Source organism: Enterobacter cloacae complex sp. P38RS, from assembly GCF_014930775.1.
GTDB classification, from domain to species: Bacteria; Pseudomonadota; Gammaproteobacteria; order Enterobacterales; family Enterobacteriaceae; genus Enterobacter; species Enterobacter bugandensis.
Map to the genome: position 1 here is coordinate 1 of NZ_JADBRS010000007.1, position 57,671 is coordinate 57,671.

Sequence of the window (57,671 nt, forward strand, 5' to 3'; positions counted from 1 at the left end):
ACCATGGGTAAAGGATGTTAAAAAGTGTTCACCATGTCCCCGAACACCTGTCTACCATGTCCCCGGACTGTACACAGGGAGAGGGTCGGGCTGATGCCTTCACCCATTCACAATCGCCAGCGTAAACCCATCCCATCCCTTAACCCCCACCGTTTGCAGTGCGGTGGCGGTTAAGCGTGGGTTATCCCCCGTCATCTCTATAAAACGCCGCACGCCCAGCACGCGCGCGTCGTCGCTTTGCCCGTTAATGACCTCGCCGTCGCGGACCACGTTATCGCCGATAATCACCGTGCCGGGACGGGAATAGTGCAGCGCCCACTCCAGATAGCCGGGATTGTTTGGCTTATCGGCATCAATAAAGATCAGGTCGAACGGCGGAACGTCACCGAAATTCTCCAGCGAGTTCAGCGCCGGGCCTTCTATTAATTCAATACGATCGTTCAGCCCCGCGAGGCGAATATTCTGGCGGGCAACATCGGCATGCGTTGGGTCCGCCTCGAGCGTAATCAGCTTTCCGTCCGGCGGCAGGGCGCGCGCCATCCAGATAGAGCTAAAGGCACCCAGCGTACCGATCTCAAGAATGCGTCTTGCCTGCGTCATGCGCACGAACAGCGCCAGCAGCTGTCCCTGATTGGCCGCAACATCGTGTTCGGGTAGCCCGGCGCGTTTGTTGTTCTCAAGAACCTTCTGTAGAACCTCATCCTCAGGGATAAGCGAAGAAATCATGTAATTATCTACTGCAGACCATTGTTGTTGCATAGATTGACTCCTTTAGAGGGATTGCCGGGTGGCGGCTACGCCTTACCCGGCCTACGGGTGCGAAATGCAGGCCCGGTAAGCGAAGCGCCACCGGGCAGGTTTTCAGGCACTGACCCATCCTCCGCCCAGTGCTTTATACAAATCAATCTGCGCCAGCAGCAGGTTATTTTTGACCTGCACCACGCTGGTCTGGACCGAGTACAGCGTGCGCTGCGCGTCCAGCACGTCAAGATAGGATGAATAACCGTTGCGATAGCGGTTCTGCGCAATGCGCAGCGTCTCCCGGGCCACATCCTGCTGGGCAAGCAGCTCCGTCAGCTGTTCCTGATAGCGCGTAATGGCATCAAGGCTGTTGTTCACTTCGGCAAACGCGTTACGCACGGTTTTTTCATACGCATACAGCGCCTGGTTACGCTGGGACTGGGAAATATCCACCTGCGCGTTCAGCGCCTGGCGGTTCAGCAGCGGGGCGAGAATGCTGCCGCCTGCGCTCCAGAGCTGGAGCGGGTTGTCCAGCAGGCCGGAAAGGGTGCGATCCTGGATCGATCCGGTTGCGGTCAGGTTGATCGACGGCAGCAGGCTGGCGCGTGACGCGGCAAGCGAGGCATCAGCCGCAACCAGCTGTCGCTCAGCCTGCACGATATCCGGCCGACGATTCAGGAGCGTGGAGGGCAGCTGTGACGGCAGCGTGAGCGGCGTCAGCGTCGCAAAGCTTTCGCTACGCGCTACCGCACCGGGATTGCTTCCCAGCAGCAGGCTCAGGGCATTCTCCTGCTGCGCAATCTGATGCCGCAGCACGGGCACCTGCGCTCGCGTTGAGCGAAGCTCGGAATCCGACTGCATCAGCTCCAGGCGCGAACTGTAGCCCGTCTCAAGCTGGCGTTTGGCAAGATTAAACGCCTCTTCGCGTGATTTCAGCGTGGATTCGGTCACGCGCAGCTGTTCATCAAGCGAGAGCAGGGTGACGTACCCGGAGGCAACGGACGAGGCGACAGTGAGATCCGCAGCCGCGGCGGCGGCTTTTTGCGCCTCCAGCGAGGCTTCGGCGGCATTGGACGTGCTGCGGTTGACGCCCCAGATATCAACGTCATAGCTCGCCGTCAGGCTGCCTCTGTACAGCGTGCTGTAAACCGGAAGCCCAGTGGCGGCGGATTGAGAACGGGCGCGCGTCCCGGTTACGCCCGCGTCGAGCGAAGGAAACAGGCTGCCGTCGGCGGCAAAGACCCGCGCCTGATACTCGTTAATTCGTTCCCGCGCGATCAGCACGTCGCTGTTGTTTTTTAGCGCCTGGTCCACATAGCGGTTGAGGTTGTTGTCATGAAAATTGCGCCACCAGAGCTGTTCCGTCGGGCTGGTTGGCCCTGAGACGGCGCGCCATTGAGCCGGAATTTGCAGGGTCGGCTGCGCCGGCTTGACGTCAACGGACTGGCATCCGGCCAGCATGAGCGCCCCCACCAGCGCGGCTATCGGGCGAAGGATCATCACTTCGCCTCCCGCGTATCAATCGTCACCTGTACCGACATACCCGGACGCAGCAGCGCAGACTCTTCAGGCTTACCGAGCACCTCAATGCGCACCGGAATACGCTGGGCGATTTTGACAAAGTTGCCGGTGGCGTTGTCCGGCGTGATAGCGCTGAATTCAACCCCGGTCGCCGGCGAGATGCTCTCTACGCGGCCCTGATACGCTTTGTTGTTTAAGGCATCGACGGTAAACTTCACCGGCTGACCGACGCGCAGCTCCGCCAACTGGGTCTCTTTGATGTTGGCAATCACCCAGTGCTGCGGCGGCACCAGCGTAGTGAGGTGCGTTCCGGCGGTCACGTACGCGCCGAGACGCACGGCAATCTGGCCGAGCTGGCCGTCGCGCGGGGCGATAATGCGGGTGTTTTGCAGGTCAATCTGCGCCAGCTCCAGAGCCGCTTTGGCGTTTTCAACATCTGCCTCCAGCGCGCCGCGGTTCACAATCACCGTCTGCAGATCCTGACGCGACATCTCAAGCGTGGCTTTCGCCTGGTCGATATCTGCGCTGCCCTGAGCCGCACTGGCCAGCGCGGCATCGCGCTCCCGAATGGAAAGCGAACCATCCGCCGTCAGATCCTTCACGCGCTTTAAATCCGCCTGGGTTTTCAGGCTCTGGGCGCGGGCATTTTTCAGCGCGGCTTCATTTTTGGCAATGGTCGCTTCGGCGCTTTTCCGCTGCTGCAGGTTGTTATTCAGGGCGGCTATTTTCATCGCCAGCTGCGCCTCGGCCTGATGGACGCGCTGGCGATAGATGCGGTCATCGATCTGCAGCAGCAGATCGCCTTTTTTGACCTGCACAAAGTCCTGAACCTTCACCTCGGTGATATAGCCGTTAACCTGGGGGCTAATGAACGTCGTCTGGCCGCGCACGTAGGCGTTGTCGGTAAACTGCGCGTGGCGGGTAAACGGCGGCAGCTGCCAGGCGTAAAGAATGACCAGCACGCCGACAATACCGATGGCAGCGGCGGTGAAAACGGAAACAATGCGCACATTTTTGCGGGTGTTGGCCTGCTCTTTGGCGGCATCCTGCTGACTCATAAACTCTCCAGAAATATTACAATTATTTGTTGCCGGTGGCGTTCTTCAGCGCCATACGGGCAGTAATGCGCAGGCGCAGCAAGCGCCATAAAATCCAGACCAGCGTGGCGGCAGCGATGCTTGCCGTCAGCAGATAAGTATCGTTATAGGCCAGAATATTTGCCTCAAGGGTGGACACCGTCTGTAGCTGGGTAATGGCCTGCGTTCCCAGCAGCGTACTGTCGCCAATCAGGCTTTTATACATCTGGGTATAAAGCTGAATCCGCTCGTTGACCAGCGGGTTAAGCGTGGTGAGCTGATCCGCCAGCAGGCTGGAGTGGTATTTCTCGCGCCAGGTCTGGAAGGTGCCGAGAATCGCCGATCCCAGCAGGCCGCCGAGGTTCTGGCTCATGCCAAACATGACCGAAAAGCTGACCAGGTTACGCGGGTCGGCAATTACCCCGCCAATGGCGGCCAGCATGGCGGGCGCCAGGAAGAAGGCGCTGCCGAAGCCCAGCAGGAACTGGCTGACCATCAGCTGATCCGGGCGGGTCAGGTTATTGGACTGGCTGTCCAGCAGCGAGGCAACAATCATCAGCGCCAGAGAGGTGATAATCGGCCACGCCAGCTTTGTGGGCTTGATGGTGAGGCAGCTGGTGACGATCCCGAAGACGATCCCGGCGAAAATGGACCACGCCAGATGGGTCATCTGCTCATTCTGTAACCCCACGTACTGCAGCCAGCCGATGACGCCGGTATTTTGCTCCGCCAGCACGATGCGGATCAGCAGCATAATCAGCCCCAGGCGAACGATGCTGCCGCTCGACAGCCAGCGGGTGTTCAGCAGCGGGTTGGCGCGGTTATGTTCAAACACGATGGCGGAAACAATCAGCACCAGCGATAGCGCCAGCGACCAGCCGATCCACGGCGCCTCGAACCACCAGTCAAGACGGCCTAAAGAGAGCACGGCGCAGAGCAGGGCCATTCCGGGAGCCAGTAAAAAGAAGGTGACAAAGTCTTTCTTCTCGAAGACCTTGCGTCGGTCACCCGGCGGCAGTTTTAAGGCGATTACGCAGGCCAGGGAGATCAGCGCCAGCCCCAGTTCAAAGAAATAGAGCCCGCGCCACTCGTCCAGCTGGAGAAGCTCGGTGGAAAACAGACGCGCCAGCGGAATAGCGAGCGACGATCCGGTGATCCCGATGGTAAGCGCCTTCAGGCGATGCTTCGCAGGCCAGGCCTGGATTTGGTAGTAAATCCCCAGCGAGCTGAGCGCGGCGGCCACCATCCCGTGCGCGGCGCGTACCATCAGCGCGGAGCTGAGGTCGTTAACGAACAGGTGGAAAAAGGTGACCAGCACGTACAGCACCAGAAAACCTTCCGTAAAGGCGCGCAGGCCGTACTGTTGACGAAATTTGACCAGCAGCAGGTTAATGGAGATGTTGGTCATCACATAGACTGCGGGCAGCCAGGCGATTTCGGTCGACCAGGCCCCGAAGGTCCCCTGCAGGTTTTGCAGGTTGGCAGTGACCACCGCATTGCCCAGTGCCCCCGTCAGGCAAACCAGCAGCCCAACGACGCCATAGGCGACGCGTTTTGGCGTACTGTGCTCGGGGGTGGAAGGCGAACCCAGCAGGGCGGGTTTCTCATGGGGCTGCCACTCGCGAGGAGCATAAGGGTCGCGTTCGGGCAGGCGCATAACGTCATTACCTTAGAAATAATTGAATAATTAGCGGGCTAGCGATTCTACGTCTGCCGCAAATGATAATTCAAGTGAATATGATTTGCGCATGTTAATCAAATGTACGAGAGAAATTTAAGGAAAAAGAGCGGCCCGATGTCGCCGTTGTGTTGAGAACCTGAAGTCGCTACCCTGAAGGGATAGCGAGAAGGAGTTCATCATGGAACAGACCCATTTTCCCATCCTGCCGGATGCCACGCTGGCGGCCATTAATACTGTCGGTGAATGGCTGGCGCAGGATGACCTGAGCGACAGCCGCCTGTACCCGGACGTCGATGCGGTAATTCTGGCAGGGAACGCGGTGATCCCGACCATTGATGCAGCCTGCCGTATTGCCGCGCAGCGAGAAATCCCGCTCCTGATTAGCGGAGGTATTGGTCATTCAACCGCGTTTTTATATTCAGCTATCGGAAATCATCCGCGTTATCACACCTTACAAGTCGAAGGGCGGGCCGAAGCGAGCATTCTTGCCGACGTTGCGCGGGCGTTCTGGCAGATCCCCGAGGCGCGCCTGTGGGTTGAAGATCGTTCCACCAACTGCGGTGAAAACGCGCGTTTTAGCTGGAACATGCTGAAAGAGCGTCAGCGGACAAGCGGGCGCGTGCTGGTGCTACAGGACCCAACGATGCAGCGCCGCACGATGGCGACGTTTGCCCGCGTGTGCCGCGATGAACCCGCATCACTGCAGTGGATCAGCCATCCCGGGTTTACGCCAGTGCTGCAAAACGGCACAGAGGGCGTGGAGTTTAGAGGGGGCAACGCCGGGCTGTGGCCCGTTGACCGGTATCTGTCGCTGGTTCTGGGTGAACTACCGCGGCTGTATGATGACGCCAACGGCTATGGCCCGGCCGGGCGGGATTTTATCGCCCACGTTGAATTCCCTGAAACCGTCACCGCCGCATGGAGACAGCTTCAACAGGACCCAGTCCTGAAGGTGGCGCGTAAAATCATCTAATCCCCTCGCCCCATTGGGGAGAGGGTTAGGGTGAGGGGAAAATCACAGCGCCGCAAACTTATCCAGCGTCCGCACCAGCTGCGTCACAAACCCATACTCGTTGTCATACCAGGCAACGGCTTTCACCAGCTGCAGGTCTCCTGCTTCTGACACCTCCGTCTGCGTGGCGTCAAACACCGAACCATATTGCGAGCCAATCACATCTGACGACACAATCTCGTCATCGGTATACCCGAACGATTTATTCCCCTGGGTCGCCTTTTTCAACGCGGCGTTGATCTCCTCGACCGTCACCTTTTTACCCAGAATCGCTACCAGCTCGGTTACCGATCCGGTTTTCACCGGCACGCGCTGGGCGTGACCCTTTAGTTTGCCGCTGAGCGCGGGGATCACCAGGCCGATGGCTTTCGCCGCACCGGTGGTATGCGGAATAATATTTTCTGCCGCCGCCCGCGAGGCACGCAGATCTTTCCCGCGCGGGCCATCCACCAGCGCCTGGGTGCCGGTATAGGCATGAATGGTGGTCATGGTGCCCACTTTAATTTCAAACGCGTCGTTCAGGGCTTTTGCCAGCGGGGCGAGGCAGTTGGTGGTGCAGGACGCGACGGAAATAATGGTATCACTGGCGTCAATGGTATCGTCATTCACGCTATAGACGATGGTCTTCATCTCACCCGCGGGCGCCGAAATCAGAACTTTCTTCGCACCGGCGTCCAGGTGCGCCCGCGATTTTTCTTCTGAGGTATAAAAGCCGGTGCACTCCACGACGATATCCACGCCCGCGGCTTTCCACGGAATGTGCTTTGCCTCTTTTTCGGCGTACACCGCGATGGTTTTACCGTCGACAATCAGCGCATCCTCGGTGAAGTCCACGCTCCAGGGGAAGCCACCGTAGTTGGAATCATGCCTGAGCAGGTAGGCCAAGACTTTCGGGGAGGTGAGGTCGTTGATGGCGACGACGGTGTTACTGTCCTGGGTTTCAAGAAGGCGGCGCAGCACAAGGCGTCCAATGCGTCCAAATCCGTTAATGCCAATTTTACTCATGGTGTTCTCCTGTGAACGTGTCGATACGACAGTTTGAACTCATCCAGGCTTAGACCATCACGGGCAGGGCAGCAATTGAAGATGCTTCATGCGAGGGGAAGTATTTGAAAAACCATACAGAAAAGTTAATGAATTTTTAAGGAAAGGAGATTATGTTGGCGCGGTGACTGTTTTTTTTCAGGAAATCCCATGCGCACTAAATATACAAGCCTGCAAATCACGATTCACTGGCTGGTGTTTTTGTTAATCGTCGTCGCCTACTGCGCGATGGAATTCAGGGGCTTTTTCCCGCGTTCCGACCGACCGCTTATTAACATGATCCACGTCTCCTGCGGCATCTCGGTTCTGGTGCTGATGGTGGCGAGATTGCTGATCCGCCTGAAGTTTCCCGCACCGCCCATTCAACCTAAACCTAAAGCGATGATTACCGGTATGTCCCACCTTGGGCATCTGATCGTCTATCTGCTGTTTATTGCGCTGCCGCTGATTGGCATTGTAATGATGTATAACCGTGGAAACGACTGGTTCGCCTTTGGTCTGGCGATGCCTCACGCGGCGGAGGGGAATTTTGACCTGGTGGATGTGCTGAAGGAGTGGCACGTTACGCTGGCAAACCTGGGCTATTTCGTGATTGGTCTGCACGCCTTTGCGGCGCTGATGCACCACTATTTCTGGAAAGATAATACTCTTTTGCGCATGATGCCGAATAAGCGTCAGTAGTCTTTAACTCGTGCCGGGCGGCGCAGCGCCACCCGGCTTGTTTTTTAACCCAGAAGAACACGCTCTTCATCAGTTAACGCCAGCGTCTGCGTTGACCCCGTCTCTGACGATTTCACCGCCGCTTCCAGAACAGCCATGACCGCTAACGCCTCGACAGGATGAACGGGATTGGCGATCTTCCCGAGCATCGCATCCCGCACGTTGATGTAGTACTGCCGCTGATCGCCCTTTGGCGTGGCAATCGTTTGGGGTTCACCATCAGCTCCGAAGAACACCATGCTGTCGTCGTCTTCGCCCCAGGCGTCGCTGCCGGGGATTACGCCAGCCAGCAGCTGCGCTTCCTGCTGATCGATTCTGGCTTTCACCACGCTGCCTTTGTCCCCGTGAACGGTAAAGCGCGCCGTACCGCCAGCCACCAGCATGCTGGCGTGCAGAACCACCTTATGATCCGGGTAATTGAGGACCACATGCGCCCAGTCGTTAACCTCTGCGCCGTCGCGCAGCGTGGCGATATTTCCCTGAACAGACTCTGGCAGGCCAAACAGCTGAAGCGTCTGGTCGATCAGGTGAGGGCCCAGGTCAAACCACAGACCGCTGCCGGGGACGTTCTGCTCGCGCCAGCGCACGCGCACTTCCGGGCGGAAGCGGTCAATATGCGACTCCAGATGTTTAACCTTGCCAACCGTGCCTTGCTCAATAATCTGCTTAATGCCGAGGAAATCGCTGTCCCAGCGGCGGTTGTGGAAAACGGAGAGCAGAAGCTGCTTTTCATCCGCCAGGGCAATCAGGTCCCCGGCTTCCTGCATGTCCAGGGTGAAAGGCTTATCCACGACCACGTGTTTTCCCGAGTTCAGGGCCAGCGTCGCCAGCGGCGCGTGGGTGGCGTTAGGGGAGGCAATAACCACCAGGTCAACATCAGGATGTTGAATGGCTTCTTCGGGCGTGGCTACCACCAGCACATCCGGAAGATCGCGCTTCACTTTCTCTTCATCACGGGAAGAGACCACCGCCAGCTTGAGCCCGTCCACGGACTGGATCAGCGGGGCATGGAAGATTTTACCGACAAAACCATACCCGATCAGCGCAATGTTGATTGTTTGAACTTTACTCATGACCTTCTCCACGTTATTGCGCGCACACCGTGACCCGTAATGCGCCAGGGTCCCCAAGCTCAGGCCAGGGACGATCTAAAAAGAGTTGATGAATATCGGTTAGCCCGGAGACCAGATACGGCTCGCAGCGGTTAACTTTCAGGTGATCGGCAACAATCCAGTGCGCATGGCTTGCGGCGAGCATCGCGCGTTTCACCTCGGCATCCGCTTCTTTACCGGCACTCAAACCGAGTTCGGCATGAAGGGCGCACGCACCGAGAATGGCGATATCGGCCCGATAGCGTGACAGCAGGGACAACGTGGCGCTGCCGGCAAACAGGCGCTGCTTCGGGTCCCATTTTCCACCGAGCAGAATAAGCTCAATGTCTTCCCGGTCGCTAAAATGCTGGGCGATATCCAGCGAGGTAGTGATCACGGTGTGAGGCCCCTGCAGAAAAGTAGCGACGGCCATCACCGTACTGCCGGCATCCAGAAACAGGGTGGAACCCGGCGGAACCGCCTGCGCAACCTGTTTCCCCAGGCGCTGCTTGGTTTCCGGCAACAGGGTATTGCGGCCCTGACGATTCATGGCCGAAAGATTCAGAGCAATAGCCCCGCCGTGATTCTTCTGGGCAAGCCCCTGATTTTCCAGATCGGTCAGATCCCGACGAACGGTATCCGCCGAAACCTGCAGCTTTTCTGCCAGCTCGGTGATGCTGGCCTGACCTTGTTCACTGAGAATATCAAGGACATAGCGTTGACGTGCGGTTTTGTGCATGGGCAGCAATCCTGCAAAATGTCGCAATAAATCGCATAATACAGCATTTTGACGCAGAAGGAAGGAGTATCGTAAACCAGGTTGATGTTTAATTATTGGAATTATATTAAGCGGATATCATTAAGCCGTTCTGAATGTTAACCACAGTGTTAATGTTATGTTTTAATCAACGATTTGGGTTATGTAACCAACGCATTGTCATTAACTGGTGGAATATGCTGATATGTAACTAAAATAAAGCATTTAATGTCTGATTTATGTTTTTTATTAGAATTATTTTTCAACAAATCGATGGCTCTTACTTAAGTTGACACTTCTTTGAAAATCTTTGTGTCTGACCCGCTCAGAAATTAACGCAAAAATGTGCGCAGAGGAGATTAAGAATTTTCCTTAAATTACAGTGTGTTTTGATGTTTCATCTGAAAGGCTATTTTCGGAGTTTTGTCCAGAAACCCCATGTTTTTTCTTATATGTAACACTGCATTAACATTGTGGGTGTAGTGGCCTATACCACATTTTGTTATGCTGCAAATCAACTTATGAAATAAGTAATTTCTTAAATTTAATAAGACAAAGGCGGATCTCATCTCCATCGGAAATGGGTATGGGGAGCTTTACCTGAAATTTAGCGAGGAAGTTAAATAAGATATTTGTCTAATTATCTGTACCTCTTTTTGGGTAATTGCTTGAGTATCACTCAGAGTCAGGGAGATAAAATGACGATATTACGCAAGCCTGTTTCACGCCAATTTATAGCTACGCTGGCGTTAATTTCATTAGCCCTAAATACGGCTTATGCCAATAGTGGCGCGGTAGGTATTGCCCCGATGGCAACGACGACCTTAAAGGAAAGTATTCTTTTCGCTATCGATCGCGATCCGTCAATTAGCCAGCAGGCCGCGCAGTTAGGTATTGGTCAGGCGCAAATAGACGAGGCGCGCAGCGGCTGGATGCCGCAAATAGCGTTGAACGGGAGTACGGGGCATAGCCAGACCACCGATTCCAGCGGTTCGCTGAAGAACTCTGCGGCCTGGGGGGTGAGCCTGACCCAGCTGATATACGATTTTGGCAAGACCAACAACAGCATCAGCCAGTCTTCCGCACAGCGCGATAGCTACCGCTACCAGCTGATGACCACGCTTTCTGACGTGGCGGAAAAAACGGCGCTCGGCTACGTGGAGGTCAAACGTTATTCCGACCTGCTACAGGCGGCAAAAGAGAATGTTCAGGCATTGAAAAACGTGGAGCAGCTGGCAAAACTGCGCGCCGATGCGGGCGTGAGTTCCACCTCCGATGAACTCCAGACCCGCACGCGTATTGCCGGCATGCAGGCGACGGTGGCGCAGTATAACGCCGCGTTGAACAGCGCCCGCGCAAGGCTCGCGGTATTAACCGGAATGCAGGCAGATCATTATTCGCCGGTACCCGCAAACCTCGCCGTTGAGCCGGATTCGCTCAACCGCATTGATTATTCGTTAATACCGGCGGTAATGGCCGCGCAGAATATGGAACGTTCGGCCCAGTATGGCGTTGAAACGGCGAAGTCCCAGCACTGGCCAACCCTGAGCCTGAAGGGGGGACGCACGCGTTACGAATCGGACAACCGCTCATACTGGGACGACCAGATCCAGCTCAATATTGACGCACCGCTTTATCAGGGCGGCGCGGTATCTGCACGCGTGCGTCAGGCTGAGGGTGCACGGGCGATGGCGTCCTCTCAGGTCGATCAGGCGCGTTTCGACGTGCTGCAAAAGGCCTCCGTCGCGCAAGCTGACTGGACCGGCGCACGCGGAAGAATGGAGGCCGGGAAGCGGCAGCTGGAAAATGCGCTGCGGGCCCGCGAGGTTTATAAAAATGAATACACCCTGAGCAAGCGGAGCATTAATGATTTGCTCAGCGTTGAGCAGGATGTCTGGCAGGCCACGTCGGCGAAAATAATCGCCGAGTATGATGGCTGGAGTTCGGCAATTAATTATGCTTCCGCGGTTGATAATTTAATGCCGCTTATTGGAATAGAGAAAAACGCTGCCGCAAAATTACCCGATTTGAGTTAACAAAAGCCACGTATAGCTGCACGAAATAAGTCTGAAAATAATGGGTGTTTTTTCCCAGGGATAGCTACATCCGTCTGGTGGATATATCCACAGGGATCCGTACACCTGCAAGGAGAGGAATATGAGTAACGTAAAGGTTGTTGATGTCATCATTCGCAAAACGGCGGAGAAAACGAAATTAACCGGCGAAGGGAATCTGTCGGTCTCTATTTCATCGCCGAGCGTGATTGAAATTCAGGGCTCTGCTCAGGACGTGGTGCGTTATGTCCGCCAGGGTAAAGACCTTCTCATTTATATGAAGGACGGCAGCGTTATTCGCTGCAATAACTATTTTGTTGAAGATCCTGAAACCCAACATCAGTCAGAGCTGGTGTTCAACGACGGGCAGGAACTGACTCATCTCTCTTTTGCCGATGCCGGGGAAGCATCAGGCGTTGCCGCTACTGAATTAACCGCGCAGGCCACACCCATTAGCAGCATTGAACCCTTCCTTGAGCAGGGAAGCGCCCTGAGCGATGCCCCGTGGGGCTGGATTGCAGGGGCGGCGTTAGGCGGCGGTGCTATCGGCGCACTGCTGGCCCACGGCGGTGACGGCGAAACCAAAACGAAAGTCATTGATAACACAAAAGAAGTGGAAAGCGCCACGCCGACCTTCCTGCTGTCGGACAAGGTGGGCGACAAGCAGGGAGTGCTGAGCGCAAACGCCCTCACGGACGATAACGCGCCGACCTTCAGCGGTACCGGTCAGCCGGGCGCGACCATCCAGATTAAAGACGGCAGCGGCAGCACCATCGCCAGCGCGATGGTCGGTAAAGACGGCACCTGGACGGTAAAACTCCCGACCCAGGCCGACGGAGAGCACACCTGGTCGGTGGTGCAGATCGACGGCAGTAAAACCACGTCAGCGGGCAACATCACCGTGACCGTTTCTACGTCCGAGGCCACGCTTACGCTGGCGACAACGGCGGGTGACAACGTGATTAACGCCAGCGAACAGTCCGCAGGCTTTACGCTGTCCGGCAGCAGCCAGCATCTGGCGCAGGGAACCGACGTTTCCGTAACGCTGAACGGAAAAATCTACACCGCTCAGGTGGGAGCAGACGGCGCGTGGAGCGTTAACGTGCCTGCGGCAGACGCGCAGGCGCTCAGCGACGGTACCTGGACCGTCAGCGTCAGCGGCAAAGACGCGGCGGGTAACACCGTGAGCGGAAGCCAGACGATTGGCGTGGATACCGCTGCGCCAACGCTCTCCGTCGATACGCTCGCGCAGGACAACATCATTAATGCCGCTGAGCACAACCAGCCGCTGACGCTGAGTGGTAAAACCAACGCGGAAGCCGGGCAGATTGTGACGGTGACGCTGAACGGCAAAAATTATAACGCCACGGTGGGCAGCGACGGCACCTGGTCCGTCACGCTGGCGGCCAGCGAGGTGCAGGCCCTCAATGAAGGTCACCACACCCTGACGGTGAACGTCAGCGACAAAGCTGGCAACGGCTCGTCCGTGACCGCGGATTTCACGGTAGATACCAACGCGCCGGTCGTCACCATCAACACCGTCGCGGGCGACGATATCCTCAACACCAGCGAGCAGGGCCAGGCGCAGATTATTTCCGGGCAGGCGAGCGGCGCGGCGGCAGGCGATGTCGTCACCGTGACCGTTGGCGGCCAGACCTTCACCGGCGTCGTACAGGCAGACGGCAGCTGGAGCGTGGGCGTTCCTGCCTCCGTCGTCGGCGCGCTGGGTGAGGGCAACCACACCATTGCCGTCTCCGTCACCGACGCAGCGGGGAACACCGGTAGCGCCACGCACGGCATTGCGCTGAGCGGCAACCCGCCGGAATTTACGATTGACGCCATCAGCCAGGACAACGTGCTGAATGCCCGGGAGGCGATGCAGCCGCTGAGCCTGAGCGGCACCAGCAACCTGCCGGACGGCAGCGCCGTTACCGTGACGCTGAATAACGTCAGCTATCAGGCGACCGTCGAAAACGGTATCTGGGCGGTTCAGGTGCCGGTATCCGACGTCCTGAATCTGGCGAACACCCTTTATAGCGTCAGCGTCAGCGGCACCGACAGCGTGGGTAACAGCGGCTCCGCAGAGGCGAATCTGCTGGTCGATACCGTGCTGCCGAAGGTGATCATTAACACCTTTGCGGGGGATAACCTGGTTAATAACGCCGAAGCGGGCGTGGACCAAACCCTCAGTGGCCGCGTTACCGGCGCGGCGGCGGGCGATACGGTGTCTGTTACCGTTGGCGGTAAGAGTTACAGCGCCACGGTGGGCAGCGATCTGACCTGGAACGTCACGATCCCTTCAGCGGATCTTCAGGCGTTCGGCGACGGGGATTTGACCTTTACCGCCTCCGTGACCAACGGGCACGGTAATACCGGCACCGGCGAGCGCGATATCAATATCAACGCGGAACTGCCGGGTCTGCGCGTAAACACCATTTCCGGCGATGACGTAATCAACGCCATCGAGCAACAGCAGGATCTGACCGTCACCGGCGCCAGCACCCATCTGGCCGCAGGTACGCCGATTGTCGTCACCATCAACAACGTCGACTATCAGGCCGTGGTGACCGCCAGCGGCGGCTGGAGCATTGGCGTTCCTGCTGCGGATCTGCAGGCCTGGACGGCCGGAGGTATGACGGTCAGCGTCAGCGCGGAAGATGCCTGGGGCAACACCGTTGCGGCTGAACACCCGATTGAACTCGATCTCAACGCCGTGGCGGTCACCATTGATACCGTCTCCGGCGATGACCTGCTGAACGCGGCAGAAAAAGGGAGCGATTTAACCCTTTCCGGCCAGACGCAGGGCGTGGAGGCAGGGCAAACCGTGGTGGTGAAATTTGCCGACCAGACTTTTACCGCGCAGGTGCAGCAGGATGGCTCCTGGAGCCTGACCGTCCCGGCGCACGCCATGGAAACGCTGATTGACGGGCGGGCGCAGGTAAGCGTCAGCGTGACCAACGTCAGCGGCAACAGCGCGGACGCCTCACGCGTGGTGACCGTCGATACGCAGCCGCCGACCATTACGCTCGATAATCTGACCGACGACAACATCATCAATGCGGCAGAAGCGCAGCAGGATCTGCTGCTCAGCGGCAGCACAACCGCTGAAGCGGGCCAGACGGTCACCGTGACGCTGAACGGCAAAAACTATCAAACTACCGTGCAAGCTGACGGCACCTGGACGCTGAACGTGCCTGCCGCCGACGTTGGCGCGCTGGCAGACGGCACTGTCACCGTGACGGCCTCCGTCAGCGACGTGGCAGGTAACAGCAGCAGTGCGGACCGCGTTGGTCTGGTGGATGCCACCGTGCCGCAGGTGACCATTAATGACTTTGTCACCGACACCAACACCGTTAACCAGCTGGCCCATTCTCAGGCGCAGATCCTGAGCGGCTCCGTCACTGGCGCTGCGGCGGGCGATTTGGTCACCATCACTATTAATAACGTGGACTACACCACCGCGGTGGACGCGGCGGGCAACTGGAGCCTCGGCCTGCCTGCATCCGTCGTTCAGGGGCTGACGGACGGCACATGGACCATTAACGTCTCCGTGACCGATCGGTCCGGCAACACCGGCAGCAGTTCTCTGGATGTGGTGGTGAATACCGTGACGCCTGTTATCGGTATTAACACCCTGGCCGTAGATGACGTGATCAATGCGGCAGAGAAGGGCAAAGATCTGCTGCTTTCCGGTACCAGCAACCAGCCGGAAGGGACCACCATCACCGTAAACCTGAACGGTATCAACTACACCACCACCACTAACGCCAGCGGCAGCTGGAGCGTCACCGTGCCCGCCTCTGCGGTGAGCGCGCTGGGCGAAGCCAATTACACCGTGACGGCGAGCGTTACCGATAATGTGGGCAACAGCGCCTCAACCTCGCACGATGTGCTGGTGGACAGCGCGTTGCCGGTCGTCACTATCAACACTTTCGCGACCGACAATATCGTCAACGCGGCGGAAGTCACCGCAGGGCAAACCCTGACCGGGAAGGTCTCTAACGCGGCATCGGGCGATACCGTCACGATTATCCTCGGCGGGCAGACATACACCGCTACCGTGCAGGACGATCTCTCATGGAGCCTGCCGTTAACCGAGAGCCAGTTAACCGCGCTCGGCAACGGCGAACTGACCGTATCGGCCAGCGTTACCAACGCGCACGGTAATACCGGTTCGTCTTCGCTGGACTTCACCATCGACGCCCAACTGCCGGGCCTGCGTATTGATACCGTGGCGGGTGATGACGTCATTAACGTCATTGAGCACGCTCAGAACCTGATTGTTTCCGGTTCAAGCACCGATCTGGCAGCGGGCAGCACCGTCACGGTGACCATTAACGGCAAGATCTATTCCGCAACCGTACTGGCGGACGGTACCTGGCAGGCGGCGGTTCCGGCAGCGGACGTGTCCCAGTGGGCGGACGGTTCGCTGGATATCAAGGCAAGCGCGCAGGATCCTTCCGGCAACCCGGTGACTATCGGCGCCATCGTGGACGTCGATCTCGCGCCGGTCGCCGTCAGCATCAACAGCGTGACCGCGGACAACGTGCTCAACGCGGCAGAAAAAGGTCAGGATCTGGTGCTTTCCGGCTCCTCCGCGAACGTAGAAGCGGGCCAGACCGTCACCATCACCTTTGCGGGTAAAACCTACACCACGACGGTGAACGCCAACGGCGACTGGACGTACACCGTACCGGCAGCCGATTTGAGCGGCCTGAAGGACGGCGACGCCAGCGTGAAGGTCAGCGTGAGCAATCTGAACGGCAACGCGGCGTCGTCTGCGCAGGAGTTCAGCGTCGATACCGCCGCGCCAACGGTGACCATCAATACCATCAGCGGCGACAACATGCTGAATGCGGCTGAGGCAGCGCAGGATCTGACCCTGAGCGGGACGTCCACTGCCGAAGCAGGCCAGACGGTTACCGTAACCTTCAACGGCAACCAGTACACCACGCAGGTGCAGGCTGACGGTAGCTGGACGCTGGACGTGCCGGCAGCCGATCTGGCGGGCATTACCGACGGTAACGCCACGGTCACGGCTTCCGTATCCGACAAAGCCGGCAACCCGGCCAGCGCGGATGCCTCCGTGCTGGTGGATACCACCGTACCGCAGATTAGTTTCAACATCGTCGCGGGCGACGACATTGTGAATATTGCCGAGCACGGCCAGGCGCTGATCGTCTCTGGCAAGGTCACGGGCGCGCAGGCGGGTGACGTCATTACCGTCACCCTGAACGGCAAAGACTACACCGCGATGCTGGACGCGTCCGGAAGCTGGAGCGTGGGCGTTCCGGCGGCAGACGTGGGCGCGCTGGCTAACGGCGAGCAGACGATTTCCGCGACCCTCACCGACAAAGCGGGTAACAGCACCACCGCCACGCATGAATTTGACGTCTCCCTGGCCGCGCCGGAGATTGCCATCAATACCCTGGCGCTTGACGACGTGATTAACGCGGTCGAGAAAGGCCAGGATCTGCTGATTTCGGGCACCAGCAACCAGCCGGAAGGTACAGCCATTACGGTGATCCTGAACGGCATCAGCTACGCCGCGACCACCAACGCCAGCGGCGGCTGGAGCGTGACCGTTCCGGCGGCGAACGTCTCTGCGCTGGGCGAAGCGAGTTATACCGTCACGGCAAGCGTGACCGATAGCGCAGGCAACGGCGCGAACGCCAGCCATAGCGTGCTGGTCGACAGCGCGCTGCCACAGGTCACCATTAACGCAATCGCCATCGATGACGTGATTAACGCGGCGGAAGTCGCTTCCGGACAAACCCTGAGCGGGAAGGTGAGCGGCGCGGCGAGCGGTGACACTGTCACCCTTTCAATAGGCGGCAATACGTATACCGCGACGGTTCAGGACGATCTGAGCTGGTCGGTCAACGTGCCGTCCACGGTCTTAACCGCTATCGGTAACGGCGATGTGACGGTGTCAGCCAGCGTCACTAACGGCCACGGCAACACCGGCTTCGGCGAGCGCGACATCACCATCGACGCCAATCTGCCGGGCCTGCGCGTCGATACCGTGGCGGGCGACGACGTGATTAACAGCATTGAGCATGCGCAGAACCTGATTATCACCGGCTCCAGCGACGGCCTGGCAGCGGGCGCGTCGCTGAGCGTGATCGTCAACGGCAAAACCTACGCGGCCACGGTGCTGGCAGACGGTACCTGGACGGCGGCCATTCCGGCGGCAGACGTCAGCGCGCTCGGCGCAGGCACGGTCACCGTGAAGGTCGAGGGAAATAGCGCGGCAGGCAACCCGGTCTCCATCAGCCACGACGTGAAGGTCGATCTGGCGACGGTTGCTATCAGCATTGACGCGATTGCCACCGACGACGTGATTAATGCGGCAGAAAAAGGCGCAGATTTGGTGCTTTCAGGTACCACCAGCAACGTGGAAGAGAACCAGACGGTTTACATCACGTTCGGCGGCAAGTCCTACACGGCGAAAGTGGATGCCAGCGGCAACTGGACGGCGACTGTGCCGTCGGCAGATCTGGCTGGCCTGAAGGATGGCGACGCCAGCGTGCAGGTGAGCGTCACCAACGTGAACGGCAACAGCGCCTCGGCGGGACGCGAGTACGGCGTGGACGCCACCGCGCCGACGGTCTCCATCGAAATCGTCAGCGACAACAACATCATCAATGCCGCCGAAGCGCAGCAGGATCTGGTCGTCAACGGCGTCTCTAACGCCGAAGCGGGCCAGACCGTGACCGTCACGCTGAACGGCGTGAATTACACCACCACCGTGCAGGCCAACGGCAGCTGGAGCGTGACCGTGCCTTCTGCGGATCTGGGCGCGATTAACGACGGGAACTATACCGTCAGCGCCGTCGTGTCGGACAAAGCGGGCAACCCGGCCTCCGCGGCTCGCGATGTGCTGGTCGATACCACCGTGCCACAGCTGACCATCAACACCGTTTCCGATGACGATGTGATCAACAGCGCCGAGCATGGGCAGGCTCTGATCGTCACCGGCTCAGTGACCGGCGCGGCGGCGGGCGACGTGGTGACCGTCACCATCAATAACAAAGATTACACGGCGACGCTGGATGCGTCCGGCAACTGGAGCGTGGGCGTGCCTGCGGCGGACGTCGGTGCCCTGACCGCCGGGGATTACACCATCACCGCGGCGCTGACCGACAAAGCCGGAAACAGCAACAGCGCGACGCGCGAGGTGGAAGTCAACCTGAGCGCGCCGGTGCTGACCATCGACACCGTCTCCGGTGACGATGTGATCAACAGCAGCGAGAAAACGCAGGATCTGACCATCACCGGTACGGCTTCCGGACTGGCGGCGGGCGCGGTGGTGACCGTGATGCTCAACGGCAAAGCCTACAGCGCCACGGTTGAGGCCAACGGTAAATGGTCCACGACGGTTCCGGCGAGCGAAGTGGGTCAGTTGGGTGAAGCGCTTTACACCGTCACTGCCTCGGCAACGGACAGCGTCGGCAACGGCACCAGCACCTCGCACACCGTCAACGTTGAGTCCGTTCTGCCGGGGGTGATTATCAACACCGTCGCCGGTGACGACGTGATTAACGCGGCGGAGCTGGCTGCCGGCCAGACCATTAGCGGTAAGGTGGTGAATGCCGAGGCGGGCAACACCGTAACCGTAACGATTGGCGGCAACAGCTACACCGCAACGGTACAGAGCGATCTGACCTGGTCCGTCGATGTACCGGAATCGGTCCTGACGGCGCTGGGCAACGGCGATCTGACTGTAACCGCCAGCGTGACGAACGGCGTGGGCAACAGCGGCAGCGGCGAGCGTGAGATCGCGATAGACGCCAGCCTGCCGGGCCTGCGCGTGGACACCGTGGCGGGCGACGACGTGATCAACAGCATCGAACACGGACAGAACCTGATTATCACCGGCTCCAGCGACGGGCTGGCGGCGGGTGCGGCGCTGACCGTGACCGTCAACGGCAAAACCTATCCCGCGACGGTACTGACGGACGGTACATGGAGCGCGGCTCTCCCTTCTGCGGACGTAAGTGCCCTGGCAGCGGGCACGGTCACCGTGACCGTTGAAGGCCAGAGCAGCGCGGGCAATCCGGTTTCCATCAGCCACGATGTGACGGTGGATCTGGCGAACGTCGCTATCAGCATCGACGCCATTGCCACCGACGACGTGATTAACGCGGCGGAGAAAGGGGCGGATCTGGTGCTCTCCGGCACCACCTCAAACGTGGAGGAAAATCAAACCGTCACCATCACCTTCGGCGGCAAGAACTACACCGCCACGGTGGACGCGGCGGGTAAGTGGACCGCCACGGTGCCGGCTGCGGATCTGGCGGGCCTGAAGGACGGTGACGCCAGCGTGCAGGTAAGCGTCACCAACGTCAACGGCAACAGCGCCTCTGCGGGCCGCGAGTACAGCGTGGATGCCACCGCGCCGTCCGTCACCATTAATACGATTGCGACTGACGACATCCTGAACGCCACGGAAGCGCAGTCTGACCTGGCGATTTCCGGCAGCAGCACCGCCGAAGCGGGCCAGACCGTGACCGTGACGCTGAACGGCAAGGACTACACCACAACCGTCGGCGCGGACGGCAGCTGGACGCTGAACGTTCCGGCGGCGGATCTGGCGGCGCTTAATGACGGCAGCGTCACCGTTACCGCATCGGTCAGCGACAAGGCGGGCAACCCGGCATCCGTAAACCATAACCTGACGGTGGACGTGACCGTACCTGCGGTCACCATCAACGCCGTGGCGGGCGACGACGTGATTAACGTCGCCGAGCACGGTCAGGCGCAGATTATCAGCGGCACCGCCACCGGCGCGGCAGCGGGCGATAAGGTCACCGTGACTATCGGCGGCCAGACTTACACCACCATACTGGACGCGGCAGGTAACTGGAGCGTGGGCGTCCCGGCCAGTGTGATTTCCGGCCTCAGCGACGGCACCGTGACCGTCACTGCGTCTGTTACCGACGCGGCGGGCAACACCGGCAGCGGCACCCATAACGTGACCGTCGATACCGGTCTGCCATCGGTCAACTTCAACGTCATCAGCGGCGATAACGTTCTGAATGCGGTGGAAAAAGGTCAGGATCTGAGCGTGAGCGGCACCAGTGCCAACCTGGCGGAAGGCACCGTGGTGACCGTGACCCTGAACGGTAAAAACTACACCGCAACGACCGCTGCGGACGGCACCTGGAGCCTGACGGTTCCGGCTGCGGATCTGGCCGGTCTCGGTCAGGCCAGTTACACCCTCAATGCGACCGCCACCAACGGGGTGGGCAACAGCGTGAGCAGCGCTGCGAACCTGCTGGTCGACACCGCGCTGCCGACCGTCACCATCAACACCGTGGCGGGCGATAACGTTATCAACGCGGCGGAAGTGGCGGCAGGCCAGACCCTGAGCGGTACCGTGGCGAATGCCGAAGCGGGCAACACCGTAACCGTGACCATTGGCGGCAACAGCTATACCGCAACGGTGCAGAACGATCTGAGCTGGTCCGTGAACGTACCGTCTGATGTGCTGACCGCACTCGGCAACGGCAGCCTGAGCGTGACGGCAACCGTCACCAACGGCCACGGCAACACCGGCAGCGGCGAGCGTGAGATCGCGATCGACGCTAACCTGCCGGGCCTGCGCGTGAACACCGTGGCGGGCGACGACGTGGTCAACAGCATCGAGCACGGACAGAACCTGATCGTCACCGGCTCCAGCGATGGGCTGGCGGCGGGCACGGCGCTGACCGTTACCGTGAACGGCAAAGACTATGCGGCGACGGTGCTGGCGGACGGCACCTGGAGCGCGGCGGTTCCGTCTGCGGACGTGAGCGCGTGGCCGGAAGGCACAGTAAAAATCAGCGTCACCGGCGACAGCGCGGCGGGTAACCCGATCACCATCAGCCACGACGTTACCGTGGATCTGGCTACCGTTGCCATCAGCATCAACGCCATTGCCACCGACGACGTGATCAACGCGGCGGAGAAAGGGGCGGATCTGGTGCTGTCCGGCGCGACCACCAACGTGGAAGCCGGGCAGACCGTCACCCTGAGCCTGAACGGTAAAATCTACACCACTACCGTAGAAGCAGACGGCAACTGGACCTATACCGTGCCGGCTGCGGATCTGGCGGGCCTGAAGGACGGCGACGCCAGCGTGCAGGTGAGCGTCACCAACGTGAACGGCAACAGCGCTTCGGCGGGCCGCGAGTACAGCGTGGATGCCACCGCGCCGTCCGTCACCATCAATACGATTGCGACTGACGACATCCTGAACGCCACGGAAGCGCAGTCTGACCTGACGGTTTCCGGCACCAGCACCGCCGAAGCGGGCCAGACCGTGACCGTGTCGCTGAACGGCAAGGACTACACCACAACCGTCAGCGCGGACGGCAGCTGGACGCTGAACGTTCCGGCAGCGGATCTGGCGTCGCTCAGCGACGGCAGCGTCGCCGTGACCGCGAGCGTAAGCGACAAGGCGGGCAACCCGGCATCCGTAAACCATAACCTGACGGTGGACGTGACCGTGCCTGCGGTGACCATCAACACCGTGGCGGGCGATGACGTGATTAACCTCGCCGAGCACGGTCAGGCGCAAATCATCAGCGGCACCGCCACCGGCGCAGCAGCGGGCGATAAGGTCACCGTGACCATCGGCGGCCAGACGTATACCACCGTGCTGGACGCGGCGGGGAACTGGAGCGTGGGCGTTCCGGCCAGCGTGATTTCCGGTCTCAGCGACGGCACCGTGACCGTCACTGCGTCTGTTACCGACGCGGCGGGCAACACCGGCAGCGGCAGCCATAACGTCACCGTGGATACCGGGCTGCCGTCCGTGGGCTTTAACGCCATCAGCGGCGATAACGTCCTGAACGCGGTGGAAAAAAGTCAGGAACTAAGCGTCAGCGGCACCAGCGCCAACCTCGCGGAAGGCACCCTGGTGACCGTGACCCTCAACGGAAAAAACTACACTGCAACGACCGCCGCAGACGGCACCTGGAGCCTGACGGTTCCGGCTGCGGATCTGGCCGGTCTCGGTCAGGCCAGTTACACCCTCAATGCGACCGCCACCAACGGGGTGGGCAACAGCGTGAGCAGCGCTGCGAACCTGCTGGTCGACACCGCGCTGCCGACCGTCACCATCAACACCGTGGCGGGTGATAACGTCATCAACGCGGCAGAAGTGGCGGCAGGCCAGACCATCACCGGTAAGGTGGCGAACGCGGAAGCCGGTAACACGGTGACGGTGAACATTGGCGGCAACAGCTACACCGCGACGGTGCAGAGCGATCTCACCTGGTCCGTGGGCGTGCCGGAGTCCGTCCTGACGGCGCTGGGCAACGGCGATTTGACCGTGTCGGCGACCGTCACCAACGGCCACGGCAATACCGGCGCGGGCGAGCGCGAAATCGTTATAGACGCCAGCCTGCCGGGTCTGCGTATCAATACCGTGGCGGGCGACGACGTGATCAACAGCATCGAGCACGGACAGAACCTGATCGTCACCGGCTCCAGCGACGGGCTGGCGGCGGGCACCACGCTCACCGTGACCGTTAACGGCAAAACCTATGCGGCCTCCGTGCTGGCGAACGGAACCTGGAGCGCGGCGATCCCGGCCGCAGACGTGGGTGCCCTGGCAGCAGGCGCGGTGACCGTCACCGTGGCAGGCCAGAGCAGCGCGGGCAACCCGGTCTCCATCAGTCACGACGTCACCGTCGATCTGGCGGCCGTGGCGATCAGCATCGATGCGATCGCCACCGACGACGTGATTAACGCGGCGGAGAAAGGCGCGGATCTGGTGCTCTCGGGCAGCACCTCGAACGTGGAGGAAAACCAGACCGTCACAATCGCCTTCGGCGGCAAAACCTACACCGCGAAAGTGGATGCCGACGGCAACTGGACGGCCACCGTGCCTTCCGCGGATCTCGCGGGCCTTAAGGACGGCGACGCCAGCGTGCAGGTGAGCGTCACCAACGTGCACGGCAACAGCGCGACGGCAGGCCGCGAGTACAGCGTGGATGCGACCGCGCCGACCGTGACGATTGATACGGTGGCAGGTGATAACGTGATTAACGGCAGCGAAGCGGCTGCGGGCGTGGCCATCTCCGGCACCACCACGGCGGAAGCCGGGCAGACGGTCACCGTGACGCTGGGCGGCAAGAGCTATACCGCTCAGGTGCAGCAGGGCGGTATCTGGAGCGTCAACGTACCGGGCACTGACCTCTCCGCACTGGCCGAAAACGGTTACACCCTGCAGGTCAGCGTGAGCGACGCCGCGGGTAACCCGGGCAGCGCGGGCAAAGCGATTACGCTTGATACCACACCGCCGTCCGTCAGCTTTAACGTCGTGGCGGGCGATGACGTCATCAACAGCGTGGAGCACGGGCAGGCGCAGATCGTGAGCGGCACGGCAACCGGCGCGAGCGTCGGCGATAAGCTGGTCATCACCATCGGTTCGAACCAGTACACCACCACCGTTGACGCCAGCGGCAACTGGAGCGTGGGCGTTCCGGCCAGCGTGATTTCTGCCCTGACCGACGGCACCGTGACCATTAGCGCGACCATTACCGACAGCGCGGGCAACAGCAGCACCCAGACTCACGACGTGGTGGTGAACACGGCTTCCGTGGCGCTGACGGTGAATACCCTCAGCGGTGACGACGTCATCAACGCGACAGAAGCGGGTAGTGCGCTGGTGATTAACGGCTCCAGCGCCCAGTTCGCCAGCGGGACGCAGGTCACCGTGACGCTGAACGGCAAGACCTATACGGCCACCATCCAGAACGACGGCAGCTGGACGACCACCGTTCCGGCCGCAGACGTGGGTGCCCTGGCCGATGGCGCGAGCTATCAGGTATCCGTGTCGGCGCAGGACAGCGCGGGCAACAGCGCCTCGGCGACGCACGGCATCAGCGTGGATACCACCGCGCCTGTCGTGAGCATTGCGACGCTGTCGGGTGACGACATGCTGAACGCGCTGGAAGCGCAGCAGCCGCTGACGGTACACGGGTCGACCAGCGCGGAGGCGGGCCAGACCGTCACCGTGACGCTGGGCGGCAAAACCTACACTGCGCTTGTGGGCAGCGACGGCACCTGGACGCTCGATGTGCCGGCGGCAGATCTGGCTATCCTGAGCCAGGGGGCGCTGACGGTCACCGCGTCGGTCAACGACATAGCCGGTAACGGCGGCCAGACCACGCACACCTTAACGGTGGATACCGCTGCGCCGACCGTGACCATCAGCACCGTGGCGGATGACGATATCGTCAACAACGCGGAGCAGCTGGCGGGCCAGACCATCCGCGGCACCACCACGGCAGAACAGGGCCAGACGGTGACCGTTTCCTTCAGCGGGCACAGCTATCAGGCGACCGTCGGGGCGGACGGAACGTGGTCGGTCTTCGTGCCGGGGCGTGATTTCCTCGGCCTGAGCGACGGGGATTACACCATTACCGCGTCGGTAAGCGACAGGGCGGGCAACCCGGGTAGCGCAACGCATGACGTGACGCTGAATGGCGATGTCCCAACCATCACCATTAACACCTTTGCGCAGGACGATATCGTCAACGCGGCCGAACACGGCACGCCGCTGGTCGTCAGCGGCACCACCGACGCGCCTGCGGGCCAGACGGTGACCATCACCCTGAACGGCAAAACCTACGCGGCGACCGTGCAGAATGACGGTACCTGGAGCTACACGGTGGGCAGCGCAGACGTCACCGCCCTGGCAGACGGCGGTTCGTACGTGATTAAGGCGCAGGTCAGCAACGCCATCGGCAACAGCGCCAGCGATAACCACACCGTCACCGTCGATCTCACCGCGCCGTCGATGGGCATCAGCATTGATTCGCTGCAAAACGACACCGGCCTGAGCGCGACGGATTTCATCACCAACGATAAGCAGGTAGTGGTCAACGGCTCCCTGACCGCGCAGCTCGGCAATAACGAGAAGGCGCAGATCAGCCTCGACGGCGGCACCACCTGGATTGACCTGACAGTGACCGGCACCACGTGGCGCTACACCGATGGCCGCACCCTGACGGACGGTACGTATCAGTACCAGGTGCGGGTGATCGATAGCGCGGGCAACGTGGGGGCAACGGACAGCCAGGACGTGGTGATTGACCTGACGAAGCCTGCGGCAACGACCATTACCGTGGATTCCGTCACCCAGGATACAGGCCTGTCCGGCAGCGACTTTATCACCAGCGACAACCAGATCAGCCTGAAAGGGACGCTCGGCGCGGCGCTGGGCAGCGGCGACCACGCGCAGATCAGCCTCGACGGCGGCGTCACCTGGACCGACGTCAGCGTGAGCGGCCTGACCTGGACCTACGTGGACGGTCGTACGCTGGCCGACGGGGATTACAACTACCAGCTGCGCGTGATTGACGACGCGGGCAACATCAGCGCCACCGCCAGCCAGGTCGTGACGATTGATACGGTTGCGCCGGACGCCAGCAAAACGATCGCTATCGACAGCATCAGCGACGATACCGGCCTGAGCAGCAGCGACTTTATCACCAACGATACGTCACTGACGCTGCACGGCTCGCTCGGCGCGACGCTGGCCGACGGCGAGTATGCCCAGATCAGCATCGACGGCGGCGTCACCTGGCAGAACGTGATTGTCACCGGCAACAGCTGGTACTACGTGGACGGACGTACGCTGGGTAACCAGACCTATGACTACTACGTGCGCGTGGTGGATGCGGCGGGCAACGTGGGCGCCAGCGCCCATCAGCAGGTGACCGTCGATACGGTCGCCCCGGATGCGGCGATTACGGTGACGGTGGATAACATCACCGTGGATACTGGCTTCGACAATAACGACTTCCTGACCAGTTCGACCTCGTACACGCTGCATGGCACGCTTGGCGCAGAGTTAGGGGCGGGTGAGTACGTGCAGGTGAGCATGGACGGCGGCAGCACCTGGGTTTATGCCACGGTAAGCGGTACCCAGTGGCGCTATAACGACACGCGCACCCTGGCCGACGGGGATTACAGCTATCAGGTGCGGGTAGTCGATCAGGCGGGCAACGTCGGTGCCACTACCACCCAGACCGTGACGGTGGATACCCAGGCGCCGCAGTACGGCATCACCATCGACAGCATCAGCGATGATACCGGGCAGTCCGGGAGTGATTTCATCACTATGGACACCACCCTGACCATCAACGGCTCGCTGGGCAGCGCGCTGGCGAGCGACGAACGGGTGCAGATCAGCCTCGACGGCGGAAACACCTGGGTTGACGCCACGGTCACCAACCAGCGCTGGAGCTACACCGATACCCGCGTTCTGCCTGACGGAGACTACACCTGGCAGGTGCGGATTATCGACCAGGCGGGCAACGTCGGCTCCACCGCCTCTCAGGTGGTGACGGTGGACACCACGCCGCCAGCTACGGTAGGCACGGTAGTGAGCTATACCGACGGTGAAGGCGAGCGTCAGGGCACCTTCGGCAGCACGGTGGCCACGGACGATAACGCACCGCTGATCAACGGTACGCTCAACCGCGCCCCTGAAGACGGCGAGATCGTCCAGCTATACCGCGACGGCGTTCTGCTCGGTCAGGTGACCATGAACGGCAGCGCAAGCTGGTCCTTCCAGGATAACGGCCTGAGCGATGGCAACCACACGTACATCGTGCGCGTGACCGACAAAGCCGGTAACTACACGGAATCGGACGGCTTCGTGCTGAACGTTGATACCAGTATCCCGACCACCACGGCGGCGATTACCGCCCAGACCACGTCGGATACCACCCCAATCGTCAGCGGTACCGTCTCCGCCGACCTGGTGAACGGTGAATACCTGGTGGTGACGGTGAACGGGAAAACCTACACCTCCCAGACGGGGGGGGCCGTGGTAGTCGACCCGGACCACAATACCTGGTACCTGCAGATCCCGGACGGCGATGCCCTGAGCGTGGCGGGCTACAGCGTGACGGCGCAGGTGAAGAGCAGCGCGGGGAACGGCAATACCACCGGTACGGCGACCGGCAGCCTGGTGATTGATACCACCACGGTGAATACCGACTGGGCGACCACGGCGGGGAACAGCAACAACTCCACCATGACCTTCGGCATGAACAGCAGCGGTCTGTGGAATATCATTGCGAACACTCAGGCTTACTCCAGCAGCGATAGCTCGACCTATGCCGGCAATACGCTGACCAACACCCGCGGCTACTACGTGGTGAGCCAGACCGCCGCCGACTTTGACCGTAACGGCACGCAGGATATCTTCGCGACCGAGAATACCTACGCCGGGTCTACTCAGGTGATGTGGACCTACGATGGCAGCACCTATAACGCCAGCCAGCTGGCGATGGGGACCACCATCTGGTACGGCGGCGTGATTGCGTACGATAAAACCGGCGATGGCTACCTGGATCTGGCCTACGGCGATGCCGGTATGGACTCACTGACCTACCTGGTGAACAACAACGGCGTTCTGTCGCCGGACGGCACCGGCGGGGAGGGCGGTTTCTACGGCCAGTTCGACTCCGGGCGTGAAATCTCCGGCGTCGACCTGAACAACGACGGTACGGTGGATATTGTCCAGCACACCAACCGCAGCGGCGCGTACTCGTTAACCGTGATCAACAACAACGGCAACGGCACGCTCTCCATCGGCCAGAACCTGACCAACGTGTTTGTGGTAAACGCCGCGAATACCACCACGGCGGCGTCCATGACGTGGGCGGATTTCAACGGCGATGGCTACATGGATCTGTACCTGGGCAGCAGCTACAACAACAACGGCGGGGTGATCTACTACAACGACGGTACCGGGAAGCTCTCGACCACCAAGAGCGCGGTGGAAGCCTCTAACGCCACGGCGGGGTATCTCTCGGTGGCGGTGGACTGGAACGGGGACGGGCAGATGGACATCATCAAGCTCAGCACCTACGGCGGTTCACAGACGGCGACGCTGTTCACCAACAACGGCTACGGTTCCAGCTGGACCGCCAGCCAGCTTAAAACTGGCCTGGCCTACGCCACCGGCGTGGCGGCAGTGGACTACAACTGGGACGGCGCGAAGGATCTGCTGGTGTCGCAGCAGAACGGCAAGGTGGTGCTGGTGCAAAACAGCGCCAAAATTGCCGACGGTACCGCGATGCACCTGCACATTGTCGACAGCGAGGGCATCAATGCCTTCTACGGCAACACGGTCAATCTGTACAACGCCGCGGGCGTGTTGGTGGCTTCGCAGATCATTAACGCCCAGTCTGGTATTGGTTCGAACGATACCTCTGCGCTGGTGAGCTTCTACGGGCTGGATCCGAATGAAACCTATTCGGCCGAGATCCTGAAGATCACCAACGGCGTGTCGGATAACGTCACCTGGAGCGGTCTGGAGGCGGGCAACGGCAAAGAGGGCTACGTTCTGACGGCCGAAGCGGCCACCGGCGGCCACAGCGGGACCCTCACCGGGACCGGGTATAACGACACCTTTATCGCAGAGGATGGCACCTATACCTACAACGGTTCCGGCGGCTGGAATACCCATTCCGACTACGACACCTGGAGCAACACCGGCGGGATGGACGTGGTGGATTACCGCAATGCGACTTCCGGCGTAACCGTTGATTTGCGTCTCTCTACCGCGCAGGACACCGGGTTCGGTACGTCACGACTGCTCAACATTGAGGGCATCAACGGCTCGAACTTCGACGACGTCATTACCGGCAACAGCGGTGATAACCAGTTCGAAGGCCGCGGCGGGAACGACACCTTCAACATCGGCAGCGGCGGTCACGATACGTTGCTCTACAAGCTGATCAACGCGTCGGACGCGACGGGCGGTAACGGTCACGACGTGGTGAACGGCTTCACAGTCGGCACCTGGGAAGGGACCGCGGACACGGATCGTATTGACCTGCGCGATCTGCTCTCCGGCAGCGGCTATACCGGCACGGGCTCGGCGAGCTACGTGAACGGCGTGGCCACGCTGGACAGCAGCGCGGGCAACATCACCGATTACGTCCGCGTGGTGCAGAACGGCAGCAATACCGAAATCCAGGTGGATCTGGACGGTACCGGCGGCCAGTTCTCGCCAACCACCCTGGTGACGCTGAACGGCGTGCAGACGGACCTGGCGACGCTGCTGGCGAATCATCAGCTGTTAATTGCGTAAACCAACGCCGCGGGGAGCAATCCTCGCGGCCTTTTGGCGTTTCTTTACACGAATGGCGTTAACCCGGAGATTATGAAGACACATCCACAGTACGAACCCTGGCTGCAGGGCATGCTCATCATCGCGAAGCACTACCGGCTGGACTTTTCGGTGGAGCACGTTCGGGTCACGATTAACCATGAAAGTCAGTCTCCGCGCCAGCTGGTGCTGGAGGAGATGGCGCGCCAGCTAGGGCTGGGAATGCGCGTGGCGACGGATGCAACATCTCTCGATCCGTGGCGCCTGCCGCTGCTGGCGGAATTCACTGGCGGTCAAATCGCGGTCATTAACCGCATGGACAACGAAGGCAACGTGAGCCTGCAGTTCAGCGGCGACGGCGGGCTGGAGACGACGCTAACGCGGGACGCGCTCGGCTCACGGTTGAAAACGCTGCTGGTACTGCGCCCGCTTGAGTCCACGCCGGATGCCCGCGTGGACGACTACATCAAACCGTATGAGAAAAACTGGTTCTGGCAGCTGGCGCTGAAGGACTGGCGCCGCTACAGCGACATCATGCTGGTGGCGCTGGTCGCTAACGTGCTGGCACTCTCCGGCATGGTCTTCTCCATGCAGGTGTACGACAGGGTGGTACCGTCGCAGTCGGAGGCCACGCTGTGGGTGCTGTTTGGCGGCGTTATGCTCGCCATCGTGTTTGAATTCATCATGCGCATGCTGCGCGTGCATATTTCGGACGTGGTGGGGAAACGCGCCGACCTGCGCATATCAGAACGCGTCTTTGCCCACGCGCTGCGAATTAAAAACGGGGCGCGCTCCAAATCAACCGGATCGTTTATCGCCCAGATCCGCGAGCTGGAGTCGGTGCGCGAGCTCATCACCTCGACCACCATTGCGGCGATCTCCGATCTGCCGTTCTTCCTTCTGTTCGTCTTTATTCTGTGGATGATTGGCGGCCCACTGGTGCTGGTAGTCCTGCTCGCCGTGCCGCTGCTGCTTATTCCGGGCCTGCTGGTGCAGCGCCCGCTGGGGAAACTCTCCAGCGAAGGGATGCGTGAATCCGCCATTCGTAACGCGACGCTGGTGGAGGCGGTGCAGGGCATTGAAGACATCAAGCTGATGCGCGCCGAGCAGCGTTTCCAGAACCAGTGGAACAACACCAACGACGTGGCCGCCAGCGTCGGCATGAAGCAGCGCTGGCTGACGGGGCTGCTGTTGACCTGGACCCAGGAGGTGCAGTCCATCGTCTATGCGGTGGTCCTGATGGTGGGCTGTTACCTGGTCATCAGCGGCGACATGACCACCGGTGCGCTGGTGGGCACCTCGATTCTGGCATCGCGTACCATCGCGCCGCTGTCGCAGATCTCTGGCGTGCTCTCGCGCTGGCAGTCGGCAAAAGTGGCCCGCAAGGGGCTGGACGACCTGATGCAGCGCCCGATTGACGATCCGCAGCACGGGAAGAAGGTGCATAAAGCCCACCTGCGCGGGGATTACCGGCTGGAAGACGTCGGCTTCTACTATGACGAGGAAGAGAAACTCACCGTGCTGAACATCAGCAAACTGCAGATTCGCGCCGGTGAGCGCGTGGCGGTGCTCGGGCGTAACGGCTCCGGTAAAAGCACGCTGCTGCAGCTTCTGGCGGGCATGCAGGAGCCGCAGCAGGGGAGCATTCTGCTGGACGATATTGCTCTCAATCATCTGGACCCGGCCGACCTGCGTCGCGACATGCAGCTGCTTAGCCAGCAGGCGCGGCTGTTCTTTGGCTCCGTGCGGGACAATATCCTGATGGGGAACCCGCTCGCCACCGACGATGAAATTCATCAGGCGCTGGTCAATAGCGGCGCGCTGGAGTACGTGCGTAAGCAGAAAATGGGGCTGAACACCATCATCAACGAGGGCGGAACGGGCCTCTCCGGCGGACAGCGTCAGGCGCTGCTGCTGGCGCGCGCGCTGATCACTGCCCCGAATATCCTGCTGCTGGATGAGCCTACCGCCTGGCTGGACGAGATGAGCGAGAAGCAGTTTATTCAGCATCTTCACAAATGGCTGGGCAAGCGCCGGACGCTGGTGGTAGCAACGCATCGCCTGCCGATTCTGGATTTGGTCGACCGCATTATTGTGCTGGAAAACGGCAAGGTGGTGATGGACGGCCCGCGCGACGCGATCCTGCATCAGCACGGGCTGGCGCCGCAAAAGGCGGCACAGCGCACCGTGACCATGAAGCCGGCGGCTGTTGCAGAGGAGGGTGCGGCATGAACGATTTCTCCCGTTATAACAGCCGTCTGAAAGAGCCGCGCCTGCCGCGATCCTCGCTGGTGGCATGGTCGCTGTTCGCCCTGCTGGCGGTGTTTATCGCCTGGGCGAGCCTGTTCCAGCTGGACGAAGTCACGACCGGCAGCGGCAAGGTGATCCCGTCCTCCCATGAGCAGGTGATTCAGTCCCTGGAAGGGGGGATTATCCACAGCCTGCTGGTTCGCGAAGGCGATATCGTTGAGCGCGGTCAGCAGCTGGCACAGCTTGACCGGACTAAAACCGAGTCCAGCGTGCTGGAGAGCGAGTCTCGTCTGAACGCGGCGCTGGCAACGGCTGCGCGACTGAAGGCCGAAGTTAACGACACGGAACTCGCGTTTCCCGAGGAACTGGACGATGACGTTGAGCTGGTCAAACAGGAAACGGCGCTCTATCAGTCCCGTCGCGAGAGCCTTGAAAAAGGGCTGGCCGGCTTACGTCAGGGCGCCGAGCTGGTGCAGCGCGAGCTGTCGTTGACCCGTCCGCTGGTGACCCAGGGGGCGGCCAGCAAGGTTGAGGTGTTACGTCTTGAGCGTCAAAAAAATGAGCTTGAGAATAAAATCACCGAGATGAAAAATCAGTATTACGTCCGCGCCCGTGAAGAGCTGGCGAAAGCCAACGCGGAGATTGAAGCCCAGCGTTCGGTGATGAAAGGGCGTGAGGACTCCCTGACCCGGCTGACCTTCAACGCGCCGGTGCGTGGGATTGTGAAGGATATTGACGTGACGACCGTGGGCGGCGTTATTCCCCCGAACGGCAAGCTGATGAGCCTGGTCCCGCTGGACGACCAGATGGTGGTTGAGGCGAAAATCTCGCCGCGCGATGTCGCGTTTATCCACCCCGGCCAGAAAGCGCTGGTGAAAATTACGGCCTATGACTACTCCATCTATGGCGGGCTGGAGGGCGAGGTGACCATGATTTCGCCGGACACCCTGCAGGACGAGGTGAAAAGAGATGTCTACTACTACCGCGTCTATATCCGCACCGACAGTAACCACCTGACCAATAAGCAGGGCAAAGACTTTCCGGTCTTTCCAGGGATGATTGCAACGGTAGATATTAGAACCGGCAGCAAAACCATCCTGGATTATCTGTTGAAACCGCTGAACAAGGCAAAAGAGGCGCTGCGCGAGAGATAAAGATTGGCGTTCGGGATACCGAACGCCATTTGTATTATACCGTTGACGTTACGTTGTTTGGGTGGCGTCGCTCCTTCGGCACCACGTTAATGTAATGAGTTACATAGGCGAAATATAATCCGGCGTAGTTTTCGACCAGTTCGAAAAACGCCGGATACACCGACAGGCGACCGTCACCACGATCTTTAAGATAACCTGCCTCATGCGCCGATTTGATAATCCGGTTGACGTGGATCCGTGAGACAAAGAATTCTTTAGCGAGCGTGCTAGCGGAATATTGAATAACCGCGCCGTGGGCGGATTTGTTTTTTATGGCCTGCAGGTAAAGATACAGCATAATCATGCGGCCTCCATCCTTATCAATAAATAACCCCACTTCCGGTAAAACTTTTCTGAACGTTAATCCCCGAAAAAGATATTCTGCCGCGCGGCGGAAGAAATTATTTCTCAATGTGTCATTATCCAGCAGATTTACATCTATATTAAACGTCGGGTAAAGAATGCTGACGGGTAAAAATGCACCGGACATATAGCGTTTGAGTTCATTCAATCCTTTTTCGGTTGGGGCAATTCTCGTTTTTCGCCGGTCTTCCGTGCAGCGCCAGGTCCTGATGCGTCCTGTGGTTCTGAGTAACGTAATGATCGCAATAACGCTGTTGGGGCTGGCTATTTTATAGCGGGAACATAACTCTTTTATCTCTGAGACGGATTCGGCCTGATTGCCAAATATAAAACAACACATGGAAAGAATAATGTTAAACCGTGATTCCTGAAGCATTGTCTTGTAGAACAAGGGTTGTTTTTTGTAGATGGCGTCATTGATTGTGTAGTGCTCTAATATTGCCTCACTAAACCGCGGGTTGCTTTTTATAACATCCCTTCGATGTAGCAAGGCCCTGGATGAGATGTGATTATCCATAGCATTTTTCTCGTATTTGATGAGCCGATAGATGAAGTATCCAGCCTTCTTTTTCGGAATTTTCATTATACCTGAGAAAAAGTGGCTTGCGGTCGGTATTTTAAAAGAAATATAGAGTTATATTTATGCGTGGAAAAGGGTGATTAACGCAAAGATGTTACAGTGCATGGCGTTGATAACAGTATCTTAACCTGATGGTGTATTGTAAAATTATTATACACACCGCTGTTGGTTTCCATACTCATAATAATAATGGCGCTTTCGTGCCCAGGAGCAGGTTATGACCCACCAAATTTCTCTCAGGAATGATGCGCGCAACGAGCAAAGATTTGTCATTTCAACCTGCGGCTTTACGTTTCAGGGATATCACCTGCTGCTCAAAAAGTACGGCATAGAGACTGCGCATATTCACTTTGATGGAGATGAGTTATCTGATCCTGACAAGGAAAATATCCTTATTCATCAAAACGCTCACATCGTAGTGTTCCTGGGAAAAGGTACGGTAGCTCTCCTGGAGAGCCTGACGCGACTGGCATCCGTACTCAATTCACTTCCTGTTATTCGTCGTGTTACCCTGTATGGTGATATACCGGACAGCTGGCTGTATCGAACCCTGGGTAGTCTTCTAAATAACAGTCATCAATTATCATTGATTCGCATAGCCAGCGTATCTGATGTAATATCCTGTTTCCACACCCACAATAATGGCTTTAAGGACCGCTCGCGCTTATTACGCGATTACTATCTGGACTGTTCTTCGTCAGAAAAACTCAAATGGCTGACAAGAAGAGAGGTTGATGTTTTATTGAACTTCTATCGCGGCATGTCTATAAAAGACCTGTGCGACAAACTGAGGCTTTCTAATAAAACGGTTTACACCCATCGTAAAGAAGGTCTGCAGAAATTACATTGTATCAAGCGATGGTTGAATGAACCGCGCAATGTAAAAGTGGAAAGGCGGATTAAAAACCAAAATCAAAGAGTGGACTTCACGGATAAAGAAGCGGAAGTTTTTAATGCGCTGGTGAAAAGGGAGATATTCCCCGCCTACCAGATCATTACCGATCGTGACAAGAAAGGAGTGGGGTTTGAGATACTTATTCGCTGGAATAAGAACGGTAAAATAGTCAAGCCAGCCCGTTTTCTGAATAATATCGCTAATTATGAAGTATGGCTAAAGATTACGGCTATGGTGATCCACGCCGCCGTGTCCGGGATTAATAAATATAACGGTAAATTCTATTTTTCCGTTAATATACCGCCTCGCCTGGCGTCCGGGAACGCGCTGCCAGAGATGGCCAGGAAAGCCATCGGCATGCTGCTTAACCCCCAGTGGGCAGAAAAGCTGGTCTTTGAATTCGCGGAAGATATTGATGTAACGAAAGATAAAAGCATCCCAGAAACCATGCGGCACCTGCGTAAAACGGGGTGCAAACTGTTTCTTGACGACTGCTTCTCAAGCCATCATGCCATGTTCCCCGTGAGGCAGGTGCATTTTGATGGGCTGAAACTGGATCGGGACATCGTCGATCATTTTGTGGCGAACGACAACGATTATAATCTGATTAAAGCGATACAGATTTACAGCGACATGACCGGAACAGCTTGCATTGCAGAGGGCGTTGACAGTGAGGAGAAGTTTGAAAAATTAGTCGAGCTTGGTGTGAAAAACTTTCAGGGATATTATCTCTCTCGCGCCGTGAAAGAGGAGGAATTAGACCGCATGGTGAGATTGTTCAGCTAAAAAATAAAGCCCCGAAGGGCCTTGTTTATTTGCGCCCCAGCAACAGGCCAAGCACAATACCGACCGCACCCGCGGCGATAAGACCGGTGAGCGGGTTATTTCTGACCGCTTCAGTCACGTCAGAGACAGCATCGCTGGCCTGTGCGGCATATTTTTTCGCAGCGCCTTTTACCTGATGCTTCGGTGAATCAACGAATTCACCGAACTGCTGCTGGGCTGAACCTGAAAGTTCATCAAATTTATTTTTTGCTTTGTCTTCAGCAAACTGGGTGTTTTTATCAGTACCGAAATCAGACATTTTTGCCTCCTTTTGTTGATAGTTAAAGGATAGCCTCTCTTTGAAAAGATGAGAGGCGGAACGCTAAATTTCGGAGGGAATTGGCCGGTTTTCGGATATATCTACACCAGAAGAGGCCGTTATTTTTCGTTCTCATCATGGCCGTAATACAGTTTGCCAATGCGGATAAGCGGGCGGCCCTGAGACTTGCGGTGCAGGTTGCTGTCCCGAAGGGAATACACGCAGCCGCAATATTCCTGCTGGTAAAACTGTTCCCGCTTGCTGATCTCAATCATGCGTGATGAGCCGCCCTGTTTGCGCCAGTTGTAGTCCCAGTAGACCATCCCCGGATAGCGCGCTGCCGCACGCTGGCCGCAGTCATTGATCTGCTGCATATTCTTCCAGCGAGAGATCCCCAGCGAGCTGCTGATAACGCTGAAACCATTTTCCGCCGCGTAGAGCGCCGTACGCTCGAAGCGCATATCGAAGCACATGGTGCAGCGGACGCCGCGCTCGGGCTCCCACTCCATGCCTTTTGCACGCTCGAACCAGTTATCGGTATCGTAATCGGCATCAACAAACGGCACGCCGTGTTTTTCTGCAAAACGAATGTTTTCTTCCTTACGGATGAGGTATTCCTTTTGCGGATGGATGTTGGGGTTATAGAAGAAAATGGTGTAGTCAATGCCCGAGGCCTGAATAGCTTCCATGACTTCACCGGAGCAGGGGGCGCAGCAGGAGTGCAGCAGAAGTTTATCGGCGCCGTTTGGCAGGGTGAGCTGCGGGCGGATGAAGGGGGTTGTACTCATGATGTTCTACAATATGTTAATGAAATTTATGGAATTGTAGCACAAGTTATTAATGTCTTCAGACAGTACTGGCGGGAATCGAGGATCCGCCTGGTCGGGATCCTCGCGCTGAGCGGTGCCGCTATTCGGCAAATTTGAGCAGCGCTTCGCCGTCAAGACGGTAGCGCACCCATTCGGACTGCGGCAGCGCGCCAATGCTGAGATAAAAATCGATGGCGGGCTGGTTCCAGTCCAGCACGCTCCATTCAAGGCGGCCACATTGCCGTTTTACCGCGAGTTGAGCGATATGTTTCAGCAGCGCTCTGCCTGCGCCTTTACCGCGGTAGTCCGGGGAAATGTACAGGTCTTCCATATAAATCCCGTTGCGTCCAAGCCAGGTCGAATAGCTGGTGAAGAACACGGCATAGCCGGCGATCCTGCCGTCAAACTCAGCGATCAACGCCTCGGTTTTACTGCCCGCACCAAAGAGGGTTTCCCGGATCTCGTCCGGCGTGGTTACGACCTCTTCGGGGGCTTTTTCATATACCGCCAGCTCATAGATCATGGCGTAAATAGCCGCTGCATCTTCGGGACGGGCCTGACGAAGGGTTATGCTCATTGTTTTTCCTGTTATTTGCACGGTTCGCGATTGATGGCGTTAAGCATACGGAGTATTGTCCGAAGAATTAAGTGCAATGAAATCAACAAATGATGAATATTATGCATCCGGCGCTGAGACGTCTTGATTTAAACCTGCTGCCCGTTTTTGACGCCATTTACCGCCACCGTTCTGTTCGCCTCGCAGCCGACGAGCTGGCGATGAGCACCTCGGCGCTGAGCCATGCGCTGTCGCGTCTGCGCACGGCCCTTAACGATCCGCTCTTTTTTCGGGAAGGGCATCGTATGTCCCCCAGCGTGTACGCCTCTCAGCTTGCGCCTTCTATTGCTTCCGCATTGTCGTTCCTTAATCAGGAGCTGACCCCGCAGCCGGAGTTTGACGCCGCCAGCAGTACCGAAAGCTTGCAAATTGGGATTACGGATTTTACCGCGCTATGTATTTTTCCCGCTCTGATGCACAAGCTGCAGACTGCTGCCCCGGGCTTGCGTTTCGAATTGCGCTATCTGCCGCACAGCCCGGCGCTGACGGAGCTGCTGGCGGGCGAGGTAGATCTGGCGCTGGGTTTCAGCACCGAGGACGATATCCGCCATCCGGAACTGGAAGAGATCGGCTGGTTTGAGGATGAGTATGTGGTTATCAGCAACGCAAGCCGGACCCGGCTAACGCTGGAGGATTATCTCGCGGCCCGACACCTGGTGGTGACGCCGTGGAATGAAAAGCAGGGCGTCCTGGACGTGCGGCTCGAGCAGCTGGGCTATACGCGGCACATTGCGATCAAAACGCCGTCGATGCTGAGCGCGCCATTTATCGTTGCGGAAAGCGACCTGCTGATGGCCATTCCTCGTTACGCCGCCGAGAAGCTGGTTGCGGCGGCGGAACTGAGGATTTTTGCCTTGCCGTTCTCTATTCCCAAATTTGAGGTGAAAATTTACTCGCATAAGCGCAGCGGCCAGCGGGGGGCGACCCGATGGCTTCAGGAGGAGCTGCAAATGCTGGCGCAAGATGGCAGGGGGATGAGTGCCGGATAAGCTCAGCGCGATCTAGATTTCACGTTAAAAGTAAGTTTACATATGTAAGATAACTCATATACCATACCCCCCTATAGTATCAGGAGGGCATATGCCGCACTCACCCGAAGATAAAAAACGTATTCTTACCCGCGTCCGCCGCATTCGGGGCCAGGTTGATGCCCTTGAACGCGCGCTGGAGTCGGGCGACCCCTGTCTGGCCATCCTGCAGCAAATTGCCGCCGTGCGCGGCGCTGCCAATGGCCTGATGGGCGAAATGGTTGAAATACATCTCAAAGACGAGCTGGTGACGGGAGACACAACGCCGGATCAGCGAGCCGTACGCATGGCGGAAGTCGGCCATTTGCTGCGCTCTTATCTAAAATAAATCCACACACCTGACAAAAAGGGAAGACATGATGAAATCTCGCGCAGCTGTTGCATTTGGCCCCGGCCAGCCGCTGAAAATCGTCGACATCGACGTCGCACCGCCGAAAAAAGGCGAAGTGCTGATCAAAATCACCCATACCGGCGTGTGCCATACCGATGCATTTACCCTCTCCGGTGACGATCCGGAAGGCGTCTTCCCGGCGGTGCTGGGTCATGAAGGCGGCGGGATTGTGGTGGAAGTGGGCGAGGGCGTGACCAGCCTGAAGCCAGGCGATCACGTTATCCCGCTGTACACGGCGGAATGCGGCGAGTGTAAGTTCTGTAAATCCGGTAAAACTAACCTCTGCCAGGCCGTGCGCGCCACTCAGGGGAAAGGGCTGATGCCGGACGGCACCACCCGTTTCTCCTACAACGGTGAGCCAATCTATCACTACATGGGTACCAGCACCTTCAGCGAATACACCGTTTGCGCGGAGATCTCGCTGGCGAAGGTCAACCCGCAGGCGCCGCTGGATAAAGTCTGCCTGCTGGGCTGTGGCGTAACCACCGGCATTGGCGCGGTGCATAACACGGCAAAAGTCAAAGAGGGCGACACCGTGGCGGTGTTTGGTCTCGGCGGCATTGGTCTGGCGGTGATTCAGGGCGCGGTGCAGGCGAAGGCCGGGCGTATCATCGCGGTCGATACCAACCCGGAAAAATTCAAGCTGGCGGGTGAAATGGGCGCGACCGATTTCGTGAACCCGAAAGATCACGAGAAACCGATTCAGGACGTCATCGTTGAGATGACCGACGGCGGCGTGGACTTCAGCTTCGAGTGTATCGGCAACGTCAACGTAATGCGTTCTGCGCTGGAATGCTGCCACAAGGGCTGGGGTGAGAGCATCATCATCGGCGTGGCCGGGGCAGGACAGGAGATCAAAACCCGTCCATTCCAGCTGGTGACCGGACGCGTCTGGCGCGGCTCCGCCTTTGGCGGCGTGAAGGGGCGTACCCAGCTTCCCGGCATGGTGGAAGACGCGATGGTCGGTAAAATACAGCTCGACCCGTTCATCACCCACCGTTTGCCGCTGGAGCAGATCAACGAGGCGTTCGATCTGATGCACGAAGGAAAATCCATCCGCACCGTCATTCATTTCGGCGACAAGTAACTCTTCTGCCAGCGGTTTTTAGCCGCTGGCATTTCTTTAATAATCTTCTCTAAAGTGTGACCAGTGCGGCGTTTTTAGCCGTAATCTAAATCTCTGCCGTGCCGATGACTATCTAACAGGCGTGTTTTTGCGCATCTTACCTATAAGAGAGTCGACGGTCATGGACAACACTTCTTCGATGCAGGCGCAGCGCAAGCTGAGCTTCCTGCATCACATCAGGCTGGTTCCGCTGTTTTCCTCCATTCTCGGTGGCATTATTCTGCTGTTTGCCTTGAGTTCGGGTCTGGCGGGGTATTTCCTGCTACAGGCGGACAACGATCAGCAGGACGTTACGTCCGAAATTCAGGTGCGTATGGGGCTGTCGAACAGCTCAAACCATCTGCGCACCGCGCGTATCAATATGATCCACGCCGGCGCGGCAAGCCGTATCGCGGAGATGGAGGCCATGAAGCAGAACATCCGTGAGGCGGAAACGCGCATTAAGCAATCCCAGGATAGCTTTACCGCCTATATGCATCGTTCCGTCCGTAGCGCTGCGGACGAAGCGCTGGATGCAGACCTGAAGGCACGCTACGACGCCTATATTGCGGGCCTCCAGCCGATGGTCAAATTTGCCAAAAACGGCATGTTCGAGGCGATCATCAACCACGAAAATGAGACCGCGCGCCCGCTGGACGATGCTTACAACGCCGTTCTGCTGAAGGCGATTAAGATCCGCACCGACCGCGCCAATGCGCTGACGGCGCAGGCGCACAGCCGCACGCAGCTGGGTCTGATGTTTATGGTGGGCGCGTTTGCGCTGGCGCTGGCGCTGACCGCGATGACCTTCGTCGTGCTGCGCCGCACGGTCATTAATCCGCTCCAGCGTGCAGCGAAACGTATCGAGAATATCGCCAAAGGCGACCTGACGATGCCGGACGACGTGGCCGGACGCAGCGAAATTGGCCGCCTGACGCGCGATCTGCAAACCATGCAGCACTCCCTTGAAACAACGGTCGGCACCGTCCGTCAGGGAGCGGAGGAGATCTACCGGGGTACCAGCGAGATCTCTGCCGGTAACACCGATCTCTCATCACGCACCGAGCAGCAGGCCGCGGCGATTGAGCAGACTGCCGCCAGCATGGAGCAGCTGACCGCGACGGTGAAGCAGAACGCCGATAACGCCCATCATGCCAGCAAGCTGGCGGAAGATGCCTCCGGGAAAGCCAGCCGCGGCGGCCAGATGGTCTCCGGTGTGGTGAAAACTATGGGCAATATCTCAAGCAGTTCGAAGAAAATCTCTGAGATTACCGCGGTGATCAACAGCATCGCCTTCCAGACCAATATCCTGGCGCTTAACGCGGCGGTAGAAGCGGCGCGGGCGGGCGAGCAGGGACGCGGGTTCGCCGTGGTGGCCAGTGAAGTTCGTACCCTTGCAAGCCGCAGCGCCAACGCCGCAAAAGAGATCGAAAGCCTGATCAACGAATCGGTCTCGCTGATAGACCAGGGTTCCGGTGAAGTCGTTGCCGCAGGCAATACCATGAATGAGATCGTCGAGGCGGTGAAGCGCGTCACCGACATTATGCTGGAGATTGCCGCCGCGTCTGACGAGCAGAGCCGCGGTATCGTGCAGGTCAGCCAGGCTATTTCGGAGATGGATAAAGTGACTCAGCAGAACGCCTCGCTGGTGGAAGAGGCCTCCGCGGCGGCCGCGTCGCTGGAAGAACAGGGCGCGCGTCTGACAGAGGCGGTCGGGGCGTTTCGTCTGAGCGGCAAGGCTCAGGGGCGTACTCAACAGCAGAACTCTGCGGCAGTAAAACCTGCCGCACTACGTCCGGCGGTAGCGCATAACGGTGATAACTGGGAAACGTTCTGAGTCGCCGGCCGTGTCGGGTGGCGCTTCGTTTACCCGGCCGACAAAAAAGGGACCTTTCGGTCCCTTTTTTCATCCGTTACTGCTTATCGGGTAACGCGTACGCGATAACGTAATCACCGCGATCCGGCGACTGGCGAGCGCCCCCGGCGTTAATGACGATGTACTGCTTACCGGTTTTCGGCGAGACGTAGGTCATCGGGCCGGACTGGCTGCCGACCGGCAGGCGGTCCTTCCAGATCTCTTTCCCGGTGGCGGTATCAAACGCGCGCAGGTAGAAATCCTGGGTGCCGGCGAAGAACAGCAGGCCGGACTGGGTTGACAGCGACGCGCCCAGCGTTGGCATCCCGATTGGGATTGGCATGTGCATGCGAATGCCCAGCGGGCCGGTATCTTCCACGGTACCAACCGGTACCTGCCACACCAGCTTGCCGGTTTTCAGGTCAACGGCCGACATGGTCCCGAACGGCGGCTTCTGGCACGGAATGCCCAGCGGCGACAGGAAGCGTTCGCGCATTGCGCCGAACGGCGTGCCGTCCATCGGGACAATCCCCATCTCAATGCCGCTGGCGTTTTTCGCGACGTTCGCGCGCGGCACCATGTAGTTTGCCAGCCCCAGACGCATATCGTTGACGAACATCAGGCTGTTGTTCGGGTCAACGGAGACGCTGCCCCAGTTCATCCCGCCGAGCGAGCCGGGGAACTGCAGGGAACGGTCAAGACCCGGCGGGGTGAAGACGCCCTGATGACGCATCTCTTTAAACTGAATGCGGCACAGAAGCAGGTCGACAGGCGTCGCCCCCCACATGTCGGACTCGGTCAAAGTCTGGTTGCCAATCATCGGCATGCCCACGGAGTACGGCTGGGTCGGAGAGTAGCGTTCACCTTCAACGTTACCCGCCGGAACTGGACGTTCCTCCACCTTCGCCACCGGCTTGCCGGTTTCACGGTTGAGCATAAAGATCATGCCCTGCTTGCTGGTCTGCACCAGTACAGGCGTGGTGCCGCCTTTGCCGTCCGGCAGGTCGTACAGCAGCGGCTGGGAAGGCAGGTCGAAGTCCCACAGATCGTGGTGGGTGGTCTGGAAATGCCAGCGTACCTGTCCGGTGGCGGCGTCGACGGCGACGATGGAGGAGCTGTACTTATCGTCCAGCGCGGTACGCTCGCCTGCCCAGAAGTCTGGCGTGGCGTTGCCGGTTGGCAGGTAGATCAGGTTCAGCTTAGCGTCGTAAGACATCGCAGACCAGACGTTCGGCGTACCGCGGGTATAAGTCTGGCCTTCCGGCGGCAGGCCGGTCAGGTTCGGGTTACCCGGATCCCACGCCCAGGCGAGCTTACCGGTGTGAACGTCGTAGGCGCGCACCACGCCCGGCGGCTCGCCGGTGGAGAAGTTATCCGCGACGCGACCGCCGACGACAACGACGTTTCCGGCTACCAGCGGCGTGGAGGTCTGCTGATAATAGCCCGGCTTGATCTCACCCATGCCGATGCTCAGGTCAACGGTGCCATGGTCGCCAAAGTCGTCGCACAGCTTGCCATTATCCGCGTTGATGGCAATCAGACGGGCGTCGGTGGTCGGCAGGAACAGGCGGCGAGGGCATGCCGCTGGCGATGTTTCGGTCTGTGACACTGTCACTTTTGCATGATCTTCAAAGTAGCCCAGACCACGACAACGCTGCCAGTTCGGCGCGGTGGCTTTCGAATCATAACGCCATTTTTCTTTCCCGGAATCCACGTCCAGCGCCAGCACTTTACTGTACGGCGTGCAGACATAGAGCGTGTCGCCAATCTGCAATGGCGTGTTCTGATCTTCCGCACCGGAGCCGTTGCTCTGCGGAATATCCCCGGTGTGCGCCACCCAGGCAACTTTCAGATTGCTGATGTTTTGCTTGTTAATCTGGTCCAGCGCGGCGAAGCGGTCGCCGTGGGTGGTGTTGCCCCAGTGTTCCCAGTTTTTCTGCTGTTCGCCGGGAGCAACGGGTTTCACCGGAACGGGCTCGTTCGCCGCCACGAGGGTTTGAGGCTTAAACATCCAGCCGAGGCTGACCAGCATCGCCAGTGCGAGAACCGCCGCAACGCCATTAGCCGGGGCTTTATTCGCTGCGCCGCGGTTTGCCGCGCGCAGGAAAGGCCAGACGATGGCGCAGAGGAAGGCCAGTACGGCAAAGGTGAACAGGCGCGAGAAGAGCGGCCAGAAATCCCAGCCCGCATCGCTTACCGCCCAGAACAGCGAGGCAATAAACGCGATGCCGTAAAGCACGATCCCGCTGCTGCGATTGAGGAAAATCAGGAGCGCGGCAATGACCATCACCACGCCCATTATCACGAAGTAAAAACTTCCGCCTACGGCGGCGAGCTTGAAGCCCAACCCGCCAACCGCCAGACCGATGAGCAACATCAGTCCGGCAAGGAGCCACTGCAAAATACGAGGTATCCCGCGCGGCGCGCTGCCAAATGCCATTTCTGTCTCCTTTGAATCTCTCCGCATTGCCGGGTGTGTACCATCTGGATAATAAATGCGGGTAGAGCAATGATTAAAACGAGTGAATTATTGTTTATATAACGATTCGCGAACCAAATGGTTAATCCGCCGTTATGATAAAACTGTTAATTTGTTTTACGCAATTGTTAATGAATCATTCCGCATTATTTGATTAACGCACAGCCCAGTTCCCTCTCTCTGTGGGAGAGGGAACTGGGTGAGGGGTGAAGGGAATCAGACAGGCATAGATTTACGGATAGCGCTCAGTAGCGTTTGTGCGCCCGTGGAAAGGGGAGTATCCACCCGGGTCAAAATACCGATGGGTTCACCCGCACCCGGGGAGGCGATCGGCAGGGCGGTCAGCGTGCCCTGACGCAAATCATCTTTTACCGCACCGGAGGGGACGAACCAGACGTAGTCATAATCCAGGGTAAGCTGGCGCGAAAGAGAAGCCGAAAGCGTTTCGATGCACCCTGAGGGTAGCGTACACCCCTGCATCTGCAGCAAGGTTTCGGCGGCCTGGCGCGGGACGGTCCCTTTCGGGCAAACCACCACCGGCCACTCCATCACCCGGCTTAACGTCACCGTGTCCTGCAGCAGGGGATGATCGGGTCGAACCACCAGCTTCAGGGATTCCAGGAACAGCAGTTCATAATTGAGACCGCCCATCAGCTCGGGGTCGGACATTCGACCGATACCGAGATCAAGCTCACCCGATTTCAGCCCCGCGAGCAGCATGGTGTTATTCATGGTGGCAACCTGAATAGTGGTATTTCGCTGCTGCTTATGGAACTGACCAATAACGGGCGGTAGGATCCCCAGCGCCGCGGTTGGCAGGGCGCCGACGCGCACCACCTCGCTGGTCTGCTCTTCTTTTCGGTGCAGGGACTGGCCTGCGGTGTTGAGCGCATCCAGCACCTTCACGGCGTGCGTCAGGAACTGTTCGCCCACCAGAGTCAGCTGTGCCCCCAGCCGACCGCGGTCAAATAGACGGGCGCCGGTCAGCTGTTCTAGCTCGTTAAGGGTTTTCGAGAGCGCGGGCTGGCTCAGGTTAAGAGTTTCAGCCGCGCGCCCCAGCGTTCCCTGTTGAGCGACGGCCACAAATGTATGCAAATGGCGCAAGCGTATGCGCTGACTGAACAGACCATTTTTTTCCATAGGCGATGTTAAAAACAGAGCGATGCGGGTGACAAGTTAAGTTGTTTAATTTTGATAACTTGATAGCAAAATATTTTTAACATTTGATCTGTTTGAGTTACAACATGTTTTTCAGGCGAGGTGGGTGATGAACGTCCTTGTTCATTTATTGCTCACTGCGGAGGGATAAGCTGCAAACCGGTTTAGATCACGCCGTCGCCGCCGTCAGAGCACCATACCTGACCGGAGGTAAAGGAACACTCATCCGAGGCCAGTGTGACGTACAGCGGGGCAATCTCGACGGGCTGTCCCGGACGACCCAGCGGGGTATCCCCCCCGAACTCCTTCACTTTCTCCATCGGCTGGCCGCCGCTGGACTGGAGTACCGTCCAGTACGGGCCGGGGGCGACCGCGTTGACGCGAATGCCTTTCGGACCCAGCTGTTTGGCTAAGGATTTAGTAAACACCGCCAGACAGGCCTTCGTCTGAGCATAGTCCAGCAGTACGGGGCTGGGCTTCACCGCCTGAACGGAGGAAGTGTTAATGATCACGGACGACGCTTTCAGGTGGCGCAGGGCGGCCTTGGTGATCCAGAAGGGGGCGTAAACGTTGGTTTTAAACGTCGCGTCAAAATCTTCAGTGGTCAGCTCTTCAAGGGATTCCCGGAACTGCTGGCGGCCTGCGTTGTTGACCAGAATATCCAGCCCGCCCAGCTTCGAAACGGCTTCTTCGACCAGATTCTGGCAAAAGGTCTCGTCCCGGACGTCTCCGGGCAGCGCGATGGCCTTGCGGCCTTCCGCTTTGATCAGGTCGATGACCTCGGCGGCATCTTTCTCTTCTTCAGGCAGATAGTTGATGGCGACGTCTGCCCCTTCACGGGCGTAGGCGATAGCCACTGCGCGTCCAATCCCGGAGTCACCACCGGTGATCAGCGCTTTTTTGCCGGCAAGGCGGCCATGCCCTTTATAGCTTGTTTCACCGTGGTCGGGTACAGGCTGCATTTCAGACGCCAGTCCCGGCGGCGTTTGCGGCTGTTCCGGGAACGGGGGTTTCGGGTAAGCGTTCGTACGTTGTGTAGTATCACTCATAGCTGACTCCTTAAGCCAAGGGGTGAGATTTGATGGATAGTTGCAGCGTTAACGCTTCGCTGAATTATTTCTGCAAACGATCAACACGAACGACGGCAGGCGATGATTTTTTATCAAGCGAACCGTTGATACTGATCATCTGATCGGGTTTTACCGTTCTGCCGTCGAAGACTGCCTGGGGAATAATAACGTCGATTTTTCCGGTTTTATCCTGGAATACAAACTTATCGCCGCTACCGTCAATAAGATTACCGCGCAATGAAATTGTCGCGCCATCGTGCAATTGTTTTGCCTGATCGATGGTCATAATACGCGCGTCGTCGGTTCCACGATATCCGCTGTCCAGCGCGTGGGGCGGTGGCGGTGCTTCACCTTTTTGTAACCCGCCGTTATTATCTGCCCACGCAGCTGGAACCAAAAATATCAAAAAAGCGGAAATAAGTGATAATTTCATCTGATATCCTTCATTTTTGAGTGTCTTGACATATTAAGTATTGTTGCTATTCCTTTATGTGGCAAATGTGATAAGTCTTAAAAACATTCTCTTTGGAAATCAAAACTATCTTGAAATAAGCGAAACGGTGACAACGACTATGAAGCATGAAAATGAAAAGTTACCCGGGATAGATGAGAGTTATCGCTTGTTGAGATTTGAATATTCATTTCGCCAGGTGGGTTTTGTGGTCCTCCTGGCTATTATCATCGCAGCGGTTGCTGGTCTGTTTTCCAGCGGAGTGGTGAGCGATACGGCCAAAACCAATTCCGCTAACTCCTTGAGCATAAACTATGAACGCTTCGGCCGGCGGGAGACGGAGTCAAGAATGCAGGTCACCTTCCCGGTGAAGACGGAGGGCAGCTATACCCTCAGCCTGACCACCGACAGCAGCGACGTGTACGAGCCCGGCAGCGTCTGGCCGCAGCCAGACAAAATGTATAGCCACGGCAAAACCCTCTATTTGGTCTATGACGACCTGCAAAAATCAGACAACTTCTCTGTTTTATACTTCACGACACCTTCCAGAGCCGGTAAATGGAACACCGTCATCCGCGTCAACAACGAGTCGGAGATTAACCTCTGGCAATTTATTTATCCCTAGGAGGCTGATATGGATATGGTCTTTCGCGCGCTGGCGATTTATCTGTTTCTCGTGGTGGTATTTAAAGTGGCAGGGCGACGGGCGCTGCTGCAGATGACCAGCTTTGATCTCATCCTCCTCTTAATTATTAGTGAGGCGACGCAGCAGGCGCTTTTGGGGCAGGATTTCTCCGTTACCGGCGCAATGATTACCATTACCACGCTGGTGGTCGTTGATATTATATTTGGCCTGATGAAGAAATATTTTTCCCCGGTGGAGAATATTCTTGATGGGACCCCTGTGATTCTGGTTGAGAATGGCGTTCCATTAGCGGATAAGCTAAAAAAAGTCGACGTATCTTGTGATGATATTCTGGTGTCAGCGCGTCAAAATAATGGCATTACAGAACTTGGCGAAATTAAATATGCCATACTTGAGCGCAATGGACATATTTCAATCATTCCTGTTGAAAAATAAGAGGCGGCAAGATGAGCAATCTTTTACACGACAGTCATTATACCGTGAGTGAACTCACCAAAAAGCTGGCGAGTAAATTAACCGATGCCGGGCTGCGCTTAACCACCGCGGAATCCTGCACGGGAGGAAAGCTCTCGGTGGCGCTGTGTGCAGAGGAAAACACGGCCGATTTTTATGACGTCGGGCTGGTTGTGTTCAGCGATGAAGCCAAATCGCGGATCCTCGGCGTGCGTCAGGAGACGCTGGCGCGCTATACCGCCGTCAGTGAACAGACGGTGACCGAGATGGCCGCCAGCATCCGCGACATTGCCCAGGCGGATATCAGCATCGCCATCAGCGGCTACGCGGGTCCGGAAGGGGGCGATGACGGCACGGCGGCGGGAACGGTCTGCTTTGCCTGGAATATCTGCGGTGAGACGAAAACCCGCACCGCCCTTTTCTCCGGCGACTGCCAGGATGTGGTGGAAAAAGCGGTGCAATTTTCGCTCGCTGAACTGGTGACAACATTGTCGGACGGCAATAACGGCTAAATTCACGCGGAGGTTCTATGGCGGTCATAGTGATTACCGGCGGGACGGCGGGCGTGGGAAAAGCCACGGCGCTGAAATTTGCAAAGGCAGGTTACGATGTGGGGCTTATCGCCCGCGATGAAGCCAGCCTGCACTCCACCCAGGAAGAGCTGCACCGCTTCGGCGTCAATGCCCACGCGGTGCAGGCGGACGTCGCCGACAGCCAGGCGGTGGTAGATGCGGCTAACGAGATCGAGTATCGCCTCGGGGCGATTGATGTCTGGGTCAACAATGCGATGGGGGCCGTGCTGGCGCCGTTTCGTACCCTGACGCCGGATGAGTTTCGTCGCGTGACAGATGTTACCTATCTCGGATTTGTTAACGGCACCCGCGCCGCGCTGGAGCTAATGGTGCCCCGCGACAGGGGGGTGATTATTCAGGTGGGGTCCGCGCTGGCCTACCGTTCCATCCCTTTGCAGTCGGCCTACTGCGGGGCCAAAGCGGCGATCCGCGGGTTCACCGATGCGGTGCGCACGGAGCTGATGCACGAGAATAGCCGGGTTCAGCTTTCCATGGTGCAGATGCCGGGGCTCAATACGCCGCAGTTCGAATGGGCAAGGAATAAGTTCGCCTGGGCGATGCGACCGGTGCCGCCGGTCTTTGAGCCTGAAGTGGCCGCCAGCGCCATCTTTAAGGTTGCGCAGAAACCGGTGCGCGAGCTGTGGGTGGGCAGCAGCACTATCCAGTCCATCGTCGGGCAATTCTTCTTTCCGGGCTACCTTGACCGTCTGATGGTAAAAAAAGCCTGGGAAGGCCAGATGACCGACGATCTGAACGCAGCGGATCGGCGGGACTATCTCGACCAGCCGATTGACGACCTGCACAAAATCCATGGTCGTTTTACCGACGAAGCGAAGAACCGCGCTACTTCCGTCACCTCCGGTATGCCGGGCAAGGTGGCGCTGGGGGCCCTCGCGGTGGCGGGGATTATGCTGACGCGTCTGATAACCTGCCGGAAACGCTAATCAGCGCAGCGCGCTGCGGTGCGTCCAGAACCAGCGGTAGCCGTAGGCGCCAATACTGAGTTCGACGGTTTTGCCGCAAACCAGCGCGTCGTCGTAGCGTTTGTCCGCGAGGCAGGCGGTCCAGGTGGCGTTGCGGATCCCTCTGGCGGTGAACTGCACCGGCTGGTCGCTGAAGTTTACGAAGGTCAGAATGCTGCGCTCGTCGGTCTCGTAATAGATCCCCAGCACCGCGTCATGATTGAGGGTGATGAGGCGAAAGGGCGCCACGGCAATTTCGGGGAACTCCGAGCGGGTATTGGCAATATCAATAATCCGGTGCAGGAGCGAGTTGCGGTGGAGCAGCGAATCGGCGACGTTGATTTTCTGATAGCGGTAGGGCCCGTGGTCGATTATCGGCGCAATAAATTTTTCAGGATCGGCTGCCGAAAACCCGCCGCCCTGTGAACCCGCCCACTGCATTGGGGTGCGAACGGCGTAGCGCTCCTCCAGTTCAAGGTCGTCACCCATGCCGATCTCATCCCCGTAGCGCATCACCGGGACGCCCGGCAGTGAAAAGAGCACCGCGTGGCAGAACGCCAGCCGCTTTGGATCGCCATTCAACATCGGAGCCAGACGTCGGCGGATCCCACGCTGATAGACGTTCATCTCCTCGTCAGGGGCGAAGGTGTCGAGCACGAACTGTTTATCTTTCTGGCTAATCCCTTCCAGATCCAGCTCGTCATGGTTGCGCAGCCAGTTGGCAAAACAGCATGAATCTGGCGGGACGATCATCTTCTTCACCGCGTTGCGCAGCGGGCGGGCGCTTTTTCTGGCCAGGCTGACGTAGAAATACTTGTTGAGCCAGAAGTTGAGCACCAGATGCAGGCGGTCGTTATTGCCGAAATAGTCTTTATAAACCTCAACGTCTACGTCCACTTCGCCGAGCAGGATCGCGTCCGGATTACGCTGCTCGATAAGACGGCGCATGTGCTCCAGGATCCACAGGCCCTTTTCCTCGTCACCGCTGCCCGCCTGCTTCGTGAGGTGTGATGCGGCATCCAGCCGAAATCCCGATACCCCCAGTTTGAGCCAGAAGAGGATAATATTCTCAATCTCCTTAAGCACGGCGGGCGAGGTCAGGTTCAGGTCCGGCTCGTGGCGGTAGAACATGTGCCGGTAATACTGTCCCGCCTCGTCGTCCCAGCTCCAGACGCTCTTTTCCACGCCGGGAAACATGGGGGGCGTATCGTCGTCGTCGTTATCCGACCAGATATAGTAATCGCGATAGGGCGAGGCGGGGCTGCGGCGGGCCTGCTGGAACCAGGGATGGGCGTCCGAGGTGTGCTGGATCAGCAGCTCAATAATAACCTGCATGCCCAGCTCCCGGGCCTGTTCGATAAAAGCGATGATATCGGCCAGTTTTCCGAAGCGGGGGTCCACCTGCAGATGGTCGCTGACGTCGTAGCCCTCATCGAGAAAGGGCGTGAGGTAAAACGGGGTGATCCAGATAACCGTCGCCCCCATGCGGCGAATATAGCGCAGCTTGGCCGCGATCCCGGCGATGTCCCCGCAGCCATCGCCGTTCATATCGTAAAAAAGCGCGGTGTCAATCTGGTAGATAATGGCCCGTGTATGCCAGTCCGTCATAGCGTTCCTCAGTGATAGCCTTCAGTATCCGAAACTTTGCCCCGGAAGACGTAGTAGCTCCAGGCGGTGTACACCAGAATCACCGGAATTATCAGCAGGGTTCCGACCAGCATAAACAGCTGGCTGGCGGGGGGCGCCGCGGCTTCCCACAGGGTGATGCGCGGCGGAATTATGTTTGGCCACAGGCTGATACCCAGGCCGCTAAATCCGAGGAAGATCAGCCCCAGCGTCAGCAGGAAGGGACGCGAGTGGCTGGCCGGGTTGCGGGTCAGCCGCCAGATCAGCACGCTAAACAGGCCTACCAGCAGGGGAACCGGCAGGAACCAGAAGAAGTTGGGCAAGGTAAACCAACGGTCGGCCACGTACTGCCAGCCGAGCGGCGTCCAGACGCTGACCACCGCGATCACCACCATCAGGGCCAGCAGCACGTGGCGGGTTAGCTCGCGCATGCGGCGTTGCAGGGTACCTTCACTTTTCATGATAAGCCAGGTGGTGCCCAGCAGCGTGTAGGCGACCACCAGGCCGATACCGCAGAAAAGGTTAAAGGGCGTCAGCCAGTCAAGCGGCGAGCCCACAAAGCGTCTGCCCTCAACCTCAAAGCCGTTGATTACCGCCCCCACGACGATCCCCTGGCTGAAGGTGGCGAGCAGAGAGCCACCGGCGAAGGAGTAGTCCCAGAACTTGCGGTGCGAAGGCGTCGCTTTAAAACGAAACTCAAAGGCGACGCCGCGAAAGATGAGGCCGATCAGCATCGCGGTGAGGGGGATAGTGAGCGCATCAATGATCACCGCGTAAGCCAGCGGGAACGCGCCGAACAGCCCCGCGCCGCCGAGCACCAGCCAGGTCTCGTTGCCGTCCCATACGGGCGCTACGCTGTTGACCATCACATCGCGCTCTTTCGCATCGCCCACGAAGTTAAACAGCAGGCCGATGCCCAAATCAAAGCCATCCATAATGATGTACATCAGCGTGGCAAAGACGATGATGGCAAACCAGATAACAGAGATATCGACGCCCATCAGTTTCTCTCCTGTTCCGGAACAGACTCCGCGGCAGACAGTGGACGGGCGGGGGTGCCCGACGTGTTTGACGTCAGCGTATCGACGGGCTGCGGGCCTTTCTTAATCAGCCGGATGAGGTACACATAGCCCACGCCAAACACCGACGAGTAGACAACGAAGAACGCCAGCAGGCTGATGCTCATCTGCAGGGTGCTGTGCAGGGAGACCGCGTCAATCGTGCGCAGATAACCGTAAACCACCCACGGCTGGCGGCCCACTTCGGTGGTCACCCAGCCGGCGAGCAGCGCCACCAGACCCGCGGGCCCCATGCAGAGGGCAAACCACTGGAACGGACGCGAGTGGTAGAGCCGGTGGCGATAGCGTAGCCAGAGGCTGACCAGACCGAGGGTAATCATCAGCAGGCCCATTCCGACCATGATGCGAAACGACCAGAAGACGATGGTCGAGTTTGGGCGATCCTCTTTCGGGAAGTCCTTCAGCGCCGGAACCTGCTTATCGAGGCTGTGCGTCAGGATAAGGCTGCCGAGCGCGGGGATTTCAAGACCGTATTTGGTGCGCTCCTCGTCCATATCGGGCAGGCCAAACAGCAGCAACGGCGTGGCCTCGCCGGGCGGATTTTCCCAGTGCCCCTCTATGGCGGCAATTTTGGCTGGCTGATGCTCAAGCGTGTTAAGGCCGTGCATATCGCCCACGACGGCCTGAATGGGGGCAACCAGCAGCGCCATCCACATCGCCATGGAGAACATGGTGCGTATGGCAGGGGTATCGTTACCGCGCAGCAGGTGCCATGCGCCCGACGCGCCGACAAACAGCGCGCTGCTCAGAAATGCGGCGATGGCCATATGAATCAGGCGGTAAGGGAAGGAGGGGTTAAAGATAATCGCCAGCCAGTCCTGCGGAATGACCTGCCCGTTCTCGATAGTAAAACCCTGCGGGGTGTGCATCCAGCTGTTTGAGGCGAGGATCCAGAAGGTCGACATCAGCGTGCCGAGCGCCACCATGCAGGTTGAAAAGAAGTGCAGCCCAGGGCCGACCTTGTTCCAGCCGAACATCATTACGCCAAGAAAGCCAGCTTCCAGGAAGAAGGCGGTTAACACCTCGTAGGTCAGCAGGGGACCGGTAATACTGCCTGCGAACTGGGAGAACCCGCTCCAGTTGGTGCCGAACTGATACGCCATGACTAGCCCGGAAACGACACCCATCCCGAAGTTAACGGCAAATATCTTGAGCCAGAAGTGGTACAGCGAGCGCCAGACGTCGTTTTTGGTGCGCAGCCACATGCCTTCAAGCACGACCAGATAGCTGGCAAGACCGATGGTGATCGCCGGGAAAAGAATGTGAAACGAGACGGTAAAAGCGAACTGAATTCTGGCGAGATGAAATGCATCAAGTTCGAACATGGTCCGTACCTCTGAAGCGATGGGGCACGAGAATTGCCGGGCAGGTCAGGATGCCCGGCAAAACCGATTACGGTTTACTCTTTCCGGCACCCAGCTCGGCACCGGTCAGCGGGTCGGAATGGGGATCGGACTTGGTGCGGGCAGACATCGCCTTAACCAGGGTTGCCTGTTCAGCTGTTAGCGTCACACTGGCGCTACCGTCTCCGCCATCAACCGCAGGCTGGGGGGACTCAACGTAATCAAAGTGCTTATCGCTGTTCCAGCTTCCGCGAACCTCTCCACCTTCAGACATATTGTAGTACTTGTTGGTGAATTCCTCGATTGGCGGCAGTTTTCCCGGCGGGAAATTATTACGAATGGACTGCAGCGCTTTCTCAAAGGAGAGCTGATGCGCCGCCTCACGCGTCATCAGAAACGCCAGCGCATCCTTCACTCCGGGATCGTCAGTGACGTTAATCAGCCGTTCATAGATGATTTTCGCCCTGGCCTCTGCCGCCACGTTCGAGCGCAGATCTGCCGTCGGCTCGCCGATGGTATCGACGTAGGCTGCCGTCCAGGGCACGCCCGCCGAGTTAGTGAGCGGGGTACCGCCGCCGTAGAGCAGAGAGGTGATGTGGCTGTCGTTACCGTTTTCGGTCATGGACCGATACAGTTCAGCCTCATTTTCCACCCCTTCCGCCAGCGCGCCTTTGGCACCTTTGTTCAGCATACCAACCAGCGTACCGATGATTTCGAGGTGGCTTAGCTCCTCGGTGGCGATATCCATCAGCATATCCTTGCGGCCCGGATCGTCATCGCTCAGGCCCTGAGTGAAGTAACGGCAGGCGGCAGCCAGTTCGCCCTGCGGCCCGCCAAACTGTTCCAGTAAAAGATTAGCAAGACCGGGGTTGGGTTCGGCGACGCGAACCGTATATTGCAGCTGTTTGACGTGTCGAAACATAGGCACTCTCCTGTGGATTATTTTTTCGCTTCGACACCGTCTGCGTCTGAACGCAGCAGGAACTGTTCCGTCGTTTGCGGGATATGGCGAATCAGCCAGTCGGCCATTTCGCGCTCTTCTGCGAGGATCGTCTCAATGGCAGGCACAGAGGCGGTATCGCCCGCTTTTTTCGCCGCAGCGAGCAGGGAGGTGTAGCAGGCGATTTCAAACTGTTCGAAGACATAGCCGCTGATCGAGCCCTTAACGATCTCATCGGACGGGAACATACCGCCGATGGATTGACCCAGGGCCGCCATTTTGCTCATCGAGTCTTTTAAGACCGAACGAGAAATATCATTACGGTCGAGGATTTCCTCCAGCAATGTAATTTGCCGTTTTGTCTCATTAATATGTTGCTCAATTCTGGCGCGAACATCAGGATAATTATCAATACGGCTGGCCATGGATTCCAGCATAGATTCGGCTTGCTTTTCCATTGCATGGGCATCGCGTAGCCAGTCATGGTAGTGTTCTACGTGATTCATCATTGTATCCTCATTAGGGGTTCGCTTATTTGGTCTCACTTTCAGCAGCCTGATCGGCACGTGCGGCACTGTAGCCAGATAAGTGGCCGACAATATTGGCGTAAATGCTGATGATAATGACCCATAGGACGCTATTCTTCCACCATATTACGGAAGGGATAGCGAGAATGAACCATATTATTGCTGCCGCTAAATGGCACCGTTTAATTGTCCTGGGACTGATGCTCATTTTATTTAACCTGTCTTATCGCGTCATTTCTGCGCTTTTTGGTTAATATTGCCAACGGCCAGGTCGGTGAGTTTAAGGTCGGTCTCTTTCTCTTCTTCCAGCGTTTCGGCAAGAAGTTTAACGGCTTTTTTGTAGCCCAGTTGTTCTGCGAGGGTCGCAAGGGTACCGTAGCTGGCTATTTCGTAATGCTCCACTTTTTGCGCAGCGGCAATTAACGCGGCATCACGCACTTCATTTTTTTCCGTACTTTCGATAACTTCGTTGGCTTCTTCAATTAAGCCTTCCATTGCCACGCACTTCATGCGCTTGAGCTTAATACCGTCTTCCTGTTCGACGATCTGGTCAATACGTTCAATCTGACCCTGCGTCTCCTCCAGGTGCGCGGTGAAGGCGGCGCTCAGCTTCTCGCTGGAGGCGGCGCGAGCGAGTTTGCTTAACGCTCGGGTAAGTTGTTTTTCAGCGCTGTAGGTATCGGACAGAAGATGAATAAACACATCCTCAACACTTTTCATATTCATAATAATTACGCTCCGGTAAAATAAGGAAAGGGTACTGCGAGCTTTTCAGCCCGCAGCATGCTCTCAGGTTTTATTAAAATAGTACTAAATAAGATCAGGAATTATCAGATTTACGGCCTCCGCCGTGACTGTTCTGTCCCCCTTTCTTACCCGCTTCAGATGCGCGTTGCGGATCGTTTTTGAAATTACCACCGCTGTGCTGGCCGCCTTTACGTCCAGCTTCTGATGCTTTTTCACGGTCTTCAGCGAAATTACCGGAACCACCACGATGCTCTGCCATATTTAACCTCATAGTCATATATTGGTTATGTCAGTACGATACGAAAATATTCCGTATCACTCGTCGTTCGAGTAATAACTCTAGTCGCTGTGAGGCATACGTCAAATTCGTTTCGCCTTTAGCGGTTGCGTTATATTTAATTATTGCTGTGTTTGCGCTTCGCTTGGTTTAGAAATATGGAAGTGTGGGAAGGACTTGTAAACAAATGATCGGATTAGTCCTAAGTTTCATTTAAAAAGCGGAAGGTTGAGGCCAATAATAATGACTTAGCAAAAACGAATAATTTGCAAGCGGTGATTAGGAGAAAATTACCCCTTAAGGGCTAGAAAAAATAGCCGCTACGAATCATAAGGAAAATCCTGGAAAAAGATGACGAGGTGGCTGACAGGGGTCGGTAGCACACGGTTTAACCACTGGCGTCTTAAGATCACAAATCAGAAATTCTTCCCCCCGGAAGGAACGGCCTTCTCTACACTCCAGGTAATATTCACTGGAGGCATGACATCATGGCGAACACCATCACGGCTGATGATATTCGGGAACATTTTTCGCAGGCTATGTCGGCGATGTACCAGCAGGAAGTTCCGCAGTACGGCACCTTGCTTGAGCTGGTCGCGGACGTAAACCTGGCGGTTCTGGAAAATAATCCACTATTACATGAACAACTGGCGAACGCCGACGAGCTGGCACGCCTGAACGTGGAGCGTCACGGGGCGATCCGCGTCGGTACGGCACAAGAGCTTTCCACCCTGCGTCGTATGTTTGCCATCATGGGCATGTTCCCGGTCAGCTATTACGATCTTTCTCAGGCGGGGGTACCGGTCCACTCAACGGCGTTTCGTCCGGTTGACGATGCGGCGCTGTGCCGCAATCCGTTTCGTATATTTACCTCACTGCTGCGCCTTGAGCTGATTGAAAACGTGGCGTTACGCGAGCGGGCGGCAGAAATTCTCTCTCAGCGGAACATCTTTACGCCGCGCTGTCTGGAACTTATTGACCTCCATGAGTCGGAAGGGCACTTTACCGAAGCGCAGGCGCACGAGTTTGTGCAGGAAGCGTTAGAAACCTTCCGCTGGCACCGTCATGCAACGGTCGACCAGGAGACCTACCTGGCGTTGAGTAACGAGCACCGCCTGATAGCTGACGTGGTCTGCTTCCCGGGGTGCCATATCAACCACCTCACGCCGCGCACGCTGGACATTGACCGAGTGCAGGAGCTGATGCCGAAGTACGGGATTGAGCCCAAAATTCTGATCGAAGGGCCGCCGCGTCGTGAAGTGCCGATCCTGCTGCGTCAGACCAGCTTTAAAGCCCTCGAAGAGCCGGTGCTTTTCGCCGGGGAACATAAAGGCACCCACACTGCGCG

At 58.0% G+C, this 57,671-nt stretch carries 39 protein-coding genes (1 of these 39 running past the window's edge); 16 read left to right on the forward strand and 23 right to left on the reverse strand.

The window, feature by feature from the left end:
- Nucleotides 1–99 precede the first annotated feature (99 nt).
- From IM303_RS11175 to IM303_RS11190, 4 genes are all read right to left on the reverse strand, one after another.
- Entirely contained in the window at nt 100–759 is a 660-nt protein-coding gene (locus IM303_RS11175; protein ID WP_192986875.1) for an O-methyltransferase, read from the reverse strand.
- A 102-nt stretch (nt 760–861) separates the two neighbouring features.
- A complete protein-coding gene (locus IM303_RS11180; RefSeq protein WP_048999255.1) occupies nt 862–2,241 on the reverse strand; it encodes an efflux transporter outer membrane subunit in 1,380 nt (459 codons plus the stop codon).
- Nucleotides 2,241–3,320, reverse strand: coding sequence for an HlyD family secretion protein (locus IM303_RS11185; protein ID WP_028013076.1), 1,080 nt, complete (start codon nt 3,318–3,320; stop codon nt 2,241–2,243). The genes IM303_RS11180 and IM303_RS11185 overlap by 1 nt, the downstream gene beginning before the upstream one ends.
- Nucleotides 3,321–3,342: 22 nt before the next feature.
- The gene (locus IM303_RS11190) at nt 3,343–4,995 is read right to left on the reverse strand and encodes an MFS transporter (protein ID WP_193359910.1); all 1,653 of its coding nucleotides are present in this window, start codon (nt 4,993–4,995) and stop codon (nt 3,343–3,345) included.
- Nucleotides 4,996–5,197: 202 nt separating this feature from the next.
- On the opposite strand from IM303_RS11190, the gene IM303_RS11195 reads away from it, so the two are divergent.
- Nucleotides 5,198–5,992: a YdcF family protein gene (locus IM303_RS11195; protein WP_193052041.1), complete on the forward strand. Its 795-nt coding sequence runs from the start codon at nt 5,198–5,200 to the stop codon at nt 5,990–5,992.
- 42 nt (nt 5,993–6,034) lie between these two features.
- Here the strand turns inward: IM303_RS11195 and gap are convergent, their stop codons facing one another.
- Nucleotides 6,035–7,036 (reverse strand): type I glyceraldehyde-3-phosphate dehydrogenase, encoded by a 1,002-nt coding sequence (gene gap / locus IM303_RS11200; RefSeq protein WP_048999258.1) that lies wholly within the window; start codon nt 7,034–7,036, stop codon nt 6,035–6,037.
- A 189-nt stretch (nt 7,037–7,225) separates the two neighbouring features.
- Here gap and cybB point away from each other — a divergent pair, with 189 nt between their 5' ends.
- Nucleotides 7,226–7,756 carry a cytochrome b561 gene (cybB, locus tag IM303_RS11205; protein ID WP_032644876.1) on the forward strand — a complete coding sequence of 177 codons (531 nt, stop codon included), beginning with the start codon at nt 7,226–7,228 and terminating at the stop codon, nt 7,754–7,756.
- A 44-nt stretch (nt 7,757–7,800) separates the two neighbouring features.
- On the opposite strand, the gene IM303_RS11210 is transcribed toward cybB, so the two are convergent.
- Together IM303_RS11210 and IM303_RS11215 are read right to left on the reverse strand one after the other, a co-directional pair.
- Nucleotides 7,801–8,868 (reverse strand): oxidoreductase, encoded by a 1,068-nt coding sequence (locus IM303_RS11210; RefSeq protein ID WP_193359911.1) that lies wholly within the window; start codon nt 8,866–8,868, stop codon nt 7,801–7,803.
- A gap of 13 nt (nt 8,869–8,881) precedes the next feature.
- Nucleotides 8,882–9,625, reverse strand: coding sequence for a DeoR/GlpR family DNA-binding transcription regulator (locus tag IM303_RS11215; RefSeq protein WP_028013082.1), 744 nt, complete (start codon nt 9,623–9,625; stop codon nt 8,882–8,884).
- 716 nt (nt 9,626–10,341) lie between these two features.
- Between IM303_RS11215 and IM303_RS11220 the strand changes: the two genes are divergently transcribed.
- The 4 genes from IM303_RS11220 (at nt 10,342) to IM303_RS11235 (ending at nt 33,228) form a co-directional block, all read left to right on the forward strand.
- A complete protein-coding gene (locus IM303_RS11220; protein ID WP_048999260.1) occupies nt 10,342–11,679 on the forward strand; it encodes a TolC family outer membrane protein in 1,338 nt (445 codons plus the stop codon).
- A 121-nt stretch (nt 11,680–11,800) separates the two neighbouring features.
- Nucleotides 11,801–29,806 carry an Ig-like domain-containing protein gene (locus IM303_RS11225; protein ID WP_193359912.1) on the forward strand — a complete coding sequence of 6,002 codons (18,006 nt, stop codon included), beginning with the start codon at nt 11,801–11,803 and terminating at the stop codon, nt 29,804–29,806.
- Between the two features lie 72 nt (nt 29,807–29,878).
- Nucleotides 29,879–32,056, forward strand: coding sequence for a type I secretion system permease/ATPase (locus tag IM303_RS11230; RefSeq protein ID WP_193359913.1), 2,178 nt, complete (start codon nt 29,879–29,881; stop codon nt 32,054–32,056).
- Nucleotides 32,053–33,228 (forward strand): HlyD family type I secretion periplasmic adaptor subunit, encoded by a 1,176-nt coding sequence (locus IM303_RS11235; RefSeq protein ID WP_193359914.1) that lies wholly within the window; start codon nt 32,053–32,055, stop codon nt 33,226–33,228. Before IM303_RS11230 ends, IM303_RS11235 begins: the two co-directional genes overlap by 4 nt.
- A 34-nt stretch (nt 33,229–33,262) precedes the next feature.
- Here the strand turns inward: IM303_RS11235 and IM303_RS11240 are convergent, their stop codons facing one another.
- Nucleotides 33,263–34,147 carry a hypothetical protein gene (locus IM303_RS11240; RefSeq protein ID WP_028013087.1) on the reverse strand — a complete coding sequence of 295 codons (885 nt, stop codon included), beginning with the start codon at nt 34,145–34,147 and terminating at the stop codon, nt 33,263–33,265.
- 280 nt (nt 34,148–34,427) lie between these two features.
- Here IM303_RS11240 and IM303_RS11245 point away from each other — a divergent pair, with 280 nt between their 5' ends.
- Nucleotides 34,428–35,891 carry an EAL domain-containing protein gene (locus IM303_RS11245; protein ID WP_193359915.1) on the forward strand — a complete coding sequence of 488 codons (1,464 nt, stop codon included), beginning with the start codon at nt 34,428–34,430 and terminating at the stop codon, nt 35,889–35,891.
- 25 nt (nt 35,892–35,916) lie between these two features.
- Here the strand turns inward: IM303_RS11245 and IM303_RS11250 are convergent, their stop codons facing one another.
- From IM303_RS11250 to IM303_RS11260, 3 genes are all read right to left on the reverse strand, one after another.
- A complete protein-coding gene (locus IM303_RS11250) occupies nt 35,917–36,189 on the reverse strand; it encodes a YqjD family protein (RefSeq protein ID WP_028013089.1) in 273 nt (90 codons plus the stop codon).
- 119 nt (nt 36,190–36,308) lie between these two features.
- The gene (locus IM303_RS11255) at nt 36,309–36,977 is read right to left on the reverse strand and encodes an epoxyqueuosine reductase QueH (RefSeq protein ID WP_059357517.1); all 669 of its coding nucleotides are present in this window, start codon (nt 36,975–36,977) and stop codon (nt 36,309–36,311) included.
- 121 nt (nt 36,978–37,098) lie between these two features.
- Nucleotides 37,099–37,575 carry a GNAT family N-acetyltransferase gene (locus IM303_RS11260; RefSeq protein WP_045260478.1) on the reverse strand — a complete coding sequence of 159 codons (477 nt, stop codon included), beginning with the start codon at nt 37,573–37,575 and terminating at the stop codon, nt 37,099–37,101.
- Between the two features lie 89 nt (nt 37,576–37,664).
- Here IM303_RS11260 and IM303_RS11265 point away from each other — a divergent pair, with 89 nt between their 5' ends.
- From IM303_RS11265 to IM303_RS11280, 4 genes are all read left to right on the forward strand, one after another.
- Nucleotides 37,665–38,603 (forward strand): LysR family transcriptional regulator, encoded by a 939-nt coding sequence (locus IM303_RS11265; RefSeq protein ID WP_192971046.1) that lies wholly within the window; start codon nt 37,665–37,667, stop codon nt 38,601–38,603.
- Between the two features lie 91 nt (nt 38,604–38,694).
- Complete coding sequence (locus IM303_RS11270) at nt 38,695–38,970, forward strand: metal/formaldehyde-sensitive transcriptional repressor (RefSeq protein WP_028013093.1); 276 nt, start codon at nt 38,695–38,697, stop codon at nt 38,968–38,970.
- Between the two features lie 31 nt (nt 38,971–39,001).
- Nucleotides 39,002–40,120 carry an S-(hydroxymethyl)glutathione dehydrogenase/class III alcohol dehydrogenase gene (locus IM303_RS11275; protein ID WP_041910069.1) on the forward strand — a complete coding sequence of 373 codons (1,119 nt, stop codon included), beginning with the start codon at nt 39,002–39,004 and terminating at the stop codon, nt 40,118–40,120.
- 160 nt (nt 40,121–40,280) lie between these two features.
- Entirely contained in the window at nt 40,281–41,975 is a 1,695-nt protein-coding gene (locus IM303_RS11280; protein WP_192971047.1) for a methyl-accepting chemotaxis protein, read from the forward strand.
- Between the two features lie 76 nt (nt 41,976–42,051).
- Here the strand turns inward: IM303_RS11280 and IM303_RS11285 are convergent, their stop codons facing one another.
- The 4 genes from IM303_RS11285 to IM303_RS11300 form a co-directional block, all read right to left on the reverse strand.
- On the reverse strand, nt 42,052–44,433 hold the full coding sequence (locus tag IM303_RS11285) for a glucose/quinate/shikimate family membrane-bound PQQ-dependent dehydrogenase (protein ID WP_193359916.1): 2,382 nt from the start codon (nt 44,431–44,433) through the stop codon (nt 42,052–42,054).
- A 255-nt stretch (nt 44,434–44,688) separates the two neighbouring features.
- Nucleotides 44,689–45,612: a LysR substrate-binding domain-containing protein gene (locus IM303_RS11290; RefSeq protein WP_028013097.1), complete on the reverse strand. Its 924-nt coding sequence runs from the start codon at nt 45,610–45,612 to the stop codon at nt 44,689–44,691.
- 182 nt (nt 45,613–45,794) lie between these two features.
- Entirely contained in the window at nt 45,795–46,679 is an 885-nt protein-coding gene (locus IM303_RS11295) for an SDR family oxidoreductase (RefSeq protein ID WP_028013098.1), read from the reverse strand.
- 64 nt (nt 46,680–46,743) lie between these two features.
- The gene (locus tag IM303_RS11300) at nt 46,744–47,133 is read right to left on the reverse strand and encodes a YdeI family stress tolerance OB fold protein (RefSeq protein WP_008502282.1); all 390 of its coding nucleotides are present in this window, start codon (nt 47,131–47,133) and stop codon (nt 46,744–46,746) included.
- 139 nt (nt 47,134–47,272) lie between these two features.
- Between IM303_RS11300 and IM303_RS11305 the strand changes: the two genes are divergently transcribed.
- From IM303_RS11305 to IM303_RS11320, 4 genes are read left to right on the forward strand one after another with little or no spacing between them, the layout of a single operon-like run.
- Entirely contained in the window at nt 47,273–47,776 is a 504-nt protein-coding gene (locus IM303_RS11305; protein ID WP_193359917.1) for a hypothetical protein, read from the forward strand.
- Nucleotides 47,777–47,785: 9 nt separating this feature from the next.
- Nucleotides 47,786–48,232 (forward strand): DUF421 domain-containing protein, encoded by a 447-nt coding sequence (locus IM303_RS11310; protein ID WP_088205416.1) that lies wholly within the window; start codon nt 47,786–47,788, stop codon nt 48,230–48,232.
- 11 nt (nt 48,233–48,243) lie between these two features.
- The gene (locus IM303_RS11315) at nt 48,244–48,762 is read left to right on the forward strand and encodes a 2-oxo-tetronate isomerase (RefSeq protein WP_193359918.1); all 519 of its coding nucleotides are present in this window, start codon (nt 48,244–48,246) and stop codon (nt 48,760–48,762) included.
- A 17-nt stretch (nt 48,763–48,779) separates the two neighbouring features.
- Nucleotides 48,780–49,766 (forward strand): SDR family oxidoreductase, encoded by a 987-nt coding sequence (locus IM303_RS11320; protein WP_192971051.1) that lies wholly within the window; start codon nt 48,780–48,782, stop codon nt 49,764–49,766.
- Here IM303_RS11320 and IM303_RS11325 read toward each other — a convergent pair whose 3' ends face one another.
- The 8 genes from IM303_RS11325 to IM303_RS11360 form a co-directional block, all read right to left on the reverse strand.
- Nucleotides 49,767–51,392 carry an alpha-amylase family protein gene (locus IM303_RS11325; RefSeq protein ID WP_048999540.1) on the reverse strand — a complete coding sequence of 542 codons (1,626 nt, stop codon included), beginning with the start codon at nt 51,390–51,392 and terminating at the stop codon, nt 49,767–49,769.
- 8 nt (nt 51,393–51,400) lie between these two features.
- Entirely contained in the window at nt 51,401–52,411 is a 1,011-nt protein-coding gene (gene cydB / locus IM303_RS11330) for a cytochrome d ubiquinol oxidase subunit II (protein WP_193359919.1), read from the reverse strand.
- Nucleotides 52,411–53,814, reverse strand: a complete 1,404-nt coding sequence (locus IM303_RS11335) for a cytochrome ubiquinol oxidase subunit I (RefSeq protein ID WP_028013105.1) — start codon at nt 53,812–53,814, stop codon at nt 52,411–52,413. The genes cydB and IM303_RS11335 overlap by 1 nt, the downstream gene beginning before the upstream one ends.
- 67 nt (nt 53,815–53,881) lie before the next feature.
- Nucleotides 53,882–54,754 (reverse strand): manganese catalase family protein, encoded by an 873-nt coding sequence (locus tag IM303_RS11340; RefSeq protein ID WP_028013106.1) that lies wholly within the window; start codon nt 54,752–54,754, stop codon nt 53,882–53,884.
- Between the two features lie 17 nt (nt 54,755–54,771).
- Entirely contained in the window at nt 54,772–55,278 is a 507-nt protein-coding gene (locus IM303_RS11345) for a ferritin-like domain-containing protein (protein WP_028013107.1), read from the reverse strand.
- Nucleotides 55,279–55,303: 25 nt separating this feature from the next.
- Nucleotides 55,304–55,507 (reverse strand): hypothetical protein, encoded by a 204-nt coding sequence (locus tag IM303_RS11350; RefSeq protein ID WP_008502273.1) that lies wholly within the window; start codon nt 55,505–55,507, stop codon nt 55,304–55,306.
- Between the two features lie 23 nt (nt 55,508–55,530).
- A complete protein-coding gene (locus tag IM303_RS11355) occupies nt 55,531–56,025 on the reverse strand; it encodes a ferritin-like domain-containing protein (RefSeq protein ID WP_008502272.1) in 495 nt (164 codons plus the stop codon).
- A 94-nt stretch (nt 56,026–56,119) separates the two neighbouring features.
- Nucleotides 56,120–56,305: a general stress protein gene (locus IM303_RS11360; protein ID WP_004150795.1), complete on the reverse strand. Its 186-nt coding sequence runs from the start codon at nt 56,303–56,305 to the stop codon at nt 56,120–56,122.
- Between the two features lie 506 nt (nt 56,306–56,811).
- Here IM303_RS11360 and IM303_RS11365 point away from each other — a divergent pair.
- On the forward strand, nt 56,812–57,671 hold the 5' portion of the coding sequence (locus tag IM303_RS11365) for a VOC family protein (RefSeq protein ID WP_193359920.1). 484 nt of this gene lie beyond the right edge of the window; only the first 860 of its 1,344 coding nucleotides appear in the window; its start codon is at nt 56,812–56,814; its stop codon lies beyond the right edge, outside the window.

Coding starts and splice junctions, on each gene's coding strand:
- IM303_RS11175 (WP_192986875.1), bottom strand. CDS start 759: ATGCAACAACAATGGTCTGCAGTAGATAATTACATGATTTCTTCGCTT.
- IM303_RS11180 (WP_048999255.1), bottom strand. CDS start 2,241: ATGATCCTTCGCCCGATAGCCGCGCTGGTGGGGGCGCTCATGCTGGCC.
- IM303_RS11185 (WP_028013076.1), bottom strand. CDS start 3,320: ATGAGTCAGCAGGATGCCGCCAAAGAGCAGGCCAACACCCGCAAAAAT.
- IM303_RS11190 (WP_193359910.1), bottom strand. CDS start 4,995: ATGCGCCTGCCCGAACGCGACCCTTATGCTCCTCGCGAGTGGCAGCCC.
- IM303_RS11195 (WP_193052041.1), top strand. CDS start 5,198: ATGGAACAGACCCATTTTCCCATCCTGCCGGATGCCACGCTGGCGGCC.
- gap (WP_048999258.1), bottom strand. CDS start 7,036: ATGAGTAAAATTGGCATTAACGGATTTGGACGCATTGGACGCCTTGTG.
- cybB (WP_032644876.1), top strand. CDS start 7,226: ATGCGCACTAAATATACAAGCCTGCAAATCACGATTCACTGGCTGGTG.
- IM303_RS11210 (WP_193359911.1), bottom strand. CDS start 8,868: ATGAGTAAAGTTCAAACAATCAACATTGCGCTGATCGGGTATGGTTTT.
- IM303_RS11215 (WP_028013082.1), bottom strand. CDS start 9,625: ATGCACAAAACCGCACGTCAACGCTATGTCCTTGATATTCTCAGTGAA.
- IM303_RS11220 (WP_048999260.1), top strand. CDS start 10,342: ATGACGATATTACGCAAGCCTGTTTCACGCCAATTTATAGCTACGCTG.
- IM303_RS11225 (WP_193359912.1), top strand. CDS start 11,801: ATGAGTAACGTAAAGGTTGTTGATGTCATCATTCGCAAAACGGCGGAG.
- IM303_RS11230 (WP_193359913.1), top strand. CDS start 29,879: ATGAAGACACATCCACAGTACGAACCCTGGCTGCAGGGCATGCTCATC.
- IM303_RS11235 (WP_193359914.1), top strand. CDS start 32,053: ATGAACGATTTCTCCCGTTATAACAGCCGTCTGAAAGAGCCGCGCCTG.
- IM303_RS11240 (WP_028013087.1), bottom strand. CDS start 34,147: ATGGATAATCACATCTCATCCAGGGCCTTGCTACATCGAAGGGATGTT.
- IM303_RS11245 (WP_193359915.1), top strand. CDS start 34,428: ATGACCCACCAAATTTCTCTCAGGAATGATGCGCGCAACGAGCAAAGA.
- IM303_RS11250 (WP_028013089.1), bottom strand. CDS start 36,189: ATGTCTGATTTCGGTACTGATAAAAACACCCAGTTTGCTGAAGACAAA.
- IM303_RS11255 (WP_059357517.1), bottom strand. CDS start 36,977: ATGAGTACAACCCCCTTCATCCGCCCGCAGCTCACCCTGCCAAACGGC.
- IM303_RS11260 (WP_045260478.1), bottom strand. CDS start 37,575: ATGAGCATAACCCTTCGTCAGGCCCGTCCCGAAGATGCAGCGGCTATT.
- IM303_RS11265 (WP_192971046.1), top strand. CDS start 37,665: ATGATGAATATTATGCATCCGGCGCTGAGACGTCTTGATTTAAACCTG.
- IM303_RS11270 (WP_028013093.1), top strand. CDS start 38,695: ATGCCGCACTCACCCGAAGATAAAAAACGTATTCTTACCCGCGTCCGC.
- IM303_RS11275 (WP_041910069.1), top strand. CDS start 39,002: ATGAAATCTCGCGCAGCTGTTGCATTTGGCCCCGGCCAGCCGCTGAAA.
- IM303_RS11280 (WP_192971047.1), top strand. CDS start 40,281: ATGGACAACACTTCTTCGATGCAGGCGCAGCGCAAGCTGAGCTTCCTG.
- IM303_RS11285 (WP_193359916.1), bottom strand. CDS start 44,433: ATGGCATTTGGCAGCGCGCCGCGCGGGATACCTCGTATTTTGCAGTGG.
- IM303_RS11290 (WP_028013097.1), bottom strand. CDS start 45,612: ATGGAAAAAAATGGTCTGTTCAGTCAGCGCATACGCTTGCGCCATTTG.
- IM303_RS11295 (WP_028013098.1), bottom strand. CDS start 46,679: ATGAGTGATACTACACAACGTACGAACGCTTACCCGAAACCCCCGTTC.
- IM303_RS11300 (WP_008502282.1), bottom strand. CDS start 47,133: ATGAAATTATCACTTATTTCCGCTTTTTTGATATTTTTGGTTCCAGCT.
- IM303_RS11305 (WP_193359917.1), top strand. CDS start 47,273: ATGAAGCATGAAAATGAAAAGTTACCCGGGATAGATGAGAGTTATCGC.
- IM303_RS11310 (WP_088205416.1), top strand. CDS start 47,786: ATGGATATGGTCTTTCGCGCGCTGGCGATTTATCTGTTTCTCGTGGTG.
- IM303_RS11315 (WP_193359918.1), top strand. CDS start 48,244: ATGAGCAATCTTTTACACGACAGTCATTATACCGTGAGTGAACTCACC.
- IM303_RS11320 (WP_192971051.1), top strand. CDS start 48,780: ATGGCGGTCATAGTGATTACCGGCGGGACGGCGGGCGTGGGAAAAGCC.
- IM303_RS11325 (WP_048999540.1), bottom strand. CDS start 51,392: ATGACGGACTGGCATACACGGGCCATTATCTACCAGATTGACACCGCG.
- cydB (WP_193359919.1), bottom strand. CDS start 52,411: ATGGGCGTCGATATCTCTGTTATCTGGTTTGCCATCATCGTCTTTGCC.
- IM303_RS11335 (WP_028013105.1), bottom strand. CDS start 53,814: ATGTTCGAACTTGATGCATTTCATCTCGCCAGAATTCAGTTCGCTTTT.
- IM303_RS11340 (WP_028013106.1), bottom strand. CDS start 54,754: ATGTTTCGACACGTCAAACAGCTGCAATATACGGTTCGCGTCGCCGAA.
- IM303_RS11345 (WP_028013107.1), bottom strand. CDS start 55,278: ATGAATCACGTAGAACACTACCATGACTGGCTACGCGATGCCCATGCA.
- IM303_RS11350 (WP_008502273.1), bottom strand. CDS start 55,507: ATGAGCATCAGTCCCAGGACAATTAAACGGTGCCATTTAGCGGCAGCA.
- IM303_RS11355 (WP_008502272.1), bottom strand. CDS start 56,025: ATGAATATGAAAAGTGTTGAGGATGTGTTTATTCATCTTCTGTCCGAT.
- IM303_RS11360 (WP_004150795.1), bottom strand. CDS start 56,305: ATGGCAGAGCATCGTGGTGGTTCCGGTAATTTCGCTGAAGACCGTGAA.